This window comes from Duganella vulcania, from assembly GCF_009857655.1.
Taxonomy (GTDB): Bacteria; Pseudomonadota; Gammaproteobacteria; order Burkholderiales; family Burkholderiaceae_D; genus Rugamonas; species Rugamonas vulcania.
In genome coordinates this window covers 1-57671 of the sequence record NZ_WWCX01000031.1, presented here as the reverse complement: position 1 = coordinate 57671, position 57671 = coordinate 1, and the positions used below count along the sequence as shown (strand labels likewise).

Genomic DNA, 57671 nt, shown 5'->3' with positions numbered 1-57671 from the left:
CGGAAAGCCTGGGCCGTGGTGGCGAAGCCGCCCGGAACCCGCACGCCGGCGCCGGCCAGCTGGCTGATCATTTCGCCTAATGAGGCGTTTTTACCGCCGACGGATTCGACGTCCGTCATGCGTAAATGTTCGAACGATGCGACGTATACCGCTCCGTTACTCTGCTCCTTCAATGCTGCGTTGGACATAATGACACCTTTTTGATGATAGAAATCTTCCAGCGAGGCGCAGACTTTGTTTCTTGTTATTCTGGTCGTCGTGCAGCACAATCTTACCTATGGCGCCCATTCTACAGCCTGCGGCCCAAATTGACGATTCACAATAACGACAGGCCAACATTACATGACACTAGAACAACGTCCTCCCCTGCCCACGGTGGCCCGCACGGTCTTCTTCGTTTCCGACGGCACCGGCATCACGGCAGAAACCTTTGGTCACTCGGTATTGACCCAATTCGAGTTGCGTTTCCGCCAAATCCGCCTGCCATTCATCGATACACTTGATAAAGCGCACGACGCGGTACGCAAGATCAACGAGGCGTTTGAAACCGATGGTCAACGTCCGATCATCTTCTCGACGCTCGTCAAGACCGAGCTGTCGGACGTGATCCGCCAGTGCAAGGGCATGTACATGGACATGTTCCAGACTTTTGTTGCGCCGTTGGAACAAGAGTTGGGCGCCAAGTCGACCCACACCATCGGCCGGTCGCACAATATCGTCGACAGCGAGGAGTACAAGAACCGCATCGAGGCGATCAATTTCTCGCTGGCGCACGATGACGGCCAATCGCACAAGAACCTGTCGTCGGCGGACGTGATCCTGGTGGGCGTGTCGCGCTCGGGCAAGACGCCGACCAGTTTGTACCTGGCGATGCAGTACGGGATCAAGGCGGCCAACTATCCGCTGATCCCGGACGATTTCGAGCGCGGCAAGCTGCCGTCGTCGCTGTACGAGTTCAAGTCCAAGATTTTCGGCCTGACCATCACGCCGGAGCGCCTGTCCGAGATCCGCAACGAGCGGCGCGCCGGCAGCAAGTACGCGGCGCTGGAAAACTGCCGCTACGAGGTCAACGAGGCCGAGATGATGATGAAGCGCGAAGGCATCCGCTGGCTGTCCTCGACCACCAAGTCGATCGAGGAGATTTCCACCACCATCCTGCAGGAGATCAAGCCTAACCGGCGCGAGTACTAAGATGCGGCCGGCGGTGCGGTTGATGGCGATGCTGGCGGCACTCGCGCTGGCATCGGCGGCGTGGGCGCAGTCCGGCGCGCAGTCCACCGCCTTCGTGCACGTCAACGTGGCCCCGATGGACAGCGAGCATGTGCTGCGCGACCAGACGGTGCTGGTCAAGGATGGCCGCATCGAGGCTATCGGCGCGGCTCTGGCGGCGCCGGCCGGCTACCGCGTCGTCGACGGCCACGGCACGGCCTGGGTTTCGCCCGGCCTGGCCGACATGCACACCCACTCCGAAACCCGCGACGACCTGGCGCTGTACCTGTCGAAGGGCGTGACCACGCTGCTCAACATGGGCGGCGCCCGCCCCAACCTGGTGGACAGCATCGTGCCGGCGGTGGCGCGCGGCGCCCTGCCCGGTCCTCACGTCTACGCCAGCCTGATGGTCGACGGCACGCCCGACTACAACGGCCTGCAGGTGAAGACGCCGGCGCAGGCGCGGGCGGTGGTCGACCTGGCCGCCGCCAACGGCTATGACTACATCAAGGTTTATACCGGACTGGCGCCGGAGGTGTTCAGCGCGCTGGTGGGCCACGGCGTGACGGCCGTGCGGCTGGAGCGCCAACTGGCGCAAGGCCAGGTGATGGTCGCCCACCTGGAAGAACTCTTTTATACCTTTTTCACCCCGCCCGGCGCGCAGGAAACCGACGTGCCGCCCGATGAGGCGCGCATTCCGGAGGCGGTGGCGCTGGCCAGGCGCCACGGCGCGGCGGTGATCGCCGACGTGGTGACCTACCACGCCATCGCCAGCCAGATCGGCCATCCCGAGGTGGTACGCGCCTTCCTGACCGCGCCGGAGACCGCGTACCTTTCGCCGTCCGACATGCAGGCCTGGCGCCGCAGCGGCTACGCCGGCAAGTCGGCGCGGCTGGAGGCCAAGCTGGCCTTCCTGCGCAAACTGGCCAAGGCGATGGCCGACGGCGGCGTCGAGCTGCTGTGCGGCACCGACGCGCCATCCATCCCCGGCCTGGTGCCGGGCTACTCGCTGCACGACAATCTGGCCGAACTGGAAGGCTCACACCTGAGCCGCTACCAGGCGCTGGCGACGGCCGCCAGCGCGCCGGGCGCCTTCATCGCCCGCACCAAGGGCGGCGTGCGGTTCGGCCAGGTGGTGGCCGGCTATCGCGCCGACCTGCTGCTGACCGAGCACAATCCGCTCGACGGCCTGTCGACCTTGCGCGCGCCCCTGGGCGTGATGGCCGAGGGGCGCTGGTACGACCGGCCGGCGCTCGCCGCGCTGCTGGCCGGCGTGCGCGCCAGCTACCGGCCCGACTAGGCTAGACGATCGGCGGATCGGTTTCGCGGGCGTAGACACGGTGACGCACCAGCGCCGCTTCGAACCGCACCAGCGCCGCGGGCCCCTCGCCGCGTTCAGCGATGATGACGCCGGGGTCCGGCTCACCATCCGGCAGCACCTGCGGGATGCCCGCCGCGTGCAGCAGTTGCCCGCCATTGCCGACAGCTAGCAGCGGCTTGTCGTGCCGGTACTGCAGCCGCACGAACTCCAGCGCCGCCACATCGCGGTTGAGCGGCGTCCCGCCCGGCGTGTCGCTGCCCGGTGCGTCGGCCGCCAGGCCGGCGTAGGCGTCGTCGCGGTCAGGCACGATGGCGCCATCCCACAGCACCGACGGCCCGGTCTCGAAGCTGATCTCCACATCCAGGTCCGTGCCGGGCAGCTTGCCGATGCGCTCCCCGACCAGGCGCGGCACGGCGCCGCCGTCCAGCAGCGCAGCGTACACCTCCCGCACCTGCGCCGCGTCCACGCCGGGCGCCACCAGCAGCGCCACCTTCAACGTCCGGATGCCGGTGGCGCCGGGACGGCTGAACAGTGACAGCGCCGGCGACAGAGGATAGTCGTGCATCGGCAAATCGGTGGACAGCGGCAGCGGCGGCGGCACCTCCATGCCCAAACCGGCGGCCACGCCGGCCGCCAGCCGCTGGTCGACATTGACCAGCCCCGCCAGCATGCGCCGCCGGATCGCCGGCGTTTGCACCCGCGTCAGCTCGAAGCGGAAGCCGGCGATGATGTGATTCTGCTCCACCGGCGTCTGGCTCTTCCAGAACAGGCGCGCCTGCGAATAATGGTCGGCGAACAGCTCCGGCTTGCCGCGCACCTTGCTGGCCTGCTGCGGCTCGGGGAAGCTGACGAAACCCTTGGCGCCTGCCTGGAACGGACAGCCGCCCGCCAGCGAATTGGGCTCGTAACTCACCCGGCCACGATTAACCGACTGACGGTGCATGCCGTCGCGCTGGTTGTTGTGGATCTGCGCCAGCGGCGTGTTGATCGGGATCTCGTGGAAGTTGGCGCCGCCCAGGCGCGAGATCTGGGTGTCGATGTAGGAGTGGATGCGGCCTTGCAGCAGCGGATCGTCGCTGAAGTCGACGCCCGGCACCACATGCGCGGCGCAAAAGGCCACCTGCTCGGTCTCGGCGAAGAAGTTGTCGGGATTGCGGTCCAGGACCATGCGGCCGATGGGCTGCACCGGCACCATCTCCTCCGGCACGATCTTGGTCGGGTCGAGGATATCGAAGGGGAATTGCGCCGCCTGCTCGGCGCTGAACAGCTGCACGCCCAGCTCCCACTCGGGGAACTGGCCGGCCTCGATGGCCTCCCACAGGTCGCGTCGATGATAGTCCGGATCGGCGCCGGCCAGCCGCGCCGCCTCGTCCCATACCAGCGAGTGCGTGCCGGCCATCGGCGTCCAATGGAATTTGCAGAACACCGAGGCGCCCTGCGCGTTCACCAGCCGGAAGGTGTGCACGCCGAAGCCCTGCATCATGCGGTAGCTGCGCGGGATCGCGCGGTCCGACAGGTGCCACATCAGCATGTGGGTGATCTCGGGGGTGAGCGAGGCGAAGTCCCAGAAGGTGTCGTGCGCGCTGGCCGCCTGCGGCATGCCGTTGTGCGGCTCCGGCTTGACCGCGTGGATCAGGTCCGGGAACTTCATCGCATCCTGGATGAAGAACACCGGGATGTTGTTGCCGACCAGGTCCCAGTTGCCTTCGTCGGTGTAGAACTTGACGGCGAAACCGCGCACGTCGCGCACCGTGTCGGCCGATCCGCGTTCACCGGCCACCGTCGAGAAGCGCACGAACACCGGCGTGCGTTTGCCGGCAGCCGCCAGCAGCGAGGCGCGCGTGATGGGACTGTGGTCGCCGTAGCTTTCGAAGTAGCCGTGGGCCGCCGAGCCGCGCGCGTGCACCACGCGCTCGGGGATGCGCTCATGATCGAAATGGGTGATCTTCTCGCGCAGGATGAAGTCTTCCATCGCGGTGGGGCCGCGCAGGCCAATCTTGAGGCTGTCCTGGTTGTCGGCCACCTTCACGCCCTGGTTGGTGGTCAGTTCGCGGCCGCTGTCGTCCACCCGTACGCGGTCCAGCGAGCCATCCAGCGGGTTGTTGCCGATGTTGGGATGGCCCTCGCCGTCCTTGGGCGAAGCCACCGTCTCCGTGCTGGTGCTGGCGGTGGCGAAGGCGCTCGACGGTGTACGCGTTTCGCCCAGGTGCGGCGTGAAGGCGGCGTCGCCGTATTCCAGTGGCTTGGTTTCGTTGAAGGGCATCGCGGCGGCCAGCTGCTCGTCGCTGGTGACCTTTTCCAGCAACTGCGCGGCAATCGGGTTCGGAGGACCGAGCCGCGACGGGTGCGGCGGGTCGGCGGGCCCGGCCACCGTGCTGAGAATGGAACCGGCGCCGTCTACCGCGCCGCCGTTGTCTTTGGGATTAGCCATGTCGCACCTCGTCTGAATATCGCGCCGGCCCGGATGGACGGCCGCGATTCAGTGTGCGTTTCTTGCGCGGGCAGGTGTTTGACGGCGCTCAAGCGAGCTCGGCATGCCGTGATCAGGCGAAAAACCTCGGATCGTAGATCCAGCGCCTGATCGTAGTCGCGGCAATGGAGGCTATATCCGGATGACGCGGATTAATCATTGGCGCCGGCGCCGGTCGGATCATTGGCCGTATAGGCAAGCGCCTCGACGGCGATACGCCACAAGGACGTGGTCATGCATAGGCTCCGCTCTGCATCATGGAAAGCAATTCAGCGACCAGTTTTTGCCCTTCGAACGTGTCCAGGTAGCTCGCCGGCGTCGCGCCGCCGAGCGCCGGCAGCGGCTTGGCCAGCCAGCCCGCCAGCCAATGCTCCGCGTCAAAACCAGTCGGATCGCCGGATGAGACAAGCCGCCGCGCGTCAGAAGAAGTGTTGCCAGTCGGCCAGCCAGGCCGGGAATTCCTCGACCGGCATCGGCTTGGCGATGTAGTAGCCCTGCGCGTAGGTGCAGCCCAGCCCTTGCAGGAAGTCCCAATCCTGCTTGGTCTCGACGCCGACCGCCACCGAGCGCCGGTCCAGGTTGCGCGCCAGCCCGAGGCAGGAGCGCAGCACCGTGCCGATGGCCTGCCGCTTGGACGCGCCGTCGACAAAGCTGCGGTCTATCTTCAGTTCGGAGAACGGGATGCGCGCCAGCAGCTGCAGGTTGCTGCGCCCCGTGCCGTAATCGTCGATGGCCAGGCCGAAGCCCTTCATGCGCAGGCGCAGCAGCCGTTCGAGGAAATGCGGGTCGGTGGTCAGCACCGCCGATTCGGTCATCTCGAAGGTGATGTAGTCGGCCATGATGCGATGGCGGTCCAGGCAGGCCGCGATCTGCTCCATGAACTGCGGATGCGCCAGCGTGCTCTGGTCGACGTTGATGGAAAACGAAATCGGTATGCCCTGGTCGTGCAAGGTACGGCAGGCCGCCACCGACTTTTCAATCATGCTCCAGTCGAGGAAATCGATGCGGCGGTTATCCTCCAGCGCCGGCATGAACGACGCCGGCCCAAGCACGCCATACAGCGGATGGCGCCAGCGCGCGAACATCTCCAGGCCCTTGACCTGCCCCGTCTCCAGTTCGATCTTGGGCTGGAAGTAGGGATCGAACTCGCGCATCTGCAAGCCCTGCCCCACTTCGGCAAACGAGATATGCGGCGCCTGCTCGCGCGTGGCGGCGCGGGCCTCGGACGGCTGCAGGTAGTCGGTGATGATCGCTTCCAGCCGGCTGCCGATCACCGGTTTGCCGATCGCGCCCAGCATGTTGATGCCGTAGGCCCCCGCCATCGTCTCCACGGAAAACAGCACCGCGTTCGACTGCGCGCCCACCACCACCACGCCCACGCGCGATTTGGCTTCGGACAGGCGGCGTATCAGCTCCAGCGCATCCATGCCCGGCAGCGCCAGGTCGATGATGGCGATGTCCACCGCCGGCGTGATGCCGGCGCTGAAGTGGCGCAGCGCCGTATGGCCATCGGGCGCCTGCGTGATCCGGCCCACGCCCAGGTGGACCAGGATATCGGCCAGCGCGTGGCGTTGTACCTGATCCCCTTCGGCTACCAGAAAGTGCAACTGCGCGATATCCATCGGCGGCTCCAATAAGGCTATTACCCTTGATTCTGCCTGACTTGCTCGAAAAAGCATACTGCCGCGCATGCGGCGACGTTCAGCGACTCCACCTGGCCCAAGTGGGGAATCACCACCTGATGGGTGGCCATGGACAGCAGGTCGTCCGCCACGCCCTGCCCTTCGTGGCCAAACAGCCACGCCACCGGCTGGCGCAAGTCGACGTCGTACAAGCGCTGGGTGGCGTAGCCGCTGGTGGCCAGGGAGGTCACCTTGGAGGCTGCGACCAGCTGCGCCAGGTCGACGTTCTCGAAAATATCGAGCACGAAGTGCGCGCCCATGGCCGCGCGCAGCACCTTGGGCGACCAGCAGAACGCCGATCCGGCGCTGCAGTACACCTGGGTGATGCCGGCCGCCGCCGCGCTGCGCAGGATGGAGCCGACGTTGCCCGGATCCTGCACGTTATCGAGCAGCACCGCCGACACGGCCAGCGGCTCGGTCACGGCGCGTTCCGGCGTCTCGATCAGGAACATCACGCCGACACCGTGTTCCACCTGGCTCACGGCGTTGTACAGCGCGTCCGGCAATCCCAGCACGTGCGCGTGCTGCGCCTCCAGCTGGCCGACGATGTCCATCACTTCCGGGTTGTGCAGCGCTGTTTCGCTGACGATGCATTGCTCCGGCAGGCCGCGCAGCTGCAAATAGGCCTGGCACAGGTGCACGCCGTCGAGCAGCGTGCGGCCGGACTTGCGGCGCGCCTGCGAACTGCCGGCCAGCTTGACCAGCTCCTTGTATTGCGCGTTGTCGCGCGAGGTGATGGTCTTCATGCGGCTCTCCCTGCGCGCAGCGCGAATTCCTCCAGCACCGCCCGCACCGGCGCGAACGAGCGGCGGTGCACCGGCGAGGCGCCATGCTCGCGCAGGCGCTCCAGGTGCAGCGCGGTGCCGTAGCCCTTGTGCTGGTCGAAGCAGTACTGCGGGTACTGCGCGTGCAGGGTCACCAGCGCGGCGTCGCGCGCGGTCTTGGCCAGGATCGAGGCGGCCGAGATGGCGTCGACCTTGTCGTCGCCGCCGATCACGGCGATGCTCTGGATCTTCATCACCGGGCAGCGGTTGCCGTCGACCAGGGCCAGCGTCGGCACGGTGCTCAGCGCTTCCACCGCGCGCCGCATCGCCAGCATCGACGCCTGCAGGATATTGAGCTTGTCGATTTCCTCTTCCGACGCCTCGGCGATCGCCCACGCCAGCGCGTTGGCCTTGATCAGCGGCGCCAGCATGTCGCGCTTGGCCTCGGTCAGCTTCTTGGAGTCGCGCAGGCCTTCGATCGGACGCGAGACGTCCAGGATCACGGCGGCCGCGTACACCGGGCCGGCCAGCGGGCCACGGCCCGCCTCGTCCACGCCGCAAATGATTTCATCGGGCGAGTCGGGCAGGAAGTCGAACAGGCCAGGGGTTGGGTTTTTCACTTTGATTCTCGATGATACGGTTAAGCTTTGATGACCTTGAGCACAGCGGCCGCGCTCTCCACCGCGCTGTTGCGCAGCAGGCTGTGATGCATGTCGGTGAAGCGCTCGACCAGCCGCAGGCGGTGCGGCGCGTCGCTCAGCTGCTTCCACATGGCTTGCGCCAGCGCTTCGGAATTGGCGGCGTTCTGCAGCAACTCGGGCACCAGGAACTCGCGCGCCAGGATGTTCGGCATGCCGATCCACGGCTGATAGTTAAAGTGGCGCAGGATCTGCCATTCCAGCTCCGCCATCCGATAGGCTATCACCATCGGCTTCTTGAACAGCGCCACCTCCAGCGACGCCGTGCCCGACGCCACCAGCACCGCGTCCGCCGCCGCGATCGCGGTGTGCGACTGGCCGTCGAGCAGCTGCACTTCGACGTCCTGCATGCCGGCCTGCGCCACCAGTTCGAGGAAGTACTTGCGCTGCCGTTCGCCCGCCATCGGCGCCACGAAGCGCAGCGAGCGGTCGCGCTGCTTGAGCAGGCGCGCCGCGCCGATGAAGGCCACGGTGTTGTACTTGATTTCGGACATGCGGCTGCCCGGCATGATGGCCACCACGTTGGCGTCCTCCGGCATGCCCAGCGCGCGCCGCGCACCAGCCACGTCCGGCGCCATCGGGATCACTTCCGCCAGCGGATGGCCGACGTAACTCACCGGCACGCCGGCCTGGCGGTAGATCTCCTCTTCGAAAGGAAACACCACCAGCATGTGCGACACCGCCCGGATGATCTTCTTGATGCGCCCACCGCGCCAGGCCCAGATCTGCGGCCCGATGTAGTGGATGGTCGGAATCCCGGCCGCCTTGAGCTGCTCTTCCAGCCCGAGGTTAAAGCCCGGATAGTCGGCGCCGATGAAGGCGGCCGGCCGCTCGGCCAGCAGCTGGTCGCGCAGCTGGTTCTGGATGCCCTTGATCTCGCGGTAGCGCGGAATCACGGCCAGCAGGCCGCGCACGGTCAGCTTGTCCATCGGCCAGTGCGATTCGAAACCCTGCGCCATCATATGCTCGCCGCCGATGCCGTGGAAGCGCGCATCCGGCAGGTGCGGGCGCAGGCCGGACAGCAGCCGCGCCGCCAGCAGGTCGCCCGACGGCTCGCCCGCCACCAGCGCCACCGACAGTGGCGCAGGCGCGGCGGCCGTCAGGTCAGCGGACGATGCCACGGCTGGCGATGTTGAGGAATTCGCGCATGGAGCGGATCTGCTCCGCCGCCGCCGGCATCGCATCCTCTTCGGCCTGCAATGCGACCTTGGCCTCTTCCAGCGTCAGGCCGGAGCGGTAGATCAGCTTATACGCGGTGCGGATGCCGTTGATCTGCTCGCGCGTGAAGCCGCGCCGCTTCAGGCCCTCGATGTTGACGCCGTGCGCCTGCGCCGGATTGCCGTTCAACAGAACGAACGGCGGCACGTCCTGCGTCAGCGAGGTGCTCATGCCGACGAAGGCGTGCGCGCCGATCTTGCAGAACTGGTGCACATTGGCGAAGCCGCTCATGATCACCCAGTCGCCGATTTCGACGTGGCCGGCGATCTGCGCGTTGTTCGAGAAGATCGTGTTGCTGCCGATCTGGCAGTCGTGCGCCAGGTGGACGTAGGCCGAGATCCAGTTGTCGTTGCCCAGCGAGGTCACGCCCTTGTCCTGCACCGTGCCGGTGTTGAAGGTGCAGAACTCGCGGATGGTGTTGCGGTCGCCGATGGTCAGGCGGGTCGGCTCGCCGTTCCACTTCTTGTCCTGCGGCGCGGCGCCGATCGACGAGAACTGGAAGAACTTGTTGTCGCTGCCGATGGTGGTGTTGCCCTCGATGACCACGTGCGGACCGACCACGGTGCGCGCGCCGATCACCACGTTCGGGCCGATCACCGAATACGGCCCCACCTCGACGGATTCGTCGAGCTGCGCCTTCGGATCGACGATGGCGGTGGCGTGAATCTTGGCCATGATTACTTCCCGGCTGGCTGGCTGGCGTCGGCCGCGCTGCGGATGGTGCACATCAGTTCCGCCTCGACCGCGGTCTGGCCGTCGACCGTGCCGACCGCCTTGTACTTCCAGATGCCGCGCGCCACGCGCAGGATCTCGACGTTCATCACCAACTGGTCGCCCGGCTCCACCGGACGCTTGAAGCGCGCGTTGTCGATGCCGACGAAGTACACCACCGAATTCTCGTCCGGCTTGATGTCCATGGTCAGGAAGGACAGGATGGCGGCGGTTTGCGCCATCGCCTCGATCATCAGCACGCCCGGCATGACCGGCTTGTGCGGGAAGTGGCCGTTGAAGAATTCCTCGTTGACGGTGACGTTCTTGATCGCCGTGATGGTCTTGCCCGACTCCCAGTCCAGCACGCGGTCCACCAGCAGCATGGGATAGCGGTGCGGCAGGTACTGCTTGATGGCGTGGATATCCATGCACTTCTTGGTGCAGGTGGATTCGGAGGTGACAGGGGTGGTTGTGGTCATGATTTTAGTTCTCGTCTTGATTCGTCAATGTTTTAATTGTTTTTTCCAGCGCGCGGATTTTATCGCGCATCGTCGACAGATTGCGGACGATGGCGGCAGATTTTTCCCATTCGCTGTTTTTGGCCAGCGGATAAAAGCCCGTGTACTGCCCCGGTTCCAGGATCGAGCGCGATACCATGCTGCCCGAGCCCACGTGCACCTTGTCGGCGATGGTCAAATGGCCCAGCACCATGGCGGCGCCGCCGAAGGTGCAGTACTTGCCGATCTTCGCGCTGCCGGCCACGCCGACGCAGCCGGCCATCGCCGTGTGCGCGCCGATGTGGCAGTTGTGGCCGATCTGGATCTGGTTGTCCAGCTTCACGCCGTCCTCCAGGATCGTGTCGGCCAGCGCGCCGCGGTCGATGGTGGTGTTGGCGCCGATGTCCACATCGTCGCCGATCACCACCCGCCCGGTTTGCGGAATCTTGATGTAGACGCCGCCCTCGTTGGCGAATCCGAAACCGTCGGTGCCGATCACGGCGCCGGAATGGATGATGCCGCGCTTGCCGATCACGCAACGCGCCTGGAAGGTCACGTTGGCGAACAAATGCGTGTCCTCGCCGATGACCGCGTCGCGGCCGATGTAGCAGCCGGCGTCGATCACCGCGCCCGCGCCGATCGTGGCGCCGCTCTCGATCACCACGCGCGCGCCCACATGGGCGCTGGCGTCGATGCGGGCGTCGTCCGCCACCACCGCGCTGGCGTGCACGCCGGGCGCCGGCACGATGGCCGTCAACGATTCGAAATACTGCGCCGCGCGGGCGAAATACACGTACGGATTATTGGTGACGATGCGCGCGCCGCCATAGCCGGCGGCGATAAAAGCGTCATCGGCGGCCGACACGATCAGTGCCGCCGCCTGGCTTTGCAGCGCTTGCGCGAGCAGTTTGCTATTGCTGAGAAAGCTGATGTGCGAAACGCCGGCGTCCGTCAGTGGCGCGATCCCGGTCACTTCCAGGTTCGCGTCCCCCACCAACTGCCCGCCGAGGCGTTCGACCAATTCCCCTAGTCGAGTGCCCATCGGGTGATCCAATCTTGATGTGTTTTACTTGTCTTTGTCCAGCGCGGCCAGCACCTTGTCGGTGATGTCGATGCGCGGGCTGGCCCAGACCGCATCCTGCAGCACGATGTCGAAGCCTTCCACCGCCGCCATCTGCTTGATGATCTTGGTGGCTTTTTCCGAGATCGCCTGGCGTTCCTCGTTGGTGCGCTGGTTCAGGTCTTCACGGAACTCGCGCTGGCGGCGCTGGTATTCCTTATCCAGCTCGAACACGTCGCGCTGGCGCTTGACGCGGTCGGTCTCGGCCAGCGCCGGCGCATCCTTCTCCAGCTTTTCCGACGCCGCCTTCAGGCGCGCGGCCATATCCTGCATGGCTTTCTCGCGGCTCTTGAACTCCTCCTGCAGCTTTTCGCCGGCCAGCTTGGCCAGCTTGGATTCGTTGTAGATGCGCTCAGGACTGAGCCAGGCGATGCGCGAGGCCGAGGTCTGGGCCTGCACCGGCGCCAATGCACACCAGCCCAGTGCAAGCACGGCGAGGGATTTGGTCAGGGTAGCGGACACAGTCTTCAACTTATTTCTCCGAGGTAAATATTAATACTCAATGGCATCAGGCACGCCTTAGAAGCCGGTACCCATCTGGAACTGGAAGCGTTCCAGGCGGTCGCCCGGCTTGGCGTTCAAAGGCTTAGCATAACTCAAGCGCAGCGGACCGACCGGAGAAATCCAGCTGATGCCCAGGCCCGACGAGTAGCGCAGCTCGGAAGCGCGCATCTTCTGGCCTTCCTGGTAGACCTGGCCGGTGTCGACGAAACCGAACCAGCGCAGGCTGCGGTCCTGGCCCGAGCCGGGGAACGGCAGCTGCAGCTCGGCGCTGCCCAGCAGGCGCGAGGCGCCGCCCAGCGCATCGCCGTACACCTGGTCGACCGCGCCCAGCGAGGAGCTCAGGTAGCCGCGCACCGAACCGATGCCGCCGCCGTAGAAGTTCTTGAACACCGGGTAGCTGCTGTCGCGCAGACCGTGGCCGTAGTCGATCTCGCCGCGCAACGCCAGCGTGACCTTGGAGAACAGCGGCTTGTACCACTGGTGCTCGTACACCGCGCGGTAGTACTTCTGGCGGCCGACCAAATCCAGCTCCAGGTTGGCGCGCTGGTAGCGGCCCACGGTCGGCGTCAGCGCCGAATCGCGGCTGTCGCGCGCCCACGCCGCCGTCAGCGGCACGGCGTTGGTGGTGGCGGTGCCGATGCCGTTGGTGTTGCCGGTGATGGTGGTGACGTAATCCTTGAAGCGCACCGGCGAGGTGGCGTCGGTGGTGATGCGCGAGCGCTCCAGGCCGATACCGAAGAACACCGTGTCCACTTCCGAGAACGGCACGCCGTAGCTGATGCGGCCACCCTGCTGGCGGATGGTGTAGCTGCCGATGTTGAGCGCCGGCGGCTGCTGCGTGCGCAGGTACACTTCATACGAGCGCGATACGCCGTCGTCGGTGTAGTAAGGGTCGGTCTGCGAGAACGACAGCGTGCGGCTGTACTTCGAGGTGTTGAACTCGATGCCGACGGTGGTGCCCGAACCGGCGAAGTTGGCCTGCTGGATCGCCGCCTGGAAGGTGAACTTCTCGGACTGCGAGAACGCGCCGCCGATCTGGAAGTTACCGGTCGGGCGTTCGACCACGGTCAGGTTGACGTCCACCTGGTCGGAGGTGCCCTGCGCTTCCGGCGTGTCGATGGTCACGTCCTTGAAGTAGCCCAGGCGGTCGACGCGGTCGCGCGAATACTTGATCTTGTTGGCGTCGTACCACGACGACTCGAACTGGCGGAACTCGCGGCGGATCACTTCGTCGCGGGTGGTGGTGTTGCCGGCGATGTTCATGTGGCGCACGTAGGCCCGCTTGCCCGGATCGATGAAGAAGGTGAACGCCACTTCGCGTTTCTTCTGGTCGATCTCCGGATTGGCGTTGACGTTGGCGAACGCGTAGCCGAAGGTGCCCAGGCGGTCCGAGATCAGCTTGTTGGTGGCGGTCAGGCGCTCGCCCGAATAGGTTTCGCCTGGACGCAGCAGCACCAGCGAACGCAGTTCCTCCTCGCGGCCGAAGGTCTCGCCCTCGAACTTGATGCCGGAGACCTTGTACTTCTCGCCCTCGGTGATGTTGATCGTGATGTAGATGTCCTTCTTGTCCGGCGTGATCGACACCTGGGTCGAGTCGATCTGCATCTCGATGTAGCCGCGGTTCAGGTAGTAGGACTTGAGCGACTCGATGTCGCCGGTCAGCTTGGTCTTGGAATACTGGTCGGCCTTGGTGTACCAGCTGAACCAGCCGCCGGTGTTGAGCGCCAGCTGGTCCTTCAGTTCCTTGTCCGAGAAGACCTTGTTGCCGACGATGTTGATCTGCTTGATCTTGGCGATCTCGCCCTCGTCCACCGCGAAGGTGACGTTGACGCGGTTACGCTCGATCGGCGTGACGGTGGTGACGATCTTCACGCCGTACAAGCCGTGCGACAGGTACTGGCGCTTCAATTCCTGCTCGGCGCGGTCGACCGAGGCCTTCTCGAAGGTCTTGGTCTCGCCGACGCCGATGTCCTTCAGCGCCTTGACCAGCGTGTCTTTTTCAAATTCCTTGGTGCCGGTGAACTCCACCTTGGCGATGGCCGGGCGTTCCTCGACCAGCACCACCAGCACATTGCCGTCCGCTTCGAGCTTGACGTCCTTGAAGAAACCGGTGGCGTACAGCGCCTTGATGGCGGTGATCGATTTGTCGTCGTTGAAGGTCTCGCCCACACGCACCGGCAGGTAGCTGAAGACCGTACCGGCTTCCGTACGCTGGATCCCTTCGACGCGGATGTCCTTGATGACGAAGGGCTCGATGGCCATGGCACTGCCGGCGCACAGCGCCAGGACAGCGGCGCCGATCAGGCTGCGGCGAAAGGAAGATGAAGTAATACGGTCAGAATATAATTTCATTGGGGTTATTCAATGGCTAAATCAACGAACTACTCATATACAAAGCGAACCTGCTACAGCAGCCGCGCGACGTCGTTAAACACCGCCAGCAGCATCAGCGTCAGTAACAAGCCTATGCCAAGGCGCTGAGCAATCTCTCCAAAACGCTCCGGCACAGAACGCCCAGTTAAAACTTCCAGCGAATAATACAGCAAATGCCCCCCATCTAGAACCGGAATCGGTAGCAAATTCATCACCCCCAAACTGATGCTGATGAAGGCGATGAAGCTCAGGTAGCTGGCCGCGCCCATGCGTGCGGTCTGCCCGGCGTAATCGGCGATGGTGATCGGGCCGGTGACGTTCTTCAGCGAGACCTCGCCGGTGATCATTTTGCCGATCATCTTGACCGACATGGCGCTCGTGTCCCAGACCCGCGCCACCGCCTTGCCGACGGCCGCAACCGGGGACGATGGCACGGTGATCATATCCGGCTGCAGCGCGATGTAAGCGCCGATCTTACCTACTGTTACAGTTCCCTTACCGGTCTTTGCCTGCTCGGCCTTGGGCACCATGGCCAGCACCAGCTGCTGGCCGGCGCGGCGCACCGCCACCTGCACGGTCTTGCCGGCGGCGCTGCCGATAATCTCGATGAAGGCGATGCCGTCGGCGACCGGCACGCCGTCCACCGACAGCAGCAGGTCGCCCTTCTGCAGGCCGGCGCGCGCGGCGGGTCCGCCCGCGATCGCCTCCAGCACCAGCGGCGCCGGACGGGCCACGCCCAGACCCAGCTTGCCCGGCACGTCGCCGTCCAGGTCCTGTGCCGCCAGCACGGCGGCCGGCAGCACGAAGCTGAAGCGGCCCTGCCCCACGCGTTCGACGGCGATGCGGGCTTCGGTCTTGTCGATGGCGGCCTGCATCAGGTTCCAGCGCAGCTCCGACCACACGGCCACCGGTTGTTCGTTGACGGCGGTGACCACGTCGCCGCTGCGCAAGCCGGCGCTCCACGCGGCCGATGGCGGCGCATTGCTTGCGGTGGCGGTGGCGGCCTCCGTGGTGCGCACGCTGATCTTGCTGGTCGGCTCTTCCACGCCGTGCAGGTACAGGCCCGCATACAGCACGATGGCGAGCAGGAAGTTGGCCAGCGGGCCGGCGGCCACGATGGCGATGCGCTTCCACACGTTCTGGCGCGTGAACTCGCGCTTCAGGTCTTCGGCCGGCAGGTCGTCCAGATCTCCCTCGCGGGCGTCGAGCATTTTCACGTAGCCGCCCAGCGGCAGCGCCGACACGGCCCATTCGGTCTGGTCGCGGCCGAAACGGCGCGACCACACCACCTTGCCCATGCCGACCGAAAAGCGCAGCACCTTCACCCCGCACCAGCGCGCCACCAGGTAGTGTCCCAGCTCGTGGAAGATGATCAGGGAGCCCAGGCAGACGGCGAAGGCCAGCGCGGTTTGGAGGAAGTTCATTTTGCCAGTCCGGCGATATAGGCTTCAGCGGCGGCGCGGGCGACGGCATCCTGCGCCATCAAGGCGGCGATGCTGTCGGCGTCGCCGTGCGGCAGCGCCTCCATCACGTGCGCGATCACGCGGTCGATCTGGCGGAAGCCGATCTTCAGGTCGAGGAAGGCTTGCACCGCGATCTCGTTGGCCGCGTTCAGCAGCGCCGGCGCGGTGCCGCCGGCCTTGAGCGCGTCGAAGGCCAGCGCCAGGCAGGGGAAGCGTTTGAAGTCGGGACGCTCGAACTGCAGCGTGGCGATCTGCGTCAGGTCCAGCTGCGCCACGCCGGAGGCGATGCGCTCCGGGTAGGCCAGCGCGTGGGCGATCGGCGTGCGCATGTCCGGGTTGCCCAGTTGCGCCAGCACGGAACCGTCCGTGTACGACACCATCGAATGGATCACCGATTGCGGATGGATGACCACCTCGATGCGCTCGGCCGGCGCGCCGAACAGCCAGTGCGCCTCGATCACTTCCAGGCCCTTGTTCATCATCGTGGCCGAATCGACCGAAATCTTGCGGCCCATCGACCAGTTGGGGTGCTTGCAGGCCTGCTCCGGCGTCACCGCGTCCAGTGTGGCGACATCGCGCGTCAGGAACGGGCCGCCGGATGCGGTCAGCAGGATCTTGGCGATGCCGGCCGCCTCGTCGCGCACCGCCGGCATGCGGCCGCCGAACTGCGGCATGCACTGGAAGATCGCATTGTGTTCGCTGTCGATCGGCAGCAGCACCGCGCCGGCCTGCTGGGCGGCGTCGATGAACAACTGGCCGGACATCACCAGCGCTTCCTTGTTGGCCAGCAGGACCTTCTTGCCGGCGCGGGCCGCAGCCAGCGTCGGCGCCAGCCCGGCGGCGCCGACGATGGCGGCCATCACGCTGTCCACTTCGGGCGCGCTGGCGATGCTGCACAGGGCCGCCTCGCCATATTCCACTTCGGTGTTGACGCCGGCCGCGCGCAGCATTGCGCTCAGCTGGCTGGCGCCGGCGGCCGTGCCGACCACCGCGCGCGCGGGACGAAACTGGATGCACTGGGCCGCCAGCTCCTCGACGCGGCTATGCGCCGACAGCGCGTACACGCCGTAGCGCTCGGGATGGCGGGCCAGCACGTCCAGCGTGGACACGCCGATCGAACCGGTGGCGCCAAGGATGGTGATGCGTTGCATAGTCAATTCTTTCAGAACCAGGAGCCGATCAGCGCGGCCAGCGGCAGGACCGGGATCAAGGCGTCAATACGGTCAAGCACGCCGCCGTGGCCCGGCAGCAGGTTGCTGCTGTCCTTGATGGCGGCGCGGCGCTTGAGTTGGGATTCGAACAGGTCGCCGATCACCGACGCGGCGACGATCAGCAGCAGCACCAGCAAGGCCAGCGGCCAGCCGAAGCGCGCCTGCAGCTGGACGGCGAAGGTGTCGCGCAGCCACGGCTGGCCGGCGGCCAGCAGCACGCTCGCCGACGAGATCGCCAGCACGGCGATGCCGCCGCCGATGGCGCCTTCCCACGATTTGCCCGGCGAGATGGACGGCGCCAGCTTGCGCTTGCCGAAGGCCTTGCCGGAGAAGTAGGCGCCGATGTCGGCGATCCACACCAGCACCATCACCGACAGCAAATACAGCGCGGAGTGCTGGTACAGGCCGACGATGGCGAAGAAGCAGGCGAAGATGGCAAAGCTGAACGTGATCGCCAGCGACCAGTTGGCCGCGCCGGCCAGCGGCGGCAGGCCCAGGCCCAGCGACGGCGCATAGCGGATCAGCCACAGCAGGCTGGCCGCGCCGTACAGCGCGGTCAGCGCGCCCGGCTTGCCCGAGTGCTGCAGCAGGAACACGAACAGCACGGCGCCGGCAATGCCGACCACGCGCGCGCGCATGGCGGACAGGCCGAACAGGCGGGCGGCCTCCCACATCGCGGCGCCCAGGAACAGCGTGGCGACGACGGCAAACGCTGGGAAATAGTTGAAGAACAGGACCGGCAGCAGCACCGCCAGCAAGACCACAGCGGTAATAATCCTAGTTTTCAGCATCAGCTTTTCTTTTCTGCCAGTTGCGCGCCGGTGCGGCCGAAGCGCCGCTCCCGATGCTGGTAGGAGGCGATCGCCTCGTCGAGGCTCTCGATCGAAAAATCGGGCCAGTAGGTGTCGGTAAAGAACAGCTCGGTGTAAGCGAGCTGCCACAACAGGAAATTGGAGATGCGCTGCTCGCCGCCGGTGCGGATGAACAGGTCGGGCTCGGGCGCGTAGGCCATCGCCAGGTGCGGCGCCAGCTGCTCCTCCGTGAAGTTGGCGGCGCCGGGATGGGCGGCCACCATCTGGCCGACCGCCTGCATGATGTCCCAGCGGCCGCCGTAGTTGGCGCACACGGTCACGGTCATGCGGGTGTTGTTGGCGGTCTTGCGCTCGGCGCTGGCGATCATGCTCTGCAGCTTGTCGTCGAAGCGGGACAGGTCGCCGACCACCTTGAGGCGGATATTATTGGCGTGCAGCTTGGACACTTCGCGGTCCAGCGCCGTCACGAACAGGCGCATCAGCAGGGACACTTCCTCTTCCGGGCGGCGCCAGTTTTCGGAGCTGAAGGCGAACAGGGTCAGGTACTCGACGCCGCGGCGGGCACAGGCCTCGACCACGGTGCGCACCGCGTCCACGCCCTTGACGTGGCCAGCCACGCGCGGCAGGAAGCGCTTGGTCGCCCAGCGGCCGTTGCCATCCATGATGATCGCGACATGGCGCGGCACGGACGGCGCGTCTGGAACCTCAGTAGTCGAACTCGTATATTTCATGAAAACTTTGGTGCCAAAGTGTAAAGTATTGCAGGTGTGACGCAAAAAGACAAGACGCCAGGGCGGCCCTCGGACGAGTCCGCGGACCGGCAGCTGGCGTCCGCGGGTGTTAAACCGTCAGAACTTCTTTTTCCTTCTCGGCGACCATCTTGTCGATGTCAACGATGAACTTGTCGGTCAGCTTCTGCACTTCGTCGGTGCCGCGGCGCTCGTCGTCTTCCGAGATCGCCTTGTCCTTGACCAGCTTTTTCATGCCTTCGTTGGCGTCGCGGCGGATGTTGCGGACAGCGATCTTCGCGTCTTCCGCTTCGCTCTTGACCAGCTTGACCATCTCCTTGCGGCGTTCCTCGGTCAGCGGCGGGGTCGGCACGCGGATCATGTCGCCCTGCGCCGATGGGTTCAGGCCCAGGTCGGCGTCGCGGATGGCTTTCTCGATGGTCGCGGCCATCTTCTTCTCGAACGGCTGCACACCGATGGTGCGGGCGTCGATCAGGGTCACGTTGGCGACCTGGCTCAGCGCGGTCGGCGAACCGTAGTACTCGACCTGGACGTGGTCCAGGATGCCGGTGTGGGCGCGGCCGGTGCGAACCTTGGCCAGATCGGCGCGCAAGGTTTCCAGCGATTTGGTCATGCGTTCTTGCGCATTCTTTTTAACGTCAGCTACGGACATTGCTGCTCTCCTGTAATCGGGATATGTTTAAACGTGAACCAGTGTACCCTCATCCTCGCCCATGATGACACGCATCAGCGCGCCCGGCTTGGTGATGGAGAACACTTTGATCGGCAGTTTCTGGTCGCGGCACAGCGCGAAGGCGGTGGCGTCCATGACTTGCAGATGCTTGGCGATGGCTTCGTCGAAGGTGATGGAGCTGTACAGCGTGGCGTTCGGGTCTTTCTTCGGATCGGCGGTGTAGACACCGTCGACCTTGGTGGCCTTGAGCACGATCTCCGCGCTCATCTCCGAGCCGCGCAGCGCCGCCGCGGTGTCGGTGGTGAAGAACGGGTTGCCGGTGCCGGCCGCGAACACCACGACCTTGCCTTCTTCCAGATACTGCAAGGCTTTCGGGCGCACATACGGCTCAACCACCTGTTCGATGCCGATCGCCGACATCACGCGGGCGGTGATGCCGACATGGCGCATCGCGTCGGCCAGCGCCAGCGCGTTCATGACGGTGGCCAGCATGCCCATGTAGTCGGCGGTGGCGCGGTCCATGCCTTGCGCACCGGGGGCGACGCCACGGAAGATGTTGCCGCCGCCAATGACGATCGCCAGTTCCACGCCCAGTTTCGCGACCTCTGCCACATCGGCGACCATCCGTTCGATCGTGCCGCGGTTGATGCCGTAAGGATCATCGCCCATCAGGGCTTCGCCGGACAATTTGAGGAGGACGCGCTTGTAGGCTGGTTTTGACATGAGACGAGGCTCCTAAGTTGGGTTTATTCGGGTAAGGCTGCCGGCGCCTATGATACCTTGGTCGGCGCCGGGAACGACTGAATGACTACGGGTGCTGCGGGTAAAACTTTGGTCAGGCTAAAAAAACGGGCCTCTCGGCCCGTTTTCTTTGGTATTACGCTCCTTTGGAAGCAGCCATCTGTGCGGCTACCTCTGCGGCGAAGTCGTCCACTTTCTTCTCGATGCCCTCGCCTACCACGTACATGGTGAAGGCTTTGACGGTGGTGGCTTTCTCTTTCAGCATCTGCTCGATCGATTGCTTGTCGTTCTTCACGAAAGCCTGGTTCAGCAGCGACACTTCTTTCAGGAACTTCTGTACCGAGCCTTCCAGGCGCTTGGCCAGGATTTCCGGCGATTGCGCTGGCTTACCTTCGGCGGCGGCCTTGGCTGCGTCTTCTTCAGCTTTCAGTTTTGCAACCGAACGCTCTTTTTCGATCAGTTCCGCTGGAACCTGCTCGGACGACAGCGACACTGGCTTCATCGCGGCGATGTGCATGGCCACGTCTTTACCAACTTGCTCGTCGGCGCCTTCGAAGTCGACGATCACGCCGATGCGCGAGCCGTGCAGGTAGGAAGCCAGCTTGCCGGTGGTTTCGAAACGCTGGAAGCGGCGGATCGACATGTTTTCGCCGATTTTACCGATCAGTGCTGCGCGCACTTCGTCCAGGGTCTTGCCGTCCAGCGGCAATGCCAGCAGGGCTGCGACGTCGGCCGGGTTGTGCTCGACAACCAGGCGTGCCGCGTTGTTGGCCAGGGCCAGGAAGTCGTCGTTCTTGGCGACGAAGTCGGTTTCGGAATTGACTTCAACCAGCGCGCCTACGCCGCCGGCGATGAAGGTGGCCACCACGCCTTCGGCGGTGATTCGTGCCGATGCTTTCGATGCCTTGCCGCCCAGCTTGACGCGCAGGATCTCTTCAGCACGACCCATGTCGCCTTCGGCTTCGGTCAGTGCTTTTTTGCATTCCATCATAGGCGCGTCAGTCTTCGCGCGCAGTTCGCCTACCATTGCTGCAGTAATAGCTGCCATGTGATTCTCCTGTATTCGGTGTTCGGGTGGGATGGTGAGCGCTGCTCTAACCATTTACGTTAAAAAAAAGGGGGAGCTGTTGGCCACCCCTTTTTCCTTACAGCTTGTTACGAACGATTAAGCCTGTTCGGAAACTTCGACGAATTCGTCGCCAGCTGCAGCTTTAACCATTTCAACTACTTCGTTACCGGCAGCAGCACGGCCTTCCAGGATCGCATCTGCGACGCCGCGGGCGTACAGAGTGATGGCTTTCGACGAGTCGTCGTTGCCTGGAATGACGAACTGAACGCCTTCTGGCGAGTGGTTGGTATCGACCACGCCGATAACCGGGATGCCCAGTTTTGCGGCTTCGGTGATGGCGCCTTTATGGTAGCCAACGTCAACGACGAAGATTGCGTCAGGAACGCCGCCCATATCCTTGATGCCGCCGATCGATTTTTGCAGCTTGACCATTTCGCGTTGGAACATCAGCGCTTCTTTTTTCGACAGCTTCTCAACCGAACCGTCTTCGATCGAGGCTTCCATGTCTTTCAGGCGCTTGATCGAGGTCTTGATGGTCTTGAAGTTGGTCAGCATGCCGCCCAGCCAACGCTGGTCGACGAAAGGAACGCCTGCGCGTGCCGCTTCAGCAGCGATGATCTCGCGGGCTTGACGCTTGGTGCCGACCATCAGGATGGTGCCACGGTTCGAAGCGACCTGTTTCACGTGCTTCATCGCTTCTTGATACATACCCATCGTCTTTTCCAAGTTGATGATATGGATCTTGTTGCGGTGACCGAAGATGAACGGTGCCATCTTTGGGTTCCAGAAACGGGTTTGGTGACCGAAGTGGACACCGGCTTCCAGCATTTCGCGCATAGTTACGGACATATTAAACTCCAGGGTTGGGTCTGGAATCCGATCAGTCACCATAGAGGCACCCTTGTCGACCGGATTCGCGTTTATTAATAGAAATTAACAACTTGATTTTGCAACATTGCTCAAACCGAATTCAAGCAACCCGAGATTCTACCCTGAAAACAGCCACTTAGGCAAGCACCGCACGCCTATGCCACGCCCGCGCTCCAACCTGGTGCGCCGCCCCGGATTTTTGCACCCAATTGTTGCGCATCAAATAAAAGAGTTATTTTTTTAGGCATGAGTAGCGATTTTGTAATACCATTGCGTAAATTAAAATTACATCTCAACAATAGATATTGATTTGCAAGACACGAATCCTTGGTAAAGGTGCAACCCTATGTCCATCCTGTTAGCCGTAACACTTGCTGCAGCCTCCACTGTCCAGCCGAGCTGTTCCTGGGATCATCCGGGCGTCAATCCCTACACCGGCAAGACCTCGGCCGCCATCGACCGCTACACCGACATCCCGGAAGCCGTGCGCAGCACGCTCAAGCGCCGCATGGAAGAAGGCCAGTCCGACGACAAGGTCACCATCACCCGCGACGGTATCGCCGGCAAGAGCAAGTACGACCCGGCCATCCGCGACATGCACTTCGGCGCCGCCTCGGTGTGCGCCACCGTCACCCGCAGCAAGTGGAGCGCGCAGCGCCAGGAACCGGGCGCGGTCTACTGCGTCGACGAGCATTGCATCCTGGTGCCCAAGATTTGCGGCAACGTCAGCCGCATCAACCGCAAACCGGACGCGGTCGCCAAGGCGCCGGTCGTGGCGCCGCCGCCGGTCGCCAAGCTGGGCAAGCCGGACGGCAAGGACCTGGGCCTGGTCACCCCCGAGCCCTACGAACCCGAAGAATTGACCGAGAAGGAACTGGCCGAGCGCGAGCGCCTGCAGCGCCAGACCGCGCTGGACGCCGCCAAGAAACCTGGCATCCAGGAATTCGAACTGCCGGAAACTTTCGAGTTTGAAACCAACCCCGACGGCAGCCTGGTGGTGATCGACCCGCGTCCGCTACCGCCCTACCTGCCGAGTGACGGCGACGGCACCACGCCCGGCCCGATCGCCGCCGTGCCGGAAGCCGACACCTGGGCCATGCTGCTGGCCGGCCTGGGCATCCTGGGGGTGGCCGCGCGCCGCCGCCAGCGCCGCCAGCCGGACTGAGTCCCCGCACCCTGCTGTGGCGCCCGCGCGCCACAGCAGGCACCATCCTTGCATTCCCGAGCGGGGCCGCCCCGCGTCGTTTATAATTTCAACATATTTGCACGCCGCGAGCCGATCCGATCCGCTCGCCGCCTGCGTTTTTACCGTTTACTTTGCTGATTGCGATCCACTATGTCTATTTCCATTAAATCCGCCGAAGATATCGCCGGCATGCGCGTGGCCGGCCGCCTGGGCTCCGAAGTGCTGGACTACATCACGCCCTTCGTCAAGGCCGGCGTGACCACCGGCGAACTGGATCGCCTCTGCCACGAATATATGGTCAACGTGCAGGGCACCATCCCGGCGCCGCTGAACTACTGCCCGCCCGGCTACACGCCCTACCCCAAGGCCATCTGCACCTCGGTCAACGACGTCATCTGCCACGGCATCCCCGGCGACAAGGTGCTCAAGAACGGCGACGTGGTCAACCTCGACATCACCGTCATCAAGGACGGCTACCACGGCGACAACAGCCGCATGTTCTTCATCGGCGAACCGTCGATCCTGGCCAAGCGCCTGTCCGACATCACCTACGAATGCATGTGGCTGGGCATTTCCAAGGTCAAGCCGGGCGCCCACCTGGGCGACATCGGCCACGTGATCCAACAGCACGCGGAAAAGGCCGGCTACAGCGTGGTGCGCGAGTTCTGCGGCCATGGCATCGGCAAGATCTTCCACGAAGAGCCGCAGGTGCTGCACTACGGCCGCCCCGGCACGCTGGACGAACTGCAGCCGGGCATGATCTTCACCATCGAGCCGATGATCAACGCCGGCAAGCGCGAGATCCGCGAAATGGGCGACGGCTGGACCATCAAAACCAAGGACCGCAGCCTGTCGGCCCAGTGGGAACACACCATCCTGGTCACCGAGACCGGCTATGAAGTGCTGACGCTGTCGGCCGGCAGCCCGCCGCCGCCGGCGTTTATCACCAACGCCACCGCCGTCGCGGCGTAAGCACGGGATGCCAGCCGCGGCGATGAAGAAGGAACTGCGCGAACAACTCAAGCGCCAGCTGAAGGCCGACCGCCAGGTCGTCATCGCCGGCTTCCAGGCGGACGGCATGCCGGAGAAGCTGCTGCGCAGCCTGCGCCAGAGCGTGGACGCGGTGCTGACCACGGCCTGGCACGAAGCCCGGCTGCCGGCCAACACCGCGCTGGTCGGCGTGGGCGGCTACGGCCGCGGCGAGCTGTTCCCCTATTCCGATGTCGACCTGCTGATCCTGCTGGAGCGCGCGCCCGACGCCGCCACCACCGGCAAGCTGGAGGAGCTGGTGCAGCTGCTGTGGGACCTGGGCCTGGAGATCGGCCACAGCATCCGCACCGTGGACGAGTGCCTGAGCGAATCGGCGGCCGACATCACCGTGCAGACCAGCCTGCTCGAAGCGCGCCTGATCGTCGGCGACGAGCCGCTGTTCCAGCAACTGCAGGAGCGCTACCAGGCGGCGATGGACCCGCGCGCCTTCTTCCACGCCAAGGTGCTGGAGATGCGCCAGCGCCACGCCAAGTACGAGGACACCGCCTTCAGCCTGGAGCCCAACTGCAAGGAAAGCCCGGGCGGCCTGCGCGATCTGCAGGTGATCCTGTGGATGGTCAAGGCCGCCGGCCTGGCCAACTCGTGGCGCACCTTGGCCACCAGCGGCCTGATCACGCAGACCGAGGCCAAGCAGCTGATGGAGAAGGAGCGCGCCTTCAAGGACATCCGCGTGCGCCTGCACCTGCACGCCGGCCGCCGCGAGGACCGGCTGGTGTTCGACGTCCAGACCGCGATCGCCGAATCGCTGGGCCTGCAGGCCACCGGCAGCGGCGTCAACATGCGCCGCGCCAGCGAGTACCTGATGCAGCGCTACTACTGGGCCGCCAAGACCGTCACGCAACTGAACACCATCCTGCTGCAGAACATCGAGGAACGGCTGTTCCCCAAGTCGGGCGAGGCGGTGCGCATCAACGAGCGCTTCAACGACGTCAACGGCCTGATCGACATCAGCGACGACGACACCTTCGCCACCACGCCATCGGCGATGCTGGAGATCTTCGTGCTGATGACCGAGCGCCCTTCGCTGCAAGGCATGACCTCGCGCACCATGCGCGCGCTGTGGCACGAGCGCTTCAAGATCGACGCCGCCTTCCGCGCCGATCCGGTCAACCGCGCGCTGTTCCTGCGCATCATGCAGGCGCCGGTGGGCATCATCCACGCGCTGCGCCGCATGAACGACCTGTCCATCCTGGGCCGCTACCTGCCCAACTTCCGCAAGATCGTCGGCCAGATGCAGCACGACCTGTTCCACGTCTACACGGTGGACCAGCACATCCTGATGGTGGTGCGTAACATGCGCCGCTTCACGATGGCCGAGCACGCGCACGAGTATCCGTTCTGCAGCCAGCTGATGGCCAACTTCCCGCAACCGTGGCTGCTGTACCTGGGCGCGCTGTTCCACGACATCGCCAAGGGCCGCGGCGGCGACCACTCCAAGCTGGGCACGGTCGACGCCGAGCAGTTCTGCGTCGAGCACGGCCTGAGCGCCGAGGACACCGAACTGGTGGTGTTCCTGGTCGAGAACCACCTGACCATGTCGCAGGTGGCGCAGAAGCAGGACCTGTCGGACCCGGACGTCATCGCCGCCTTCGCCAAGGTGGTCAAGGACGAGCGCCACCTGACCGCGCTGTACCTGCTGACGGTGGCCGACATCCGCGGCACCAGCCCCAAGGTGTGGAACGCGTGGAAGGCCAAGCTGCTCGAGGACCTGTACCGCATCACGCTGCGCGTGCTGGGCGGCGAGCCGCACAGCGCCGACCACGAACTGAAGAACCGCCAGCAGGAGGCCTTGGCCACGCTGCGCCTGTACGGCCTGCCGCCGGACGCGCACGAGCCGTTCTGGAAGCAGCTCGACGTCGCCTACTTCCTGCGCCACGACGCCTCCGACATCGCCTGGCAGACGCGCGCGCTGTACGACCGCTTCACCAGCGACAAGCCGGTGGTCAAGTGCCGCCTGGCGCCGATCGGCGAAGGCTTGCAGATCGCGGTCTACATCAAGGACCAGCCGGACCTGTTCGCGCGCATCTGCAGCTACTTCGACCGCAAGAACTTCAGCATCCTGGACGCCAAGATCCACACCACGCGCCACGGCTACGCGCTCGACACCTTCCTGGTGACCGAGCAGAACTTCGCCAAGAGCTACCGCGACATCATCAGCCTGATCGAGCACGAGCTGTGCGCGCTGCTGACCAATCCGGAACCGCTGCCGGCGCCGGGCAAGGGCCGGCTGTCGCGGCTGTCGCGCACCTTCCCGATCCAGCCGACGGTGGACCTGCGCCCGGACGAGCGCGGCCAGTACTACCTGCTGTCGGTGGCCGCCAACGACCGCACCGGCCTGCTGTACTCGATCGCCAACGTGCTCACCAAGTACAAGATCAACCTGCACACCGCCAAGGTGATGACGCTGGGCGAGCGCGTGGAGGACGTGTTCCTCATCGACGGCGCCACACTCAACAACGCCCGCAGCCAGATCCAGCTCGAAACCGACCTGCTGGACGCGATCAAGGTATAAACTTAGCTTCACCTTTCATAGAAAACGCATCATGTCCGAAGAATTATTACGCCTGTCCAAACGCATGTCCGAACTGGGCCTGTGCTCGCGCCGTGAGGCCGACGAGTGGATAGCGCGCGGCTGGGTACGGGTGGACGGCCAGGTCGTCTCCGAACTCGGCACCAAGATCTACCCGAGCCAGCGCGTCACCGTCGAGCGCCAGGCCGCCGCCGAGCAGTCCAAGCGCGTGACCGTGCTGATCAACAAGCCGATGGGCTACGTCAGCGGCCAGGCCGAGGACGGCTACCAGCCGGCCGTGGTGCTGGTCAAGCCGGAGAACCGCTGGCCGGACGATCCGTCGCCGGAGATCTTCCACCCCACCCAGCTGCGCTCGCTGGTGCCGGCCGGCCGCCTGGACATCGATTCGGTCGGCCTGCTGGTGCTGACCCAGGACGGCCGCGTGGCCAAGCACCTGATCGGCGAAACCACCGACGTCGACAAGGAATACCTGGTGCGGGTCGAATACACCAAGCCGGGCAAGCTGCCGGACAGCGACCTGAAAAAGCTCAACCACGGCCTGTGGATGGACGGCAAGCCACTGCTGCCGGCCAAGGTGCGCTGGCAAAACGACGACCAGCTCAGCTTCACGCTGCGCGAAGGCAAGAAGCGCCAGATCCGCCGCATGTGCGACATGGTCGGACTCAAGGTTGTCGGCTTGAAACGTGTGCGTATTGGCAAGGTCAAGCTGGGCGACCTGCCGGTGGGCCAGTGGCGCTATCTGCGCCCCGAAGAACAGTTCTGATCAGGCAGGCGTGGACCAGAACGCACAGTGGGCTAAATATTCTTGCCATTTAGCAAGCCAAGAGCGCGAATAGCCTGTAAACTGTGTGGATCGACCTCGCATCGTAGAGTCATTACCAAAGAGATATGCCGTCGTGAACGATCCTATACCAAATGAATTTCGCCGCGGCCCGCCCAGCCTAAAAGATGCTGTGGAACCCATACCGGCGGGTTCGAAACCGCATGACATGACCGATGAGCATGACATCGGCGATTCGCTGACCCTGCTCGCCGACAACGGCGACCCGATCTCGATTTATCCGGCCAGCACCACCAATGTGGTGATGGCGCGCATCAAGTCGGTCGACCCCGAGAATCCATACTTTGTGCTGGAGCTGAACGAGGGCGAGTTCCTGCCGCCCGGCGACGCCGTGTTCGTGGCCTGGCTGCGCTCGGCCAAGATCCAGTTCAAGCTCAGTTCGCCGGACTGGGCCTGCACGCCCGGCGAACCGACGCTGATCCCGCTGGAATTCCCGCTCAAGTGCCAGGTGCTCAACCGCCGCGCCTCGACCCGGCTGGAAACCCCGCTGGGCATCTACTACATGGCCTCGTTTGTGCTGAACGGCAAGCCTTACGAGTTGCAGCTGTACGACTTCTCGGCCGGCGGCGTCGGCATGCGGGCGCCGCCGCGCGACTGCGTCGGCCTGTACGTCGGCCGCAAGCTGCAGCGCGTGCGGCTGGAGCTGGGCCCGGATTCGGTGATGATCGCCGACCTGGAGATCCGCCTGTCGCGCACCTTCCGCTCCTTCCTGCTGGGCGAGCAGGTGCAGATCGGCTGCCAGTTCCTCAACCTGTCGCCGTCGATGCAGGAAGAACTGTCCCGCCTGCTGGACAAACTCAACAGCAATAAACAGCGCTGAACTTGCCGGGCATGCAACTTGCTTAAAAAAAGCAGCTTAATCGCTGCTTTTTTTTATGGGCCCCTGCATGACAACGACAGAGACCGAACCGACGCAGCGGATCGTCAAGATCCGCCGCGACTACAACACCTGGGTGGCCAGCGAAACCATCGAGGACTACGCGCTGCGCTACACGCCGCGCGCGTTCCGCAAGTGGTCGGTGTTCCGTGTCTCGAACACGGCCTTCGGCGCAATCTCCTTCCTGGTGCTGGAGGCGATCGGCGGCACCATCACCGTCAACTACGGCTTCATCAACGCGCTGTGGGCCATCATGGCGGTGGGCCTGATCATTTTCCTCACCGGCCTGCCGATCAGCTACTACGCCGCCACCTACGGCGTCGACATGGACCTGCTGACGCGCGGCGCCGGCTTCGGCTACATCGGCTCAACGATATCGTCCTTCGTCTACGCCTCGTTCACCTTCATCCTGTTCGCGCTGGAGGCGGCCATCATGGCCTATGCGCTGGAGCTGTACTTCCACCTGCCGCTCTACCTGGGCTACATGGTCAGCGCGTTGATCGTGATCCCGCTGGTGACGCACGGCGTCACGCTGATCAGCCGCATCCAGATGCTGACGCAGCCCGTGTGGCTGGTGCTCATGGCCCTGCCCTTCATCGCCATCCTGCGCAAGCAGCCGGAGTTGCTGCCGCAGCTGCTGCACTACGCCGGCCGCTCCGGCGCGAACGGCCACTTCAACGTGCTGATGTTCGGCGCCGCCACGGCGGTCGGCGTGGCGCTGATCACGCAGATCGGCGAGCAGGTCGACTTCCTGCGCTTCATGCCGCAGAAGACCGCCGCCAACCGCTTCCGCTGGCATCTGGGCGTGTTGATCGCGGGACCGGGCTGGATCCTGCTCGGCATCGCCAAGATGCTGGGCGGCGCGCTGCTGGCCTTCCTGGCGGTGAGCAGCGCGGTGCCGCTGGCGCAGGCCGTCAACCCGACGCAGATGTACCTGGCCGGCTTCGGCCAGGTGTTCGCCAACCCGTCGACGGCGCTGCTGGCGACCGCGCTGCTGGTGGTGATCTCGCAGGTCAAGATCAACATGACCAACGCCTACGCCGGCTCGCTGGCCTGGTCCAACTTCTTCGCGCGGCTCACGCACAGCCATCCGGGGCGCGTGGTGTGGGCCGTGTTCAACGCGCTGATCGCCGTGCTGCTGATGGAGCTGGACGTGTTCCAGGCGCTCGACCAGGTGCTCGGCCTGTACTCCAACATCGCCATCTCGTGGATCACGGCGGTGGTGGCGGACCTGGTGGTCAACAAGCCGCTGGGCCTGAGCCCCAAGGGCATCGAGTTCCGCCGCGCCTACCTGTACGACATCAACCCGGTCGGCGTCGGCGCCATGCTGCTGGCGTCGGCCCTGTCGGTGGCGGCGTTCATGGGATTGTTCGGCCACCAGGCGCAGGCCTTCTCCGCCTTCATCGCGCTGCTGACGGCCTTCGTCGCCTCCCCGCTGATCGCCATCGCCACCAGGGGCAAGTACTACACCGCCCGCAAGCCGGTGCATGTGCACAGCAAGACCTGCGTGATCTGCGAGAAGGAATACGAGTCCGAGGACATGGCGCACTGCCCCGCCTATCAAGGCTCGATCTGTTCCCTGTGCTGCTGCCTGGACGCGCGCTGCAACGACGTCTGCAAGCCGCACGCGAAGGTGTCGTCGCAATGGCAGGCGGCGATGCAGGCGCTGCTGCCCAAGTCCCTGTGGCGCTACCTGAGCAGCGGACTGGGACACTACCTGCTGCTGATGATCGTGACGGTGCTGTTCTTCGGCGCGCTGCTTGGCCTGATCTACTACCACGAACAATCGGTGCTGCCGGCCGGCGACGCCGCGCTGCTGCCGCAACTGCGGCTGGTGTTCTTCAAGATCTTCGCGGCGCTGCTGCTCACCAGCGGCATCGTCGCCTGGTGGCTGGTGCTGACCAGCGAAAGCCGGCGCGTGGCGCAGGAGGAATCGAACCGGCAGACCGGCCTGCTGACGCGCGAGATCGAACTGCACAGCCAGACCGACGCCCAGCTGCAGCAAGCCAAGAAGACGGCCGACCTGGCCAACCAGGCCAAGAGCCGCTACATCGCCGGCATCAGCCACGAGATCCGCACGCCGCTCAATTCCATCCTCGGCTACGCGCAGCTGCTGGACAACGACCCGTCGATACCGGAGCACCGCCAGCAGGCCATCCGCGTGATCCGCAGCAGCGGCGAGCACCTGCTGTCGCTGATCGAGGGCACGCTGGACATCGCCCGCATCGAGGGCGGCAAATTCAACTTCGAGATGAAGGAGTTGAACTTCCCCGACTTCATCGGCCAGATCGTGCGCATGTTCGAACTGCAGGCGGCCAACAAGGGCCTGGCCTTCCGCTATGAGCTGACCGGCGTGTTGCCGCGCATCGTGCGGGCCGACCGCAAGCGGCTGGGGCAGATCCTCATCAACATCCTCGGCAACGCGGTCAAGTTCACCAGCAGCGGCGGCATCGTGCTGCGGCTGCAGTACGCGCGCGAGATGGCCTCGTTCGAGGTCGAGGACACCGGCCCCGGCATCCTGCAGGAGGAGATCGACCATATCTTCGAACCCTTCTCGCGCGGCAGCGCCAGCGCGCACGCCAACGCCAGCGGCACCGGCCTTGGCCTGCCGATCTCCAAGATGCTGACGCAGCTGATGGGCGGCGAACTGAATATCCGCAGCACGCCCAAGCAAGGCAGCGTATTCCACATCCGCCTGTTCCTGCCCAGCGTGCACGCCACCGCGCGCGAGCTGCGGCGGCTGGAGCAGCCGTCGGCGCAGCGCACCGGCTATCACAGCCCGCGGCGCCGCATCCTGGTGGTCGACAACGAGCGCGTGGACCGCGAGATGCTGCTCAACATCCTGCAGCCGCTGGGCTTCGACGTGGCGCTGGCCGAATCCGGCCTGGAATGCCTGGACCTGCACGCCTCCTTCCAGCCGGACCTGATCCTGATGGACCTGGCCATGCCGGCCATGGACGGCTGGGAAGCCAGCTACATCCTGCGCCGCCGCCAGCTGTCGCAGGTGCCGATCGCCATTGTCTCCGCGAACGCCTTCGACAAGGGCATGGAAAACGCGGCCGGCATCACGGCGGCGGACTTCATCGTCAAGCCGGTCAATGTGGCCGAGCTGCTGGACTGGATAGGCCAGCGCCTGGCGCTGGAGTGGATCACGCAGCCGGCCATCAGCATCGAGGTGGCGGCGGCCGCGCCGGAGCTGAAGCAGTTGATACTGCCGCCCGCCGCCTACCTGGAAGCCTTGAATGAACTGGTGCGCATCGGTTATGTGCGCGGCATCCAGAACAAGCTCGATGAAATCAGCGCGCTCGATGCGCGCTACCTGCACTTCACGCAGACCATGCGCAACTACGCCGCCCGCTTCCAGCTGGATGCGATGGCCGACTTCCTCCGAAAGAATCAAGACAATGAACTTCAACACTGACCGCGCCGTGGTGCTGGTGGTGGACGACGTGCCGGAAAACCTGGCCGTGCTGCACGACGCGCTGGACGAATCGGGCTACACCGTGCTGGTGGCGAACAACGGCACCACCGCGCTGCAGCGCGCCGCCGAGGCGCAGCCGGACATCATCCTGCTGGACGCGGTCATGCCGGGCATGGACGGCTTCGAAACCTGCCGCCACCTGAAGGCCAGCCTGGCCACGCGCCACATCCCGGTGGTGTTCATGACCGGGCTGACGGAGGCCGAGCATGTGGTGGCGGCCTTCGCCGCCGGCGGTAATGACTACGTCAGCAAGCCGGTGCGCACCAGCGAGGTGCTGGTGCGGATCGCCGCCCACATGCAGACCGCCCGCCTGATGGACCAGGCCCGCAGCGCGCTGGATGCCTTCGGCAACGCGGTGATCGCGATGACGCCGGGCGACGGCAAGATCGTCTGGCAAACCCCGCTGGCGCGCACGCTGATGCAGGGCTACGCGGTCGATACGGAATTGACGAACTGGCTGGCGGCCACGCAACTGGCGCACAGCCAGGGCCAGGCGCATCCGCCGCTGACACTGCAGCGGGCCAGCCGCCGCCTGGTCTTCTCGGCGGCGGAGTTCAGCGAAAACGAGCAGTGGATGATCGTGCTGCGCGAGGAATCGGACAGCGCGCAGATCGAGAAGCTGATGGCGTCCTTCAAATTGACGCAACGCGAATCGGAGGTGCTGAACTGGGTCATCAAGGGCAAGACCAACCGCGACATCGGCGACATCCTCGGCACCAGCCCGCGCACCGTGAACAAGCACCTGGAACACGTGTTCGTCAAACTGGGCGTGGAAACGCGCACCTCCGCGGCGGCGGTCGCGATGGGCAAGCTGCGCGTCAGAACGATGGCAGACGCAAGCCCAGTTGAATCGCCAGCAGGCGCACCACCACGATAGAAACCAGGCCGGTGCCGAACGCCCAGCGCGGCGGCATGCCGGCCTTCTTCAGCAGGATGTAGAGCAGGATGCCGGCGATGGCGGCGGTCGCGTAGATATCCTTGCGCAGTATCAGCGGCACCTTGGCGGACAGGATGTCGCGCACCAGGCCACCGCCGACGCCGGTCAGTGTGCCCATCAGGATGACGATCAGCGCACGACAGCCCTGCGCCTCCGCCACCTTGGCGCCTGACATGGCAAACAGCGCCAGGCCCAATGCGTCGGCGATCAGCAAGGCGTCGGTCGGTATTGGCAGCACCTGCACCCAGAGGATCGTAAACAGCGCCGAGCCGACGATCACCAGCAGCGGCTTGGGGTCCTCGATCCAGAACACCGGATGGCGGTTCAGCAGCAAGTCGCGCACGGTGCCGCCGCCGATGGCGGTCATCGCGGCCAGCACCATCACTCCCAACAGATCCAGATGGGAAGCCATCGCCGCCAGCGTGCCACTGGCTGCGAAGACGGCCACGCCGATCAGATCGAGGATATAAAAAAGCAAACGCAACTCCACGGGGAACCTGACAAATAAAAAAGGACCGATACTTTATCAGTTATCGTGGAAGCGGCCAACTTCAGGGCGCGACGCCTACTCCGACGACTCGGCCTCGCCGGCGCAACGCGACTCTTCCTCAGATTTCTCTGCATCGGTCGCCGGCCGCATATGGTCGCCATCCGGCACGCTCAGGTTGCCGGTGCGTTGGAAGTCCGAACAGCTACGCGCCACCCTGACGTCGTCATGGGCGGCGGCCCGGCGCACCGTCACCGCCGGGCCTTCGCCGGGGCGGCTCGATATCCAGTACAGCACCAACAGCACAAACGGCACCAACAAAAATACATAACGTGACAGTCGTGGATTCATGATGACTACAAAGTGACAAGAAAGACAATGTAGCATGAAATTCAAGCGCGAAATGCACGCTTTGTCACTGCCGTGCAGCCGGCGCCGGCCTAGACGGCCAGATGGCGCTTGACCTCCGGGTCGTTCATCTCCGCCTGCGCGCCGGACGCCACCACCTCGCCGCGCGACAGCACGATGAACTGGTCGGCCAGTTCATGGGCGAAATCGAAGTACTGCTCGCACAGCAGGATGGCCATGTCGCCACGCTGGCGCAGCAGCCGGATCACGTTGCCGATGTCCTTGATGATGGAAGGCTGGATGCCTTCGGTCGGCTCGTCGAGGATGATCAGCCTGGGCTCCGCCAGCAGCGCCCGGGCGATCGCCAGTTGCTGCTGCTGGCCGCCGGACAGGTCGCCGCCGCGCCGGTGCAGCATGTCCTTCAACACCGGGAACAGTTCGTATACCTCGCCCTTGATGGTGGAGGCCTTCCTGCCGCTGTGCGTGGCGAGGCCCATCAGCAGGTTCTCCTCCACCGTCAGCCTGGCGAAGATCTCCCGCCCCTGCGGCACGTAGGCGATGCCGGCCCGCGCGCGCTGGTGCGGCGCCATGCGCGTGATGTCGCGCCCTTCCAGCCTGACCGTGCCGGCCGACACGGGCAGCACGCCCATCAGGCATTTGAGCAGCGTGGTCTTGCCGACGCCATTGCGGCCCAACAGCGCCATGCACTTGCCCCGCTCCAGCTCCAGCGACACGCCGCGCAGCGTGTGCGAGGAGCCGTAGTACTGGTTGATTTTCTCGACTTGCAGCATATTTTTCAGCGCCCCAGATAAACTTCAATCACCCGCTCGTCGGACTGCACTTGCGCCATCGTGCCCTGCGCCAGCACCGAGCCTTCGTGCAGCACCGTCACCATGCCCTGCTGCGCGATCTCCGTCACGAACGCCATGTCGTGCTCCACCACCATGATCGAATGCTTGCCCCGCAATTCGTTGAGCAGTTCCGCCGTGCGCGCCGTTTCGGCGTCGGACATGCCGGCCACCGGTTCGTCCAGCAGGATCAGTTGCGGCTCCTGCATCAGCAGCATGCCGATCTCCAGCCACTGCTTCTGCCCATGCGACAGCAGGCCGGCCGGGCGCCGTTCGCTGCCGTCCAGGCGTATCAGCTTGAGGATCTCGTCGATCTTGCCGTGCTGTTCGGACGACAGGCGGGCGAACAAGGTAGGCCGCACGCGCTTGTCGGTCTTCATCGCCAGCTCGAGGTTTTCAAACACCGTGTGCTGCTCGAAGATGGTCGGGCGCTGGAACTTGCGGCCGATGCCGGCGTGGGCAATCTGGTATTCCGTCATGCGGCTCAGGTCCATGGTCTGGCCGAAGAACGCCGTGCCGGATGTGGGCCGCGTCTTGCCGGTGATGACGTCCATCATCGTGGTCTTGCCCGCGCCGTTGGGGCCGATGATGCATCGCAGCTCGCCCACCGAAATATCCAGGCTCAGTTTATTCAATGCGCGGAAGCCGTCGAAAGACACCGTGATCTCTTCCAGGTACAGGATGGCGCCGTGGGTGGTGTCCAGCCCTTCGCCGGCTACGCGGCCCGACGAGATGTTCAAATGTTCGTTGGCGCTCATGGCTGCTCCTTGCGCAAGCGCGCGGCCAGTCCGGCTATGCCCTGCGGCAGGTAGCGCGTCACCAGGATGAAGATCAGGCCAAGCGCGAACAGCCACAGGTTCGGGAAGGCGCAGGTGAACCAGCTTTTCAAACCGTTGACCGAGAACGCGCCGATGATGGGACCCAGCAGCGTGCCGCGACCGCCCACCGCGGCCCAGATCACCATCTCGATCGAATTCGCCGGCGACATCTCGGACGGATTGATGATGCCGACCTGCGGCACGTACAGCGCGCCGGCGATCCCGCACAGCACCGCCGACAGCGTCCACACGAACAGCTTGAACCACAGCGGGTTATAGCCGATGAACATCAGCCGCGATTCCGAATCGCGCACCGCTTGCAGCACGCGCCCCAGCTTGGACTTGACGATCCAGCGGCACAGCAGCAGTGAGCCGGCCAGCATCGCCAGCGTGACCAGGTACAGCGTGGCCTTGGTAGCGGGCGCGCTGATCGGATAGCCCAGTATCCGCTTGAAGTCCGTGAAGCCGTTGTTCCCGCCAAAGCCGGTGTTATTACGGAAGAACAGCAGCATGAACGCGTAAGTCATGGCCTGCGTGATGATCGAGAAGTACACGCCCTTGATGCGCGAGCGGAAGGCGAAGAAGCCGAACACGAACGCCAGCACGCCAGGCACCAGCACCACCAGCGCCAGGCAGTACCAGAAGCTGTCGGTGGCGCTCCAGTACCAGGGATAGGTTTTCCAGTCGAGGAAGACCATGAAGTCCGGCAGGTCGCTCTGGTACACGCCCTCCCTGCCGATGGCGCGCATCAGGTACATGCCGTGCGCATAGGCGCCCAGCGCGAAGAACACACCGTGGCCCAGCGACAGGATACCGGCATAGCCCCACACCATGTCGAGCGCCAGCGCGGCCAGCGCGTAGCACATGAATTTGCCGACCAGGCTGACCATGTAGCTGGGCACATGCAGCGGATGCCCGTCCACAAAGGCCAGGTTCAGCACCGGCAGCGCGGCCAGCACCACGCAGCAGGCGGCGATGCCGCTCCACGCCCGGTGCGAAAAGAGAGAGGGTTGGTTCATTCGGCGCTCCTGCCTTTCATGGCGAACAGGCCCTGCGGCCGCTTCTGGATGAACATGATGATGAAGACCAGGATGGCGATCTTGGCCAGCACCGCGCCCGCCACCGGTTCCAGGAATTTGTTCGCTTCGCCCAGTCCCAGCGCGGCGATGATGGTGCCCGCCAGTTGGCCGACGCCGCCCAGCACCACCACCATGAAGGAATCGACGATGTAGCTCTGGCCCAGGTCCGGCCCCACGTTGCCGAGCTGCGACAGCGCCACGCCGCCCAGCCCCGCGATGCCGGAGCCGAGGCCGAAGGTCATCATGTCGATTTTTGCGGTGGAGACGCCGACGCAGCCGGCCATGCGGCGGTTCTGCATCACGGCGCGGACGAACAGGCCAAGCCGTGTCTTGTTCAGTATCAGCCAGACGCCGGCCACCACCAGCAGCGCGAAGACGATGATGACGATGCGGTTATACGCCAGCACCAGCGAGCCAAGCACCGTCACGCCGCCCGACATCCACGATGGATTGGCCACCTCGACGTTCTGCGCGCCGAAGATGGTGCGTACCGCCTGCATCAGTATCAGGCTGATGCCCCAGGTGGCGAGCAGGGTTTCGAGCGGACGCCCGTACAGCCAGCGGATCACCGTGCGCTCCAGCGCGATGCCGACAGCGGCCGTCACCAGGAAGGCGGCCGGCAGCGCGGCGATCAGGTAGCAGTCCACCGCCGAGGGGAAGTAGTTGCGGAAACCGAGCTGGCACAGGTAGGTGGTGTAGGCGCCTATCATCAGCAGCTCGCCGTGGGCCATGTTGATGATGCCCATCAGGCCGAAGGTGATGGCCAGGCCCAATGCCGTCAACAGCAGCACGCTGGCCAGCGAGATGCCGTAGAAGACGTTGCCGATAAATTCGGTGCGTGCGAGGCGGCTGTCCAGCGCCTGCAAGGTGTGGGCGGCGGCCACGCGCACCGCCTGGTCGGGCTCTTTATCGCTCTGCATCGCTTGCAGCAGCGGGCGGAGGTTGGCGTTGCTGCTGTCGGCCAGCGCTTCGACGGCTGACTTGCGCCTGGCGGCGTCCGGCGATTGCAGGTTGGCGGTGCCGGCGACCAGTTGCAGCATGGTGCGGATGTCCGGGTCCTGTTCCTTCGCCAGCGCTTTCTCGATCAGCGGAGCCTGCGCCAGCGTGACGCTTTTTTGCAGCTCGGTGGCGGCGGCAAGGCGTTGCGCGCGATCCGGCGAGAACAGCTTGAGCGCGGACAGCGCGTCGTCGACGGCGCCGCGCAGGCGGTTGTTGACCAACACGCCGTCCAGGCCTTCTGGCAGAGGGCCGGTTTCGCCGGTGGCCGGGTTGTAGGCCTTGTCGTCGGTGACGATGAAGATGCGGCCGTCCGGCGTGGCGTACAGCGCGTCATTCTTGAGGGCCGCCAGCAGGCGGGTGGCTTCGTCGTTGGCCAGCGCGCCGATCTTGACGATGGCCTCGACGCGGGCGTCGGGATCACCGCCGGCCAGGGGCGCCAGCAGCGCGCTGTCGATGGCGGCATGCGCCGCGCAGGACAGCAGCAGGCAAGCCAGGAGCAGGAGTTTTTTCAAGATGCATTCCTTGTGTGATGTTCCATGGATCCCCGGCTGCGCGGGGATGACGGCGCCGCTGTCCGTCATTCCCGCGCAGGCGGGAATCCATACTCGGCTACCGGGCTTACAGCTTCTGTTTACCCTCGTTACCCGGAATGTACGGGCTCCATGGATTCGCGCGCACCGGGCCAGGCGTCTTCCACACCACGCTGAACTGGCCGTCCGGACGGATCTCGCCGATGAACACCGGCTTGTGCAGGTGGTGGTTGGTCGGATCCATCGTCAGCGTAAAGCCCGACGGCGCCTTGAAGGTCTGGCCGGCCATCGCTGCGATCACCTTGTCGGTGTCGGTCGACTTGGCCTTCTCCACCGCCTGCGCCCACATGTGGATGCCGACGTAGGTCGCTTCCATCGGATCGTTGGTCACGACCGTGTTCGCGTTCGGCAGCTTCTTGGCGACCGCATAAGCCTTCCACTTCTTGATGAACTCCGCATTCACCGGATTCTTCACCGACTCGAAGTAGTTCCACGCCGCCAGGTGGCCCAACAGCGGCTTGGTGTCCACGCCGCGCAGCTCCTCCTCACCCACCGAGAACGCCACCACCGGCACATCGGTCGCCTTCAGGCCGGCGTTGCCAAGCTCCTTGTAGAACGGCACATTGGAATCGCCGTTGATGGTGGAGATCACCGCCGTCTTGCCGCCGGCCGAGAACTTCTTGATGTTGGCGACGATGGTCTGGTAGTCCGAGTGGCCGAACGGCGTGTACACCTCGTCGATGTCGCTATCCTTCACGCCCTTGCTCTTCAGGTAGGCGCGCAGGATCTTGTTGGTGGTGCGTGGGTACACGTAGTCGGTCCCCAGCAGCACGAAGCGCTTGGCGCCGCCGCCTTCCTTGCTCATCAGGTATTCCACGGCGGGTATGGCTTGCTGGTTGGGCGCAGCGCCGGTGTAGAACACGTTCCTTTCCAGTTCCTCGCCCTCGTACTGCACAGGGTAGAACAGCAGGCTATTCAACTCCTTGAACACCGGCAGCACCGACTTGCGCGACACCGACGTCCAGCAACCGAACACCACGGACACCTTGTCCTGCGCGATCAGGCCACGCGCCTTCTCGGCGAACAGCGGCCAGTTGGAGGCCGGATCGACCACCACGGCCTCCAGCTTCTTGCCCATCACGCCGCCCTTGGCATTGATTTCGTCGATGGTCATCAAGGCCACGTCCTTCAGCGACGTTTCGGAAATGGCCATCGTACCGGACAGCGAGTGCAGGATGCCGACCTTGATGGTGTCGGCGGCGTAGGCGCTGGTGGACCATGAAGCGCCGGCGGCCAGCATGGCGGTGGCGGCGGCGATGCGGCTCAGGGAGGCGATGAAATTGCGGCGATTTTGCATGAGATAGCTCCGTGTGGTGGAATTAGAATTGCAGCTGCAAGGTGACAGAGAACTTGTCCGTATCGGCGGCCTTGGTCATCTTCGTCTTCGAGTACACGGCGCTGACCTGCGCGTTGTAGCCGTCGATGATGTAGTTCACGCCCGCGTCGTACTGTTTGGTGTCGATGTCGGTGTCGGCGGCGAACTTCTGCCAGCGCACGAAGGGCTGGAACTTGCCCCAGCCGGCCTTCTGCTCGAAGATCCAGGAAGCGCCGGCCGAATAGGCCTTGCCCTGTTCGGACTTGATGATGTCGTCGGTGTTGTAGTCGTACCAGGCCGCTTCCAGCGCGAAGGCGCCGGAACCCTTGACCCGCTTCTCCATCAGGAAGTCGACGTTGTAGGAGCTGTACTTGCCGCTCTTGGCGACGGTGAGGATGCCGTCCTTCTGGTAGCGTCCCGCCACACCGATGGAGAGGATGTCGGCTGCGCCGAGGTAGTTGCCGGTGCCGTAGTAGCCAGGCTCCGCGTCCCAGAAGTCGTACTGCAGACGGCCCGCGTACATCAGCGAATCGTCGGCCTTGACGCCGGCCGCCTTGGCCTGCGACTGCGTCATCGAACCGATGCCGAAGGTGTGGCCCTCGAAGGCGCCGAAGGAGTAACCCAGCTTCCCCTCGGCGGCATTGCCCCACACGACCACGCCGTCGTCGCGGCCACGGAAGATGCCGCCGTTGTAGCCGTAGCGTGAGGCCACGCCGGCCCAGTAGCCGCCGCCCAGCGAGTAGTAAGGCCCGGCCATGTTGGCGCGGTCGCTCGGCGACAGCAGGCGGCCGGCCCAGATGTTCAGCTCAGGCGAAATGGCGAACTGGCCGGCAGCGTCCAGGATGCGGATCTTGTCGCCGTCCCACTCGGTGTTCAGCATGCCCTTGATGTTCTTGTTCAGCGAAGCGCCGAAGAACAGCCGCGCCGAATCCAGGTTGAAATCGCTGGAGCGGTCGGTGCCATCGGGCGCGCCGTTCTTGGCGCTGGTGTAGCTCTCGCGCATGCCGAAGCCGACGCTGACCGACTTGTCGTCGCCAAAATTGATCGTGGCGCCGGCGCACGCATTACCTGCCACCGCCACTGCCGCCGCCAGCAGCATTCCCCGTTTCACACCCATCTTGTTCCCCTTTTCGGTTTTGGATGCTGCAAGGTTAGCCAGCAGACAAGCCACGAGGAATACGTCGAATGACGTAGTGGTATCGGAGGGACAGGAGGAAGCGCCGCCGCGCGGGCGGCGCTGGGAGGCTTACTGTTTGCGCAGTTCGGCGACGGCGCGGTCGAGCACCGGATCGGCGCCGGAGCGCAGCGAGGCCGCGGTCGGGTGTACCTCGACGTCGGGCGCTATGCCCTTGCCGACGAAGGCGGTACCGTCGGGGAAAACGTCGCGCTTGATGCAGATGCGCGCCGAACCGCCGCCCGGCAGCTTGAGGAACAAAGGCTGGCCGGTGCTGCCGCCAGTGGCCTCGCCGACGATGATCCCGCGCTTCAGCATCCTGAAGGAGACCGTGAAGTCCTCCGCCGCCGAGAAGGTTTGTGCGCTGGTGAGCACCGCCACCGGGCCGTTGAACACATCCTTGTGCTGGGCCTTGTACGTCTCGCCGTTGCTCCTTACCGGGGTCCAAATGACGGCCGGACTGCCTTGCGCGCGCATGTAGACATCGTCGTCGCGCCGGTACGAATAGGCGCTGCCGATGGGTTGCCGGCTCAACCACGACAATATTCGCTCGCCGTATTCGCTCGAACCTCCGCCGTTGCGGCGCACGTCGATCACCAGCCCTTTCGCCTTCAGGATGTCGGGGATCGCCTTCTCGAAGGCCTTCACGCTTTCATCGTTCTCGAAATGGTCGATGGAGATATACGCTATATCGCCCGGCAGCGTCTTGAAGACAAAACGCGGATGCCCCTGATAGCTGCCGGAGCGGTCCACCACTTCATCGCGCTCGGCGCCGTCCGCAGCGCGCACACGCAGCTTGACAGGCTTGCTGGCGGCGCCCATCAGCAGTTCGTAGGAATAGGTCCGCATCGCCCGGTCCTGCGGCGTGGACGCGCTGACGAAAGGCTCGACATGCCGCCGCCCATATTCCAGCGCCGGTTCGCCGTCGATGGCGACGACCTCCTCGCCGGCATGCAAGCGGGCCTTCAAGCCCGGATTGCCCACCCACTCGACCAGCACCTTGCCCTCGACCAGCGCGGTGCGCATCGGCGGGCGGGCATAGATCTCGTCGCTCAGCTCTGCGGGCGGATAGACATTGGTATGGCCATCCTGCAGCAATGGCGCCAACTGCATCATGATCCGATAATAATCGTGCGTGGTCGGTGCGGCGATCACCTTGGACAAGTAGTCCATGTAGACCTGATCCCACGCCAGCTCGGGCACATGGTCGAAATGAACGAAGCTGCTGCGCGCCTCGGCCCAGAACAAGGACAGGCCAGCGACTTTTTCCTCCACCGTCAACACCGGCTTGTACGGCGTGGCGATGGCGGGCGTCTTGTACAGACGCTCCGGCAGCGCCATCGTCTGCTGGACCGCCTTGAAGCGCGGCTCATCGCGCAAGCTATTGAATTCCGGCCTGGCCAGCGCGGAAGCCAAGGCCGGCAACCACAGCATGCCCCGCACCTGCTCCAGTGTGGACAGCGCCTCCTCCTTCATGCCCAGGCGCGCATAGGTTCCGGCCAGCGGCACGCGCAGATTCACATTCTCCGCGTACAGCGGTTTGTAGCCGCTGGCGCGTTCGGCCACCTGTGCGGTCGCCAGGTAGGCCAGCAGGTCCTGATACTTCGCCGCCGCGCGCTGCAGGTCATCCTTCGTCGCGGCGTCGCCGCTCAGGTTCTGCGCCTCGCTGCGTTGCGTGCGCATGTATTTGTAGATGGCGGCGGTTCCGGCCTCCGATGGCGGCGCCTTGGCATCCGCGTAGGCAAGCGGCGCGGCCAGCGCGAACATCATCAGCATGGCTAAGGGTTTGATTTGCATGGAGTCCCGGGATGGTTGCGAAAGTCTGCGCGATGTTGACATAAAAGCACACTCTCCGCAATCGCCGGCTGGCCGGATTTGGTGGCACAATAACGGCTTCATTTTTGGGAGTACCACCATGACTATTTTTGCCGCCTCCGTTTTCGACGCCACCGTGATCTACGAAGGCAATGAGCTCTTCAAGGGCCAGGGCGCGGCGCGCGGCTGGGCCGAAAAACTGGCCAAGGAACTGGAGTGCGAGATCGGGGTCGAGAAGATCGGCACCGGCTGGGTACTGACCGGCACCGTCGACGGCGAAGCCTGCAAGTGGAGCATCGTCGGCCAGCGCCTCAAGCGCATGGACTAAAGCGTGCGTTAGCGCACAACATCGACAGTCCTTGCCGGGTACGATTTCCGATAATCTGCCCACCAAGGATAGCGATGAAACGCGATACGCCCGCGGCGCCCGGCGAAGCCGCCCTGTCCGACCCCACCGCCGCCGCCAGGTCGGCCGGCTTGCGTTATGTGCACGACTACCAGCCCGGCATCACCCGCCGCAAGCGCGGCAAGCACTTTCGCTACGTCGCCGCCGACGGCCACGCCATCAAGGACGCCGACACGCTGGCCCGCATCAAATCGCTGGCGATCCCTCCCGCGTGGACCAAGGTCTGGATCTGCGTTCATCCGCGCGGACACCTGCAGGCGACGGGGCGCGACGCGCGCGGCCGCAAGCAGTACCGCTATCACCCGCGCTGGCGCAGCCACCGCGACGAATCCAAATATCACCGCCTCCTCGGCTTCGGCAAGGCCCTCCCCGCGATACGCCGCGCGGTCGGCGCCGCGCTCCAGCTGCCAGGCCTGCCGCGCGAGAAGGTGCTGGCCACCATCGTCTACCTGCTGGAGGCGACCATGATGAGGATCGGGAACGAGGAGTACGCGCGCGCGAACAAGTCCTTCGGCCTGACCACGCTGCACGACCGCCATGTGCGGCTCGATGGCAGCAAGGTTGAATTCCGCTTCCGGGGCAAGAGCGGCGTGCATCACGCCGTCGCGGTGGAGGACCGCCGGCTGGCCAATATCATCCGCCGCATCCGCGACCTGCCCGGCCAGGAACTGTTCCAGTACATCGGCGACGACGGCCTTCCGCACGCCATCGGCTCGGCCGACGTGAACGACTATCTGCACTCGATAGCCGGCGAGGACTACACCGCCAAGGACTTCCGCACCTGGTCCGGCACGGTGCTGGCGGCGGTGGCGCTGCGCGAATACGAAAAGTTCGACTCCGAAGCCCAGGCCAAGCGGAACGTGGTGCAGGCCGTCGAAGCGGTGGCGAAAAAGCTGGGCAATACGCCCACCATCTGCCGCAAATGCTATGTGCATCCGAGCGTGATCGAGTGCTATCTGGACGGCACGATGTTGAAGGCGGCGCGCAGCCGCGCGAAGCAGCAGTTACAGGATGGCCTGCACGCGCTGCGGCCGGAAGAGGCGGCGGTGCTGGCCTTGTTGCAGCACCGCCTGCAGGCCTCAGCGGCCAGCGACCGGCGGTGACGCCTCGGCGCGCAGGATAATCACGGCGGTGGCGATATCCTCATGGCGGTTGCGCGCCGGCGAATTGACCGTCATGTAAACCTTCACCGCCGCCAGCGAAGCGTGGTCGCCGAAAAACGCCCCCTCTGCATCGTAGCAGACGTTCTGGCTGACGCCAGCGGGCAGCCATGGCTTGGCCGCGGGCGGGCAGCGCTCCAGCGTTTCCGGGCCGGCGACGGCGGGCAGCGTGACCCACAGCGCGGCGAACAGCGGCAGCATCGAGTACATATTTTTCATGACACGCCAGTTTGAATTTAAAAAAATATTATATATACAATAATAATTTGGTGCCGCACGCCGTGGGCGTTCGGAGTAGAATTTAGCTCCCGCGTGTTGTCGCCGAGCCGTTTCGCCATGCCTGAAGCATTGCCCTTCCAGATACGAAAAGAATGCCCGCCGGGCGCCTGCGAATGCCGGCGCGACGAGCTGCTGGAACAATGGGACAAGGCGCCCGACGATACCGACATCCGCATCCTGCGGCTCACCCGCGAGCAGGAGAAGGTGCTGATCGCGCGCATCGAGAGCATCGCCAGCTACGAAGAACTGGGCCGCATCGAACAACGCATGCAGGAACAGCTGGGCATCCGTCTGACGATCACGCCCAGCGCAAATGGTGTGCGCACTGTAATGGGCCTTCAGATCCGCCTGGCGGAGCAGCCGGGCCTGTGCCGCCGCACGCGCGAGCAGGTGCCTGCCGCCGTGCGCCGCTGCCTGAACAGACATCCCGATATCGTCTACGCGCTGCTGAACGCGCGCGACCTGCTGGGCGCCGGCTAGCCAGGGTGCGCCAACGCGGCGCCGGGCATGCTGCCGCCGGTCGATCCGTCCGGGTAAATGTCGTGGAATTTGCTGTAGTCCAGTATCCGCACGTTGCCATCCAGCTTGTCCGACATGATGTCTGCAAAGTGGTGGTTGAAGAAGATATGCTCGGCCGCGTAGGTCTGGCGCGCGTGGACGAAATCGTTGAGCGTGTCGTCGGTGCCGGAGACCGCCACCGACAGCGTGGCGCCCTCCTTCTGCAGGTCTTCCTTGGTCTTGCCCCAGAACGGACTGGATTCGTCGATCTTGTGCAGGATGGTCCACGTGAGCGCGAACACGCCGGAGCGCTCGCGTTCCAGCTCAAGGTCGTAGAAGCGCGTGAAGATCTGCCCTTCCAGCGTCATCTCGCGGCGGATCAGCGTGGCGCGCACCGAGGCTTCCAGTATCAGGTTGCCGCGTTCATTCCCGGTCCTGAGCATCAGCGTCGGCACGCCGTTGAATGGCGTGACCACGGCGACGTCGGAGAACATGATGCGCGAGGTGGGCCGCGAGAAGCGCGCGAACAGCAGGCCCGTTACCGTCGCCACCTCCACCATGCCGAGCAGGATCTCGGTCGAGGCAACGATGTGGCCGTAGGTGGAGCCGGGATTCATGTAGCCGTAACCGACGGTGGCCAGCGTTTCGATCGAGAAGAAGAAGGTGTCGAGGAAGGAGCCGGGCCGCGCGTTGGAGACCGAGCCTGGCACCAGGTAGAACGCCAGCGCGAATCCCACGTTGGTGACCATGTACAGCACACCGACCAGCAGGAAGAAGCGCGGCCAGCTCAGGGTCAGCATCCAGTGGTAGATGTCGCCCCAGTACCTGGGCCCGAGGCCCACGCGCTTGATCTGCGAAGTCCCCATCCGGAACACACCGCGGTCGTTGCCCACTCGTGGACGGATGACCTTTTGCGCCGGTTGGCGCACCGGACCTTCACTCATGATAGACCTGCCTTAGTCGTCGTCGTTGGGATCGAGGCCGGGGAACATGACCTCGGTGTAGCCGAATTTGGAGAAGTCGGCGATGCGCATCGGGTACAGCACGCCGAGCAGATGGTCGACTTCATGCTGCACCACGCGCGCGTGGAAACCGTCAACGTCGCGGCGGATCGGCTGCTGGAACTGGTCCACGCCCTCATAACGCAGTTGGGTGAAGCGCGGCACGCTGCCGCGCAGGCCAGGCACCGACAGGCAGCCTTCGAAGCCCTCTTCCTTTTCGTCCGACAGCGGCGTAAGGACGGGATTGATCAATACCGTTTCCGGCACCTGCGGCGCGTCCGGATAGCGGGCGTTCTGCTTGAAGCCGAAGATCACCAGCTGCAGGTTGACGCCGATCTGCGGCGCCGCCAGGCCGGCGCCATTGGCCGCGTGCATGGTATCGAACATGTCGGCGATCAGCTCACGCATGGCCGGGGTATCGAACTCGGTCACCGGTTCGGCCACGCGCAGAAGGCGCGGGTCGCCCATCTTCAGGATTTCGCGCACCGTCATTTGCCGCCTCCTTCGATCTGGCAATGCATATCGCGCAGGAACTGGCAGTATTCGGCGCCGGTCTCCGGGTGCTTGAGGCCCATGGCGGTCATCGCCTTCAGGTAGCCCAGCTTGGAGCCGCAGTCGTAGCGCTGGCCGTCGTAGCGGTAGGCCAGCACGCGTTCGTCCTTCATCAGCGCGGCGATGCCGTCGGTCAGCTGGATCTCGCCGCCGGTGCCGGTGCCGAGGTTCTCCAGGTACTGGAAGATGCGGCCGGACAGCACATAGCGGCCCACCACCGCCAGCGTGGACGGCGCCACGTCCGGCGACGGCTTCTCGACGATGCCGTGCACCAGCTCCAGCTTGGGCTGGTAGGCCGAGGCGCTGACGATGCCGTACTGGCGCGTGGCCGCACGCGGCACTTCCTGCACCGCCAGGATGCTGCAACGCTCATACGCATACAGGTCGGTCATCTGCGCCAGCACGGGCTTGACGCCGTCGGCGGTGTCCATGAAGTCGTCGGCCAGCAGCACGGCGAACGGTTCGTCGCCAATGACGGGGCGCGCGCACAGCACCGCGTGCCCCAGGCCCAGTGGCTCCGACTGGCGGATGTAGATGCAGTTGACGTTTTTCGGAATGACGTTCTGCACCAGCTCCAGCAAGGCTTTCTTGTTGGCCGCTTCGAGTTCCGCTTCCAGTTCGTAAGCCTTGTCGAAATGGTCTTCGATGGCGCGCTTGTTGCGGCCGGTGATGAACACCATTTCCGTAATGCCGGCGGCGACCGCCTCCTCCACCGCGTACTGGATCAGTGGTTTGTCGACGATGGGCAGCATTTCCTTCGGCTGCGCCTTGGTCGCGGGAAGAAAACGGCTGCCAAGACCGGCGACCGGGAATACTGCTTTTCTGATTTTGGACATGATATCTATCTTTTTTATCTGGCTTCCAGCAGTGCCAGCAGGCCCGCCTCGTCCAGTATGGTGACTTCAAGTTCCTGGGCCTTGGCCAGCTTGCTGCCGGCGTCGGCCCCCGCAACCAGGTAATGCGTTTTCTTGGATACCGAACCGGATACCTTGCCGCCCTGCGCTTCGATCATGGCGCCCGCCTGGTCGCGGCTCAGGTTGGGCAGAGTGCCCGTCAATACAAAGGTCTTGCCGGTCAGCGGACCTTCGGCCGCCTGCTCCGGCAGCTGCGCCAGCAGATCGCTACGCAGCTGGTCCAGCGCCAGCAGCTGGTCGCGATGGCCCGGTTCGGCCATCCATGCTTCCAGCGACTCGGCGACGTTGGCCGGCAGGCCGAACACCGTAAACACCTTCAGGTGCGCCAGCACTTCCAGCGTGACCTCCTGTTCGACCAGCTGCTTGCTGCGCGGTTCCGTCAACTTCGGGATGCCCAGCGCGGCCATCAGCTTGACGGTGTCGAGCTTTTCACGCAGCTTGGCGCTGGGCGGATGCTCGCCGGTCGGCGCTACGCCTGCCGCCAGCAAGGCATCGATGGCTTCCTGGTTTTTCGGTTCGGCGAAGAAGTCGGCGATGGAATCGGCGACGATGCCGCCGATGTCCGGCAGCACGCGCAGCAGCGCGGCCGGCACGCGGCGCACCAGGTCGAAACGGCCCAGCCATTCGGCCAGCGTCTTCGCGGTCGATTCGCCCACATGGCGGATGCCGAGCGCGAACAGCAGGCGCTCCAGCGGCGGGTTCTTGCTGGCGGCGATGGCTTCCAGCAGGTTGTCCGCCCACTTGGTGGCGATCTTGCCCTGCGCGACAGTCTCCGGCGTCGTGCCTTCGCGCTCGTCGGCGAGGCGCTTCATTTCGAGCAGGTCTTCGAGCTTCAACGCATACAGGTCGGCGACCCGCTGCACCAGGCCATGTTCGACCAGGTTGTCGATGTAACGGTCGCCCAGGCCTTCGATGTCCATCATGCGTCGGCCGGCGAAGTGGCGGATCGCCTCCTTGCGCTGGGCGGAGCAGAACAAGCCACCCGAGCAGCGGGCGATGGCCTCGCCCTCTTCGCGTACCACATGCGAGCCGCACACCGGGCAAGTCTTCGGCAACACGTAGGCTTCCGGTTCCGGCGACGGCCGGCGCTCCAGCACCACGGACAGCACTTCGGGGATCACGTCGCCGGCGCGGCGCACAATGACGGTGTCGCCGACGCGCACGTCCTTGCGGCGCACTTCATCCTCGTTGTGCAGCGTGGCGTTGGTGACGTTGACGCCGCCAACAAACACGGACGCCAGCCGCGCCACCGGCGTGATGGCGCCGGTGCGGCCGACCTGCACCTCGATCGCCTGCACGGTGGTCAGCGCCTCCTCGGCCGGGAATTTGTGCGCCAGCGCGAAACGCGGCGCGCGCGAGACGAAGCCCAGCGTGCGCTGGTCCTGCAGCAGGTTGGCCTTGTAGACCACGCCGTCGATTTCGTATGGCATGGTCGGACGTGCCTCGCCGATCCGTTTGTAGTAGGCCATCAGGCCGTCGTAGCCGCGCACCACGTCCGCCTCTTTCGCCACCGGCAGGCCCATGCCGCGATACCAGTCCAGCAGCGCGGAGTGCGACAGCGGCATCTCCGCACCTTCCAGCGCGCCGACGCCATAGGCGAAGAAACTCAGCTTGCGCGATGCGGTGATGCGCGAATCGAGCTGGCGCAGGCTGCCCGCCGCCGCGTTGCGCGGATTGACGAACTCCTTCAGGCCGGCCTCGCGCTGACGGGCGTTCATCGCTTCGAAGTCGCTCTTGAACATCAACACTTCGCCGCGCACATCGAGGATGGCCGGCGGCGTTGGAGTGTTCAGGCGCAGCGGAATCGAGCGGATGGTGCGGATATTGGTGGTGACATCCTCGCCGGTGTAGCCGTCGCCGCGCGTGGCCGCTTGCACCAGCAGGCCGTCGACATAACGCAGGTTGATGGCCAGGCCGTCGTATTTGACTTCGGCCGCGTATTCGACGGCGGCCGCCGCGTCGAGGCCTTCGCGCACGCGGCGGTCGAAGTTCTCGATATCCTCGTCGGTGAAGCCGTTGTTCAGCGACAGCATCGGCACCGTGTGGGTGACCTGGTCGAACTGCGGCAGCGGCGCCGCCCCAACGCGCTTGGTGGGCGAATCGGGCAGCGCGAACTGCGGGTGCGCCTCTTCCAGCTTTTGCAGTTCGATGAACAGCTTGTCGTACTCCGCGTCCGGGATGGTGGGCGCGTCTTCAACATGATAGGCGTGCAGGTGCTTGTTGAGTTCTGCGCTCAACGACTCTATGCGCGCCTTGTAATCCACTTCAGTCATTACCGCTTCCCGCTAGCTAAACAAACGCAACGCGCGAATCGAACCGGCCGGAATATCGGCGTCGTTCATCTCGGCGTAGAAATCCTGTACCTGGCCGGCGATCTCCGCCAGCGCGGCGTCCGACAACGGCTGGTTGTAGTCGTCGACGATGGTCGCGTCCAGGCGGCCCACCAGCGACTTGGCACAGGCGACCATGGCGCCGAAGCCGTCGCGGGACGGCGCCACGCATGGCACGTCCAGCAGCAGCGTCAAACGCGGCGTGGTTTCCTCGGCCAGCGTGACGTTGGTCGACAGCGAGAACAGGTGGCCGCCCTCGCCGTCCGGCATCACGTAGCGGCCGTCGGGACGCACGTCGAAGCCCTGCTTCTCCAAAGCGCCCAGCAGCGTGGTGATGGCCCACGGCGCGCCGTTGGTCTGCAGGTTGACGCCCAGCTGCGCGTCGTGCCCGGCGACGAAGCGATGCAGGTTGCGCGCCTCGGCCATCACTTCGATCATGTCCGGGATTTCCGGCTCGGCGCCGATTTCGTCGGCCATCGCACGCAGGCGCGTGACCAGTTCCGAGTATTCCAGTTCGTTCAGCGCGGTGCTGCGGCTGGCCAGCTGCACGCCGCCCTGCAGCTTGGTGTAGACGCCGCCGTGCACGATGGGCTCCCATTCGCCGCTAACGGCCAAGCCGATGTAGTGCACCGGCTTATTGCCGACCATGCGCAGCGTTTGCAGCACCGGCAGCAGCTTGTCGCCGCGCGCCGGACCTTCCAGCGCCAGCGGCAGCAGGCAATCGATCAGCGGATCGACCAGCGCGGTGGTCTGTTCGGCGGCCGGGGTCACGCCGGCAGCGTGCGGCGCGGCCGGTGGCACGGTCGCATCGGCGGGATCGATCTCGAATTCGGCGGCGACGGCGGCCAGCGCCGCGGCGGCGGCCGAGGCTTCGCCACCGGCCACGCCGGGCGCCGCGCTGTCGAGCGAGAAGCTAGGCTCATGGCGCGCGGCTGGTGTATCGCCGGTACGCATCAGCACATCGTCATGGTCGGTCGAGAAGGCGCGTTCCACGCTCTTCTTGGCTTTGTATTCCTGGATCTTGTTGTAGCCGAAAACGCCGGCGACGAATACGCCGGCGATCCCGATCAAACTCATTTGTAGGTCTGTCATGCTGCTTGTGCCTCGGAAGCGAAGTTTGCGGCGGATTCCATATCCACCGCCACGATGCGCGATACGCCCTGCTCTTGCATCGTCACACCGATCAGTTGATTGGCCATCTCCATCGCAATCTTGTTGTGCGAGATGAAGAGGAATTGGGTGTGGTCAGACATACGTTTGACCATCCGGCAGAATCGTTCGGTATTGGCGTCGTCCAGCGGCGCGTCCACCTCGTCGAGCAGGCAGAATGGCGCCGGGTTGAGCCGGAACATAGAGAACACCAGCGCCGTTGCGGTCAGCGCTTTTTCACCGCCGGACAACAGGTGAATGGTGGCGTTCTTTTTGCCCGGCGGCTGGGCCATGACCTGCACGCCGGAGTCGAGGATTTCGTCGCCGGTCATGATCAGCTTTGCCTGGCCGCCGCCGAACAGGATCGGGAACAGTTCGGAAAAGTGGCCGTTGACGCGGTCGAAGGTGTCTTGCAGCAGATCGCGCGTCTCCTTGTCGATGCGCGTGATCGCGTCCTCCAGCGTGTTGATCGCCTCGTTCAAGTCGGCGTTCTGCGCATCGAGGAAGTTCTTGCGTTCGGAGGCGGTCGCCAGTTCGTCCAGCGCCGCCAGGTTGACCGCGCCCAGCATCGAGATCGCATTGGTCAGGCGCGTGACCTCGCCCTGCAGGTAGGAGGCCTTCATATCGGGATGCAGCTTCTCGGCCAGTGCCGCCTCGTCGGCCTGCACTTCCGCCAGCTGCGCCGCGAACTGCTCCTGGTTCAGGCGCGCGGCCTGTTCCTTCAGCTGCATCTCCATGATCTTGTCGCGCTGCGGCTGCAACGCGCGTTCGGTCGACATGCGGCCTTCCTCGAACATGCGCAGCTGCTGCGCGATCTGGTCGAGTTCATGGCGGGCGTCGGACAACGCCTTTTCCTGGCTGGTGCGGCGGTCCAGCAGTTCCTGCAGGCCGTCATTGGCCTGGCCGGATTCCAGGTTGGCCAGTTCGTTCTGTCCCGCTTCCAGGCTTTGCGTGACCTGCACCACCTGCGCGTTCGCGGTGGCGATGGAACGGCGGAATTCTTCGATCTTGCTGCGCTGGGACTTCTCCGCGAACTGCGCTTCCTGCGCGGCGCGTTCCAGATCGCGCAATGCTTCGCGGGCGTCGGCCAGGCGCTGCTCTTTTTCCAGGAACAGGGTCTGGCCCTCTTCGTGGTCGCCCTGGAGATTGCCAAGCTCCATATCGAGCTGCTCGAACTTCTCCTCGGACTCCATCTTGACCTGCGTTTGTTCCTCTTCCTGCGCGGCGATTTCGGCCAGGTCGGCTTCGATCTGGTTGCTGCGCTGGTTGAAGCGCGCTTCGATCTCCGACAGCTTGACCACGTCCAGCTGCAAGGTGTGCACCGACTGCTGCAGGCTTTGCAGCTTGGCGCGGTACTCCGTCAGGCGGCGCGTAAGTTCGGAGACGGCGGCATCGGCGCGCACCGAACGGGCCCGCGCCTCGTCGGCCAGCATCTGCTGCGCGCGCAGCTGCTTGGTGATGTTGTCGATTTCCTGCTGGCGGCCCAGCATGCCGTCCTGCTCCGAGTCGGCGGCGTAGAAACGCACGCTGCCCTGCGTGACGGCGTGGCCCTGGCGCGTGACGAAGCAGCCGCCGGCCGGCAGCCTGGCGCGTTCGGCGAAGGCTTCGGCCGTGTCCTCGGCGATGTAGACGTTGTGCAGCCAGTCCTGCAGCAGGCCGCGCAGGCCAGGGTCGTTCAGCTTGAGCAGGTTCAGGAACGGCTTCAGGCCGGCCACTTCCGCCGGCGCCGGGGGCACGGCGGTGGACGGCGCGAACAACGCCAGCTTGGCCGGCGGCGCGTCGCCGAAGAAGGCCTTGGCCCATTCGATATTCGACATCTGCAGCGCCGAGGTGCGCTCGCGCAGCACGGATTCCAGCGCGGTCTCCCAGCCGGATTCGATGTTCAACTTTTGCCACAGGCGCGGCAGCGTATCCAGCTCGTGCTTTTGCAGCCACGGCGTGACCTTGCCCTGGGTCTGCACGCGCTCCTGCAACTGGCGCAGCGCGTTCAGGCGCGCTTCCAGTTGTGCGTTGGCTGCGGTCTCGGTGTTGACCTGCTGCTGCGCGGCCTGGCGTTCTTCTTCCAGCTTGGGCTGCTGTTCCAGCGCCTCTTCCAGCAGGAAGCCTTGTTCTTCCAGCGCCTGCTGCTTTTCCTCCAGCTGCATGCGCAGATTGTTCAGGTGCGCGCTGTCCGGCAGATTGAGGCCGCTCTTTTCCTGCTGCAGGCGCTCGCGCCGCACGGCCAGGCCGTTGAGGATGTTGTTGGCGTTGCGCTGGTGCGCCGATTCCAGTTCCAGCTGCTGCTGCGCCTGCATGATGCGGGCGCGCGATTCGGTGCTTTTGGTCTGCGCCTCGCGCCACACCTGCTCCAGCATCGGCAGCGACTCGGCCTTTTGCTCGGCCATCATCTGCGATTGCTCGACCTTGGCCGACAGCTCTTCCAGCGTGAACTCGGCTTCCTCGATCTGGCCGCCGTATTCGCTGGCCTGCTGCTGCCATTGGTCGCGCTGCGCGGTCAGCGCGGCCAGCTGCGCCTGCAGGCGGCTGCGCGATTCGATGACGAACTTGATCTGCGCTTCCAGGCTGCCGATTTCGGCGTTGGTCTGATACAGGCTGCCCTGCGCCGTGTGCAGGCGGTCGCCGGCCGCGAAGTGGGCCTGGCGCATCTGCTCCAGCGACAGCTCGACGTTGCGCAGCTTGGCGGTCTGCTCTTCCAGGTCGTTCTGCGCCTGCTCCATCTCGCGGAAGTATTTTTTCTGCTCGTTCTCGGCTTCGATCTTGCGCAGCAGCCAAAGCAGCTTTTGCTTCTCTTCCTGGTCCGCTTGCAGCTGATGGAACTTGGTGGCGACGGCAGCCTGGCCTTCGAGCTTCTCCAGGTTCGAATTCAGTTCGCGCAGGATGTCCTCCACCCGCAGCAGGTTCTCGCGGGTGTCGTGCAGGCGGTTCTCGGTTTCGCGGCGGCGCTCCTTGTATTTCGAGACGCCGGCCGCCTCCTCCAGGAACACGCGCAGTTCTTCCGGCCGCGATTCGATGATGCGGCTGATCATGCCCTGGCCGATGATGGCGTAGGCGCGCGGACCGAGGCCGGTGCCGAGGAAGATGTCCTGGATGTCGCGCCGGCGCACCGGCTGGCCGTTGATGTAGTAGGTCGAGGTGCCGTCGCGCGTGAGCGTGCGCTTGACGGCGATTTCGGCGTACTGGCCCCACTGGCCGGAAGCCTTGCCCTCATTGTTGTCGAACACCAGTTCGACCGAGGCGCGCCCTGCCGGCTTGCGGTGGGTCGAACCGTTGAAAATGACATCCTGCATGGACTCGCCGCGCAGCTCGGAAGCCTTGGATTCGCCCAGCACCCAGCGCACGGCGTCGATGATATTCGACTTGCCGCAACCGTTGGGTCCCACCACGCCAACCAACTGACCCGGCACCTGGAAATTGGTGGGATCAACGAAAGACTTAAATCCCGACAATTTGATGGAAGATAGACGCACGTTGTTATCTGGGCAGTGGGCTGGAAAAGTTCACAATAATACCATTTTGCGCATCAAATCAGGCCGAAAACGCGTCATGGAGGGTGAGTTCACCTATCGTAGCGGGGATTTCGGTTCGCGCCAAATGTTGCGGGTGTACGGTTTGTCGTGGCCCGACAACCACAGCGCCGCCTCGGTGATCCAGGTTTCGGCCGGAATCGGCTCCACCCGCGGCGCGATCAACATGATGGGAAGGCACAACACCATCAGCAGCCGGCCCAGCGCCATGTGATGCTCGGTGCTGGCGTACCAGATGAAAATGGCCGCCACCACCAGGCCAAGCAGGCTACCGGTCACCGACTCGGACACTGAATGGGCCTGCACATAGACGCGGGAAATGGAGATCAATATGGCCAGCAGCACGCCCAGCAAGGTGCCGAGCACCCGCGCCTGCGCCGGCGCCGAACGGAACGCCAAGAAGAACGCGACCGGGAAGACGGCGGCGGCGCGCATCGCGTGGCCGCTGAAGCCGGCAAATTCCACCGATTCGACGCCGATGCCCCAGCCAACAAAAGCCATCTTCGTGGCGACGACCAGGGCCATGCCGATGCCGAACAGGATGCACCAGGCCGCCGTCAGCCGCCAGGATTTGCCAGCCAGCAGCCAGACTGCAATCGCCACGCCGATCGGCCCGGTCACCGCCAAACTGCCCGCCACACTCAAACCATGCCACCACATCATCATCTAAAAACCCTATCGTTGTTTTTTGCACCGCGTCATTTAAACACATGCGGGCGCATTGTATCGAAAATTACTTCGCAGCAATAGTGTGCGGCAAAAAACAGGGGGGGGCCGACGCGCTTTGATGGGGCATGGCATACTGCCAGCGCTTGCCCTGACACTAACTTTTCTGGAGTTTCGCAATGAGTTTATCGACCTGGCTGTTGTTCTTATCGGTTTCGCTGGCGGCGGCGTTCAGTCCTGGGCCGGGCGTGCTGATGGCCATCTCGACCGCGACCACCATGGGCGCGCGGCGGGCGCTCTACAGTTCGGCGGGCAATGCGCTGGGTGTGTTCATTGTGGCGACCACGGCCGTTGCCGGCCTGGGGCTGTTATTGAAGACATCGGCGCTGGCGTTTGGCGCGTTGAAGGTGGCCGGCGCGGCCTACCTGATCTACCTGGGCATCAAGGCGTGGCGCCACGCCAGCCTGGTCACTGAAACGGCCGAGGTTGCCGCTACCGCGGCGCCGGTGGCGAACGTGGCCGAAGCCAGCCGGCTGTCGACCTTCCGCAGCGGCCTGCTGGTCGCGGTGAGCAATCCCAAGGCGATCCTGTTCTTCACCGCCGTGTTCCCGCAGTTCATGCCGCCCGACCATGTGGACCCGGTGCGCTTCCTGCTGTTGACGTCGACCTTCACCAGCTGCACCTTGTTGTCGCACTTTTTCTACGTGGCGTGCGCGTCGTGGTTGAAGCGCAGCGTCAAGCAGAGCATCGCCCGCACCCGCCTGGCCAAGCGCACCACCGGCGTGATTTTCGTCGGCATGGGCGGCGCCTTGCTGACGTTGACAAACTCGAAGTAAGCCGACGGCAGACGGCGGTACAACTGTTCCATGAATGCCGCCCTCAGAAATCAGCGTAGACGGCCTGGCTATTGGCGCGGCCGAAACAGGAATATTTAGCCGAAGGCCGAGGCTGGCGGGTCGATGTTGGCGTCGTTGTCGGCGCTGCGGGCCAACGCTTGCGACAACGCGACGGCGACCACGCCTTCGCTGCGCACCACCTGCACAGTTTGATCCAGGAAGCGCTTGGCCAGCTGCTCGCCGGACATCGAGAACGCTTCCTGCCGCGCCGCCGTCGAGAAGATGTACAAGGTGCGCAAAGGACTGATCCACGCCAGCTTGACCTTGCGGCTGCCGCCATCCTCCTGCTCGAATTCCAGCCACATGCCGCGCGTCAGGCTGTCCACTTCGATGGCGGCGTCTTCCTCCTCGGGCGCGGGCTGCCGCGCGGCGCGCGCTTCGGCCTCGGCCTTCTCGGCCGCTTCCGCTTTGGCTTGCAGCTCCAGGCGCCGTTCGGCGGCCTGCTGCGCCACCTGCATGGAAATTTCCAGCTGGCGCTCCGGCGAAATCTCCAACGGCGCGCGCACGATCGAGGCGTGGCATTCGGCCAGCTCGGCAAAGAATTGCAGGCGGTCGGCGTCCTGCCACTTGATGATGTCCAGCCATTTGTTCAGCGTGGACAGCAACACCGGCAGCTTGGTGATCAGCTGCTTGCGGTCATCCGCGTTGAGCTTGGGTCGCACACTCCAGATCAGGTCGTCCATGGTCTTGGTGGCGTTGTTGACGGCGCCCGGCTTGTCGTCCTCGATGCTGTAGGCGATGGTCAGCACCGACACCCAGCGCTGTTCCAGGAAGGCTTCCACCACGGCGATCACTTCGCCGGTGCCGATGCGTAGTGCGACTGCATTCTTGGCCAGCTTGCTGGACTCGGCCATCTTCTCCTGCTTCAGCGCGGCCGCGATGGGCTCGGCGATGGCGGCTGCGGCGGCGCGCTCCTCGGCCTGGATCGATGCTTCCAGTTCGTTGACGGCTTCGGTGAAGACCGACAATTCATGGTCGTAGTCGCGGCCGACGCGGTCCACGCTGCGCTGCATCGCCTGGAACAGCGGGTCTTCCGGTCCCTTGCGCTGCTCCCAGCCCATGCGCGACAGTAGGTCGATCAGGCGGCGCGCCGGATGGGCTTCCTGGAAGAAGAAGTTCTTGTCGACCAGCGCGGCCTTCAGCACCGGGATTTGCAGGAAACGGATCAGGTCGCGGATTTCCTGCGAGATGTTCTGGTCGCGGAAGACGGTGTCGAAGATCGCCGACAGCAGGTCGATGGTGCTCTCGTCGGTGCGCGACAGGCTGCCCTGCGGCATGCTGGCCTTGATGTTCGGCAGGTAGAAGACGTTGCCGCCGGCCGCCGCAGGTGCCGCGCCAACGCCGGCGGGCGCGGGCGGCGATGGCATGGCGGCCATGCCGGCCACCGCGCCCAGCGTGCCGATGGATTCGTACGGCACCGCTTTTTGCAGCTGCGCGAGATACGCCAGCAGCGGCTGCTTGGCGCCGATCTGCGACAGGCGTTGCGCCTCTTCGTTGCTCAAGCCACCGGACATGTGTCCCTGTGCAGGACCTTGCACCCAGACGCCGCCCTGCCCTACGCCCGCAGGCAGGGATTCGCCGCCAGCGGCGACCGGTGCGCCTGCCGTACCGACGGCAAAGCCGGGAGCCATCAACAGGCCGCCAGCCGCGCCGGGTGCGGCCACGAAGCCATGCGCCGCGCCGGACGATCCCGCTGGAACCGCCGCGCCATGCGCGACAATGCCAGCCGCTCCACCCAGGCCCACGCCAGCCACACCGGCGCCGGC

At 64.6% G+C, this 57671-nt stretch carries 51 protein-coding genes (1 of these 51 running past the window's edge); 13 read left to right on the top strand and 38 right to left on the bottom strand.

All coding sequences use genetic code 11. The features are described 5' to 3' along the window. Positions 1 to 188 carry the 5' portion of a phosphoenolpyruvate synthase gene (gene ppsA / locus GTP90_RS17845; RefSeq protein WP_161084819.1) on the bottom strand. The gene continues 2242 nt to the left of window position 1, outside the view, so only the first 188 of its 2430 coding nucleotides appear in the window; its start codon is at positions 186 to 188; the stop codon falls past the left edge of the window. A 154-nt stretch (positions 189 to 342) separates the two neighbouring features. Here ppsA and ppsR point away from each other — a divergent pair, with 154 nt between their 5' ends. Both ppsR and GTP90_RS17835 read left to right on the top strand, forming a co-directional pair. Continuing rightward, on the top strand, positions 343 to 1191 hold the full coding sequence (ppsR, locus tag GTP90_RS17840) for a posphoenolpyruvate synthetase regulatory kinase/phosphorylase PpsR (RefSeq protein WP_161084818.1): 849 nt from the start codon (positions 343 to 345) through the stop codon (positions 1189 to 1191). A gap of 22 nt (positions 1192 to 1213) precedes the next feature. Continuing rightward, the gene (locus GTP90_RS17835; RefSeq protein WP_217431997.1) at positions 1214 to 2509 is read left to right on the top strand and encodes an amidohydrolase family protein; all 1296 of its coding nucleotides are present in this window, start codon (positions 1214 to 1216) and stop codon (positions 2507 to 2509) included. Position 2510: 1 nt separating this feature from the next. Here the strand turns inward: GTP90_RS17835 and GTP90_RS17830 are convergent, their stop codons facing one another. The 19 genes from GTP90_RS17830 to rpsB form a co-directional block, all read right to left on the bottom strand. Beyond that, a complete protein-coding gene (locus tag GTP90_RS17830; protein ID WP_161084816.1) occupies positions 2511 to 4961 on the bottom strand; it encodes a catalase in 2451 nt (816 codons plus the stop codon). Positions 4962 to 5232: 271 nt separating this feature from the next. Beyond that, a complete protein-coding gene (locus GTP90_RS37605; protein WP_161084829.1) occupies positions 5233 to 5535 on the bottom strand; it encodes an MbcA/ParS/Xre antitoxin family protein in 303 nt (100 codons plus the stop codon). Further along, positions 5420 to 6622 carry an EAL domain-containing response regulator gene (locus GTP90_RS17820; RefSeq protein ID WP_161084815.1) on the bottom strand — a complete coding sequence of 401 codons (1203 nt, stop codon included), beginning with the start codon at positions 6620 to 6622 and terminating at the stop codon, positions 5420 to 5422. Before GTP90_RS17820 ends, GTP90_RS37605 begins: the two co-directional genes overlap by 116 nt. 20 nt (positions 6623 to 6642) lie before the next feature. After that, complete coding sequence (locus GTP90_RS17815; RefSeq protein ID WP_161084814.1) at positions 6643 to 7428, bottom strand: TrmH family RNA methyltransferase; 786 nt, start codon at positions 7426 to 7428, stop codon at positions 6643 to 6645. Further along, entirely contained in the window at positions 7425 to 8066 is a 642-nt protein-coding gene (gene rnhB, locus GTP90_RS17810) for a ribonuclease HII (RefSeq protein WP_161084813.1), read from the bottom strand. Before rnhB ends, GTP90_RS17815 begins: the two co-directional genes overlap by 4 nt. 20 nt (positions 8067 to 8086) lie before the next feature. Continuing rightward, the gene (lpxB, locus tag GTP90_RS17805; RefSeq protein WP_161084812.1) at positions 8087 to 9265 is read right to left on the bottom strand and encodes a lipid-A-disaccharide synthase; all 1179 of its coding nucleotides are present in this window, start codon (positions 9263 to 9265) and stop codon (positions 8087 to 8089) included. Next, complete coding sequence (lpxA, locus tag GTP90_RS17800; RefSeq protein ID WP_117011316.1) at positions 9249 to 10037, bottom strand: acyl-ACP--UDP-N-acetylglucosamine O-acyltransferase; 789 nt, start codon at positions 10035 to 10037, stop codon at positions 9249 to 9251. Before lpxA ends, lpxB begins: the two co-directional genes overlap by 17 nt. Before the next feature lie 2 nt (positions 10038 to 10039). After that, the gene (gene fabZ / locus GTP90_RS17795) at positions 10040 to 10552 is read right to left on the bottom strand and encodes a 3-hydroxyacyl-ACP dehydratase FabZ (RefSeq protein WP_254451917.1); all 513 of its coding nucleotides are present in this window, start codon (positions 10550 to 10552) and stop codon (positions 10040 to 10042) included. 4 nt (positions 10553 to 10556) lie between these two features. Next, positions 10557 to 11612, bottom strand: a complete 1056-nt coding sequence (gene lpxD, locus GTP90_RS17790) for a UDP-3-O-(3-hydroxymyristoyl)glucosamine N-acyltransferase (RefSeq protein ID WP_161084811.1) — start codon at positions 11610 to 11612, stop codon at positions 10557 to 10559. Between the two features lie 24 nt (positions 11613 to 11636). Continuing rightward, positions 11637 to 12161 (bottom strand): OmpH/Skp family outer membrane protein, encoded by a 525-nt coding sequence (locus tag GTP90_RS17785; RefSeq protein ID WP_161084810.1) that lies wholly within the window; start codon positions 12159 to 12161, stop codon positions 11637 to 11639. A gap of 48 nt (positions 12162 to 12209) precedes the next feature. Continuing rightward, complete coding sequence (gene bamA / locus GTP90_RS17780) at positions 12210 to 14546, bottom strand: outer membrane protein assembly factor BamA (RefSeq protein ID WP_161084809.1); 2337 nt, start codon at positions 14544 to 14546, stop codon at positions 12210 to 12212. A 53-nt stretch (positions 14547 to 14599) separates the two neighbouring features. Next, positions 14600 to 15991 carry an RIP metalloprotease RseP gene (gene rseP / locus GTP90_RS17775; RefSeq protein ID WP_161084808.1) on the bottom strand — a complete coding sequence of 464 codons (1392 nt, stop codon included), beginning with the start codon at positions 15989 to 15991 and terminating at the stop codon, positions 14600 to 14602. Next, complete coding sequence (gene ispC, locus GTP90_RS17770) at positions 15988 to 17181, bottom strand: 1-deoxy-D-xylulose-5-phosphate reductoisomerase (RefSeq protein ID WP_161084807.1); 1194 nt, start codon at positions 17179 to 17181, stop codon at positions 15988 to 15990. Before ispC ends, rseP begins: the two co-directional genes overlap by 4 nt. 11 nt (positions 17182 to 17192) lie before the next feature. Beyond that, positions 17193 to 18032, bottom strand: coding sequence for a phosphatidate cytidylyltransferase (locus tag GTP90_RS17765; RefSeq protein WP_161084806.1), 840 nt, complete (start codon positions 18030 to 18032; stop codon positions 17193 to 17195). Continuing rightward, positions 18032 to 18784, bottom strand: a complete 753-nt coding sequence (gene uppS, locus GTP90_RS17760; protein ID WP_161084805.1) for a polyprenyl diphosphate synthase — start codon at positions 18782 to 18784, stop codon at positions 18032 to 18034. Before uppS ends, GTP90_RS17765 begins: the two co-directional genes overlap by 1 nt. A gap of 109 nt (positions 18785 to 18893) precedes the next feature. After that, complete coding sequence (frr, locus tag GTP90_RS17755; protein WP_161084804.1) at positions 18894 to 19454, bottom strand: ribosome recycling factor; 561 nt, start codon at positions 19452 to 19454, stop codon at positions 18894 to 18896. A gap of 27 nt (positions 19455 to 19481) precedes the next feature. Further along, a complete protein-coding gene (gene pyrH / locus GTP90_RS17750) occupies positions 19482 to 20198 on the bottom strand; it encodes a UMP kinase (protein ID WP_020702755.1) in 717 nt (238 codons plus the stop codon). Positions 20199 to 20352: 154 nt separating this feature from the next. Continuing rightward, positions 20353 to 21264 carry a translation elongation factor Ts gene (gene tsf, locus GTP90_RS17745; RefSeq protein ID WP_117011325.1) on the bottom strand — a complete coding sequence of 304 codons (912 nt, stop codon included), beginning with the start codon at positions 21262 to 21264 and terminating at the stop codon, positions 20353 to 20355. Between the two features lie 117 nt (positions 21265 to 21381). Then, positions 21382 to 22134 (bottom strand): 30S ribosomal protein S2, encoded by a 753-nt coding sequence (gene rpsB, locus GTP90_RS17740; protein WP_161084803.1) that lies wholly within the window; start codon positions 22132 to 22134, stop codon positions 21382 to 21384. A 367-nt stretch (positions 22135 to 22501) separates the two neighbouring features. Here rpsB and GTP90_RS17735 point away from each other — a divergent pair, with 367 nt between their 5' ends. The 7 genes from GTP90_RS17735 (at position 22502) to GTP90_RS17705 (ending at position 32997) form a co-directional block, all read left to right on the top strand. Further along, positions 22502 to 23320, top strand: a complete 819-nt coding sequence (locus tag GTP90_RS17735) for an MHFG family PEP-CTERM protein (RefSeq protein WP_161084802.1) — start codon at positions 22502 to 22504, stop codon at positions 23318 to 23320. A gap of 171 nt (positions 23321 to 23491) precedes the next feature. After that, positions 23492 to 24313, top strand: coding sequence for a type I methionyl aminopeptidase (map, locus tag GTP90_RS17730; protein WP_161084801.1), 822 nt, complete (start codon positions 23492 to 23494; stop codon positions 24311 to 24313). Between the two features lie 22 nt (positions 24314 to 24335). Continuing rightward, the gene (locus GTP90_RS17725) at positions 24336 to 26903 is read left to right on the top strand and encodes a [protein-PII] uridylyltransferase (RefSeq protein ID WP_161084800.1); all 2568 of its coding nucleotides are present in this window, start codon (positions 24336 to 24338) and stop codon (positions 26901 to 26903) included. Between the two features lie 31 nt (positions 26904 to 26934). Beyond that, entirely contained in the window at positions 26935 to 27684 is a 750-nt protein-coding gene (locus tag GTP90_RS17720; RefSeq protein WP_008449305.1) for a pseudouridine synthase, read from the top strand. A 226-nt stretch (positions 27685 to 27910) separates the two neighbouring features. Then, positions 27911 to 28582 (top strand): flagellar brake protein, encoded by a 672-nt coding sequence (locus GTP90_RS17715; RefSeq protein ID WP_161084799.1) that lies wholly within the window; start codon positions 27911 to 27913, stop codon positions 28580 to 28582. 67 nt (positions 28583 to 28649) lie between these two features. After that, a complete protein-coding gene (locus GTP90_RS17710) occupies positions 28650 to 32060 on the top strand; it encodes a hybrid sensor histidine kinase/response regulator (protein WP_161084798.1) in 3411 nt (1136 codons plus the stop codon). Next, positions 32044 to 32997, top strand: a complete 954-nt coding sequence (locus GTP90_RS17705) for a response regulator transcription factor (RefSeq protein ID WP_161084797.1) — start codon at positions 32044 to 32046, stop codon at positions 32995 to 32997. Before GTP90_RS17710 ends, GTP90_RS17705 begins: the two co-directional genes overlap by 17 nt. On the opposite strand, the gene GTP90_RS17700 is transcribed toward GTP90_RS17705, so the two are convergent. The 9 genes from GTP90_RS17700 to GTP90_RS17660 all read right to left on the bottom strand — a co-directional run bounded on the left by GTP90_RS17700 (position 32939) and on the right by GTP90_RS17660 (position 42512). After that, the gene (locus GTP90_RS17700; protein WP_161084796.1) at positions 32939 to 33535 is read right to left on the bottom strand and encodes a trimeric intracellular cation channel family protein; all 597 of its coding nucleotides are present in this window, start codon (positions 33533 to 33535) and stop codon (positions 32939 to 32941) included. The two genes, GTP90_RS17705 and GTP90_RS17700, sit on opposite strands and share 59 nt — an antisense overlap. 87 nt (positions 33536 to 33622) lie before the next feature. Further along, positions 33623 to 33895 carry a hypothetical protein gene (locus GTP90_RS17695; RefSeq protein WP_161084795.1) on the bottom strand — a complete coding sequence of 91 codons (273 nt, stop codon included), beginning with the start codon at positions 33893 to 33895 and terminating at the stop codon, positions 33623 to 33625. An 89-nt stretch (positions 33896 to 33984) separates the two neighbouring features. Continuing rightward, positions 33985 to 34683 carry an urea ABC transporter ATP-binding subunit UrtE gene (urtE, locus tag GTP90_RS17690; RefSeq protein ID WP_161084794.1) on the bottom strand — a complete coding sequence of 233 codons (699 nt, stop codon included), beginning with the start codon at positions 34681 to 34683 and terminating at the stop codon, positions 33985 to 33987. Positions 34684 to 34688: 5 nt separating this feature from the next. Beyond that, positions 34689 to 35498, bottom strand: a complete 810-nt coding sequence (gene urtD, locus GTP90_RS17685) for an urea ABC transporter ATP-binding protein UrtD (protein ID WP_161084793.1) — start codon at positions 35496 to 35498, stop codon at positions 34689 to 34691. After that, on the bottom strand, positions 35495 to 36577 hold the full coding sequence (gene urtC, locus GTP90_RS17680) for an urea ABC transporter permease subunit UrtC (protein ID WP_161084792.1): 1083 nt from the start codon (positions 36575 to 36577) through the stop codon (positions 35495 to 35497). Before urtC ends, urtD begins: the two co-directional genes overlap by 4 nt. Further along, positions 36574 to 38148 carry an urea ABC transporter permease subunit UrtB gene (gene urtB, locus GTP90_RS17675; protein WP_161084791.1) on the bottom strand — a complete coding sequence of 525 codons (1575 nt, stop codon included), beginning with the start codon at positions 38146 to 38148 and terminating at the stop codon, positions 36574 to 36576. The genes urtC and urtB overlap by 4 nt, the downstream gene beginning before the upstream one ends. A gap of 106 nt (positions 38149 to 38254) precedes the next feature. Further along, complete coding sequence (gene urtA / locus GTP90_RS17670; protein ID WP_161084827.1) at positions 38255 to 39466, bottom strand: urea ABC transporter substrate-binding protein; 1212 nt, start codon at positions 39464 to 39466, stop codon at positions 38255 to 38257. A 79-nt stretch (positions 39467 to 39545) separates the two neighbouring features. Further along, positions 39546 to 40658, bottom strand: a complete 1113-nt coding sequence (locus GTP90_RS17665) for a porin (protein WP_254451916.1) — start codon at positions 40656 to 40658, stop codon at positions 39546 to 39548. Positions 40659 to 40787: 129 nt separating this feature from the next. Next, on the bottom strand, positions 40788 to 42512 hold the full coding sequence (locus tag GTP90_RS17660; RefSeq protein ID WP_161084790.1) for a S41 family peptidase: 1725 nt from the start codon (positions 42510 to 42512) through the stop codon (positions 40788 to 40790). Between the two features lie 118 nt (positions 42513 to 42630). Between GTP90_RS17660 and GTP90_RS17655 the strand changes: the two genes are divergently transcribed. Further along, entirely contained in the window at positions 42631 to 42858 is a 228-nt protein-coding gene (locus GTP90_RS17655) for a hypothetical protein (RefSeq protein ID WP_161084789.1), read from the top strand. A gap of 74 nt (positions 42859 to 42932) precedes the next feature. Next, a complete protein-coding gene (locus tag GTP90_RS17650) occupies positions 42933 to 44039 on the top strand; it encodes a DNA topoisomerase IB (RefSeq protein ID WP_161084788.1) in 1107 nt (368 codons plus the stop codon). Here GTP90_RS17650 and GTP90_RS17645 read toward each other — a convergent pair. Beyond that, positions 44016 to 44315, bottom strand: a complete 300-nt coding sequence (locus GTP90_RS17645) for a hypothetical protein (RefSeq protein ID WP_161084787.1) — start codon at positions 44313 to 44315, stop codon at positions 44016 to 44018. The genes GTP90_RS17650 and GTP90_RS17645 overlap by 24 nt on opposite strands. 117 nt (positions 44316 to 44432) lie before the next feature. Here GTP90_RS17645 and GTP90_RS17640 point away from each other — a divergent pair, with 117 nt between their 5' ends. After that, positions 44433 to 44855 carry a hypothetical protein gene (locus tag GTP90_RS17640; RefSeq protein ID WP_161084786.1) on the top strand — a complete coding sequence of 141 codons (423 nt, stop codon included), beginning with the start codon at positions 44433 to 44435 and terminating at the stop codon, positions 44853 to 44855. Here the strand turns inward: GTP90_RS17640 and GTP90_RS17635 are convergent. The 7 genes from GTP90_RS17635 to GTP90_RS17605 all read right to left on the bottom strand — a co-directional run bounded on the left by GTP90_RS17635 (position 44852) and on the right by GTP90_RS17605 (position 55009). Further along, positions 44852 to 45817: an ion channel gene (locus tag GTP90_RS17635; RefSeq protein WP_161084785.1), complete on the bottom strand. Its 966-nt coding sequence runs from the start codon at positions 45815 to 45817 to the stop codon at positions 44852 to 44854. The two genes, GTP90_RS17640 and GTP90_RS17635, sit on opposite strands and share 4 nt — an antisense overlap. Before the next feature lie 12 nt (positions 45818 to 45829). Further along, complete coding sequence (gene def, locus GTP90_RS17630) at positions 45830 to 46366, bottom strand: peptide deformylase (RefSeq protein WP_161084784.1); 537 nt, start codon at positions 46364 to 46366, stop codon at positions 45830 to 45832. Next, complete coding sequence (gene galU, locus GTP90_RS17625; RefSeq protein WP_161084783.1) at positions 46363 to 47262, bottom strand: UTP--glucose-1-phosphate uridylyltransferase GalU; 900 nt, start codon at positions 47260 to 47262, stop codon at positions 46363 to 46365. Before galU ends, def begins: the two co-directional genes overlap by 4 nt. A gap of 14 nt (positions 47263 to 47276) precedes the next feature. Beyond that, the gene (gene ligA, locus GTP90_RS17620; RefSeq protein WP_161084782.1) at positions 47277 to 49613 is read right to left on the bottom strand and encodes an NAD-dependent DNA ligase LigA; all 2337 of its coding nucleotides are present in this window, start codon (positions 49611 to 49613) and stop codon (positions 47277 to 47279) included. Positions 49614 to 49625: 12 nt separating this feature from the next. After that, positions 49626 to 50762 (bottom strand): cell division protein ZipA C-terminal FtsZ-binding domain-containing protein, encoded by a 1137-nt coding sequence (locus GTP90_RS17615; protein WP_161084781.1) that lies wholly within the window; start codon positions 50760 to 50762, stop codon positions 49626 to 49628. Next, a complete protein-coding gene (gene smc / locus GTP90_RS17610; RefSeq protein ID WP_161084780.1) occupies positions 50759 to 54286 on the bottom strand; it encodes a chromosome segregation protein SMC in 3528 nt (1175 codons plus the stop codon). Before smc ends, GTP90_RS17615 begins: the two co-directional genes overlap by 4 nt. A 93-nt stretch (positions 54287 to 54379) precedes the next feature. Further along, positions 54380 to 55009: a phosphatase PAP2 family protein gene (locus GTP90_RS17605; protein WP_161084779.1), complete on the bottom strand. Its 630-nt coding sequence runs from the start codon at positions 55007 to 55009 to the stop codon at positions 54380 to 54382. A 179-nt stretch (positions 55010 to 55188) separates the two neighbouring features. On the opposite strand from GTP90_RS17605, the gene GTP90_RS17600 reads away from it, so the two are divergent. Continuing rightward, positions 55189 to 55845, top strand: a complete 657-nt coding sequence (locus GTP90_RS17600) for a LysE family translocator (protein ID WP_161084778.1) — start codon at positions 55189 to 55191, stop codon at positions 55843 to 55845. Between the two features lie 95 nt (positions 55846 to 55940). Here GTP90_RS17600 and GTP90_RS17595 read toward each other — a convergent pair. Further along, positions 55941 to 57671: DUF1631 family protein (locus tag GTP90_RS17595; protein ID WP_254451915.1), on the bottom strand; the 1731-nt coding region annotated here is incomplete at its 5' end.

Excerpts from the sequence above, each read along its gene's own strand:
- rseP (WP_161084808.1), bottom strand. The coding sequence starts at position 15,991 with ATGAACTTCCTCCAAACCGCGCTGGCCTTCGCCGTCTGCCTGGGCTCC.
- GTP90_RS17650 (WP_161084788.1), top strand. The coding sequence starts at position 42,933 with ATGAAACGCGATACGCCCGCGGCGCCCGGCGAAGCCGCCCTGTCCGAC.
- ispC (WP_161084807.1), bottom strand. The coding sequence starts at position 17,181 with ATGCAACGCATCACCATCCTTGGCGCCACCGGTTCGATCGGCGTGTCC.
- GTP90_RS17655 (WP_161084789.1), top strand. The coding sequence starts at position 42,631 with ATGACTATTTTTGCCGCCTCCGTTTTCGACGCCACCGTGATCTACGAA.
- fabZ (WP_254451917.1), bottom strand. The coding sequence starts at position 10,552 with ATGACCACAACCACCCCTGTCACCTCCGAATCCACCTGCACCAAGAAG.
- GTP90_RS17705 (WP_161084797.1), top strand. The coding sequence starts at position 32,044 with ATGAACTTCAACACTGACCGCGCCGTGGTGCTGGTGGTGGACGACGTG.
- def (WP_161084784.1), bottom strand. The coding sequence starts at position 46,366 with ATGACGGTGCGCGAAATCCTGAAGATGGGCGACCCGCGCCTTCTGCGC.
- GTP90_RS17605 (WP_161084779.1), bottom strand. The coding sequence starts at position 55,009 with ATGATGATGTGGTGGCATGGTTTGAGTGTGGCGGGCAGTTTGGCGGTG.
- GTP90_RS17695 (WP_161084795.1), bottom strand. The coding sequence starts at position 33,895 with ATGAATCCACGACTGTCACGTTATGTATTTTTGTTGGTGCCGTTTGTG.
- GTP90_RS17600 (WP_161084778.1), top strand. The coding sequence starts at position 55,189 with ATGAGTTTATCGACCTGGCTGTTGTTCTTATCGGTTTCGCTGGCGGCG.
- pyrH (WP_020702755.1), bottom strand. The coding sequence starts at position 20,198 with ATGTCAAAACCAGCCTACAAGCGCGTCCTCCTCAAATTGTCCGGCGAA.
- urtE (WP_161084794.1), bottom strand. The coding sequence starts at position 34,683 with ATGCTGCAAGTCGAGAAAATCAACCAGTACTACGGCTCCTCGCACACG.
- urtD (WP_161084793.1), bottom strand. The coding sequence starts at position 35,498 with ATGAGCGCCAACGAACATTTGAACATCTCGTCGGGCCGCGTAGCCGGC.
- GTP90_RS17720 (WP_008449305.1), top strand. The coding sequence starts at position 26,935 with ATGTCCGAAGAATTATTACGCCTGTCCAAACGCATGTCCGAACTGGGC.
- frr (WP_161084804.1), bottom strand. The coding sequence starts at position 19,454 with ATGTCCGTAGCTGACGTTAAAAAGAATGCGCAAGAACGCATGACCAAA.
- GTP90_RS17615 (WP_161084781.1), bottom strand. The coding sequence starts at position 50,762 with ATGACAGACCTACAAATGAGTTTGATCGGGATCGCCGGCGTATTCGTC.
- uppS (WP_161084805.1), bottom strand. The coding sequence starts at position 18,784 with ATGAAATATACGAGTTCGACTACTGAGGTTCCAGACGCGCCGTCCGTG.
- tsf (WP_117011325.1), bottom strand. The coding sequence starts at position 21,264 with ATGGCAGCTATTACTGCAGCAATGGTAGGCGAACTGCGCGCGAAGACT.
- GTP90_RS17645 (WP_161084787.1), bottom strand. The coding sequence starts at position 44,315 with ATGAAAAATATGTACTCGATGCTGCCGCTGTTCGCCGCGCTGTGGGTC.
- urtA (WP_161084827.1), bottom strand. The coding sequence starts at position 39,466 with ATGCTGGCCGCCGGCGCTTCATGGTCCACCAGCGCCTACGCCGCCGAC.
- GTP90_RS17765 (WP_161084806.1), bottom strand. The coding sequence starts at position 18,032 with ATGCTGAAAACTAGGATTATTACCGCTGTGGTCTTGCTGGCGGTGCTG.
- GTP90_RS17815 (WP_161084814.1), bottom strand. The coding sequence starts at position 7,428 with ATGAAGACCATCACCTCGCGCGACAACGCGCAATACAAGGAGCTGGTC.
- GTP90_RS17660 (WP_161084790.1), bottom strand. The coding sequence starts at position 42,512 with ATGCAAATCAAACCCTTAGCCATGCTGATGATGTTCGCGCTGGCCGCG.
- GTP90_RS17665 (WP_254451916.1), bottom strand. The coding sequence starts at position 40,658 with ATGGGTGTGAAACGGGGAATGCTGCTGGCGGCGGCAGTGGCGGTGGCA.
- ppsR (WP_161084818.1), top strand. The coding sequence starts at position 343 with ATGACACTAGAACAACGTCCTCCCCTGCCCACGGTGGCCCGCACGGTC.
- map (WP_161084801.1), top strand. The coding sequence starts at position 23,492 with ATGTCTATTTCCATTAAATCCGCCGAAGATATCGCCGGCATGCGCGTG.
- GTP90_RS17820 (WP_161084815.1), bottom strand. The coding sequence starts at position 6,622 with ATGGATATCGCGCAGTTGCACTTTCTGGTAGCCGAAGGGGATCAGGTA.
- GTP90_RS17715 (WP_161084799.1), top strand. The coding sequence starts at position 27,911 with ATGACCGATGAGCATGACATCGGCGATTCGCTGACCCTGCTCGCCGAC.
- bamA (WP_161084809.1), bottom strand. The coding sequence starts at position 14,546 with ATGAAATTATATTCTGACCGTATTACTTCATCTTCCTTTCGCCGCAGC.
- GTP90_RS17835 (WP_217431997.1), top strand. The coding sequence starts at position 1,214 with ATGGCGATGCTGGCGGCACTCGCGCTGGCATCGGCGGCGTGGGCGCAG.
- lpxD (WP_161084811.1), bottom strand. The coding sequence starts at position 11,612 with ATGGGCACTCGACTAGGGGAATTGGTCGAACGCCTCGGCGGGCAGTTG.
- ligA (WP_161084782.1), bottom strand. The coding sequence starts at position 49,613 with ATGACTGAAGTGGATTACAAGGCGCGCATAGAGTCGTTGAGCGCAGAA.
- rpsB (WP_161084803.1), bottom strand. The coding sequence starts at position 22,134 with ATGTCCGTAACTATGCGCGAAATGCTGGAAGCCGGTGTCCACTTCGGT.
- GTP90_RS17635 (WP_161084785.1), bottom strand. The coding sequence starts at position 45,817 with ATGAGTGAAGGTCCGGTGCGCCAACCGGCGCAAAAGGTCATCCGTCCA.
- GTP90_RS17710 (WP_161084798.1), top strand. The coding sequence starts at position 28,650 with ATGACAACGACAGAGACCGAACCGACGCAGCGGATCGTCAAGATCCGC.
- galU (WP_161084783.1), bottom strand. The coding sequence starts at position 47,262 with ATGTCCAAAATCAGAAAAGCAGTATTCCCGGTCGCCGGTCTTGGCAGC.
- urtC (WP_161084792.1), bottom strand. The coding sequence starts at position 36,577 with ATGAACCAACCCTCTCTCTTTTCGCACCGGGCGTGGAGCGGCATCGCC.
- GTP90_RS17735 (WP_161084802.1), top strand. The coding sequence starts at position 22,502 with ATGTCCATCCTGTTAGCCGTAACACTTGCTGCAGCCTCCACTGTCCAG.
- GTP90_RS17725 (WP_161084800.1), top strand. The coding sequence starts at position 24,336 with ATGAAGAAGGAACTGCGCGAACAACTCAAGCGCCAGCTGAAGGCCGAC.
- GTP90_RS17640 (WP_161084786.1), top strand. The coding sequence starts at position 44,433 with ATGCCTGAAGCATTGCCCTTCCAGATACGAAAAGAATGCCCGCCGGGC.
- GTP90_RS17830 (WP_161084816.1), bottom strand. The coding sequence starts at position 4,961 with ATGGCTAATCCCAAAGACAACGGCGGCGCGGTAGACGGCGCCGGTTCC.
- lpxA (WP_117011316.1), bottom strand. The coding sequence starts at position 10,037 with ATGGCCAAGATTCACGCCACCGCCATCGTCGATCCGAAGGCGCAGCTC.